Source organism: Streptomyces sp. SCSIO ZS0520 (assembly GCF_025643355.1).
GTDB classification, from domain to species: Bacteria; Actinomycetota; Actinomycetes; order Streptomycetales; family Streptomycetaceae; genus Streptomyces; species Streptomyces physcomitrii.
This window is the reverse complement of the sequence record NZ_CP092644.1, coordinates 230,686-288,356: the sequence shown is the minus strand read 5'-3', so window position 1 is coordinate 288,356 and position 57,671 is coordinate 230,686. Positions and strand designations below refer to the sequence as shown.

General features: G+C 73.6%; 44 protein-coding genes, 1 pseudogene and 1 CRISPR repeat array (1 of these 46 running past the window's edge). Of the genes and pseudogenes, 24 read left to right on the top strand and 21 right to left on the bottom strand.

Annotation, left to right across the window (positions count from 1 at the left end; translation table 11 throughout):
* Positions 1-2,069: the 3' portion of an ABC transporter permease gene (locus tag MID12_RS00865; protein WP_263164192.1), read on the top strand. Its footprint begins 502 nt before the window's first position; the window shows 2,069 of its 2,571 coding nt (coding positions 503-2,571); the start codon falls outside the window, past its left edge; it ends in the stop codon at positions 2,067-2,069.
* Positions 2,070-2,144: 75 nt separating this feature from the next.
* Here MID12_RS00865 and MID12_RS00860 read toward each other — a convergent pair whose 3' ends face one another.
* Both MID12_RS00860 and MID12_RS00855 read right to left on the bottom strand, forming a co-directional pair.
* Positions 2,145-2,660 (bottom strand): ATP-binding protein, encoded by a 516-nt coding sequence (locus tag MID12_RS00860; protein WP_040246100.1) that lies wholly within the window; start codon positions 2,658-2,660, stop codon positions 2,145-2,147.
* 196 nt (positions 2,661-2,856) lie between these two features.
* On the bottom strand, positions 2,857-3,177 hold the full coding sequence (locus tag MID12_RS00855; RefSeq protein WP_040246099.1) for a hypothetical protein: 321 nt from the start codon (positions 3,175-3,177) through the stop codon (positions 2,857-2,859).
* A gap of 232 nt (positions 3,178-3,409) precedes the next feature.
* Between MID12_RS00855 and MID12_RS00850 the strand changes: the two genes are divergently transcribed.
* The gene (locus MID12_RS00850) at positions 3,410-4,609 is read left to right on the top strand and encodes a PLP-dependent cysteine synthase family protein (protein WP_263164188.1); all 1,200 of its coding nucleotides are present in this window, start codon (positions 3,410-3,412) and stop codon (positions 4,607-4,609) included.
* A 113-nt stretch (positions 4,610-4,722) separates the two neighbouring features.
* Here MID12_RS00850 and MID12_RS00845 read toward each other — a convergent pair whose 3' ends face one another.
* Positions 4,723-5,568 carry a DeoR/GlpR family DNA-binding transcription regulator gene (locus MID12_RS00845; protein ID WP_040246098.1) on the bottom strand — a complete coding sequence of 282 codons (846 nt, stop codon included), beginning with the start codon at positions 5,566-5,568 and terminating at the stop codon, positions 4,723-4,725.
* 255 nt (positions 5,569-5,823) lie between these two features.
* Here MID12_RS00845 and MID12_RS00840 point away from each other — a divergent pair, with 255 nt between their 5' ends.
* Positions 5,824-8,223 (top strand): hypothetical protein, encoded by a 2,400-nt coding sequence (locus MID12_RS00840; protein ID WP_040246097.1) that lies wholly within the window; start codon positions 5,824-5,826, stop codon positions 8,221-8,223.
* Here MID12_RS00840 and MID12_RS00835 read toward each other — a convergent pair.
* The 4 genes from MID12_RS00835 to MID12_RS00820 all read right to left on the bottom strand — a co-directional run bounded on the left by MID12_RS00835 (position 8,193) and on the right by MID12_RS00820 (position 13,849).
* Positions 8,193-10,619, bottom strand: coding sequence for a right-handed parallel beta-helix repeat-containing protein (locus MID12_RS00835; RefSeq protein ID WP_263164185.1), 2,427 nt, complete (start codon positions 10,617-10,619; stop codon positions 8,193-8,195). The two genes, MID12_RS00840 and MID12_RS00835, sit on opposite strands and share 31 nt — an antisense overlap.
* Positions 10,620-10,730: 111 nt before the next feature.
* Entirely contained in the window at positions 10,731-11,336 is a 606-nt protein-coding gene (locus tag MID12_RS00830; RefSeq protein ID WP_263164183.1) for a hypothetical protein, read from the bottom strand.
* Between the two features lie 367 nt (positions 11,337-11,703).
* On the bottom strand, positions 11,704-12,159 hold the full coding sequence (locus MID12_RS00825; protein ID WP_040246094.1) for a DUF6643 family protein: 456 nt from the start codon (positions 12,157-12,159) through the stop codon (positions 11,704-11,706).
* A gap of 460 nt (positions 12,160-12,619) precedes the next feature.
* Positions 12,620-13,849, bottom strand: a complete 1,230-nt coding sequence (locus tag MID12_RS00820) for a glycosyltransferase (RefSeq protein WP_237282637.1) — start codon at positions 13,847-13,849, stop codon at positions 12,620-12,622.
* Positions 13,850-13,906: 57 nt separating this feature from the next.
* Between MID12_RS00820 and MID12_RS00815 the strand changes: the two genes are divergently transcribed.
* From MID12_RS00815 to MID12_RS00790, 6 genes are all read left to right on the top strand, one after another.
* Positions 13,907-14,692: a glutamate racemase gene (locus tag MID12_RS00815; RefSeq protein ID WP_263164179.1), complete on the top strand. Its 786-nt coding sequence runs from the start codon at positions 13,907-13,909 to the stop codon at positions 14,690-14,692.
* 201 nt (positions 14,693-14,893) lie between these two features.
* The gene (locus MID12_RS00810; RefSeq protein ID WP_263164177.1) at positions 14,894-15,442 is read left to right on the top strand and encodes a hypothetical protein; all 549 of its coding nucleotides are present in this window, start codon (positions 14,894-14,896) and stop codon (positions 15,440-15,442) included.
* A gap of 98 nt (positions 15,443-15,540) precedes the next feature.
* Entirely contained in the window at positions 15,541-17,151 is a 1,611-nt protein-coding gene (gene lnt / locus MID12_RS00805; RefSeq protein WP_263164176.1) for an apolipoprotein N-acyltransferase, read from the top strand.
* 28 nt (positions 17,152-17,179) lie between these two features.
* On the top strand, positions 17,180-17,653 hold the full coding sequence (locus MID12_RS00800) for an NUDIX hydrolase (protein ID WP_040246091.1): 474 nt from the start codon (positions 17,180-17,182) through the stop codon (positions 17,651-17,653).
* 103 nt (positions 17,654-17,756) lie between these two features.
* Positions 17,757-18,785, top strand: a complete 1,029-nt coding sequence (locus MID12_RS00795; RefSeq protein WP_263164173.1) for a glutathione S-transferase family protein — start codon at positions 17,757-17,759, stop codon at positions 18,783-18,785.
* A gap of 142 nt (positions 18,786-18,927) precedes the next feature.
* On the top strand, positions 18,928-19,329 hold the full coding sequence (locus tag MID12_RS00790; RefSeq protein ID WP_263164171.1) for a VOC family protein: 402 nt from the start codon (positions 18,928-18,930) through the stop codon (positions 19,327-19,329).
* Positions 19,330-19,463: 134 nt separating this feature from the next.
* Here the strand turns inward: MID12_RS00790 and MID12_RS00785 are convergent, their stop codons facing one another.
* Positions 19,464-20,999, bottom strand: a complete 1,536-nt coding sequence (locus MID12_RS00785; protein ID WP_263164170.1) for an AMP-binding protein — start codon at positions 20,997-20,999, stop codon at positions 19,464-19,466.
* Between the two features lie 101 nt (positions 21,000-21,100).
* Positions 21,101-21,553 carry a MarR family winged helix-turn-helix transcriptional regulator gene (locus MID12_RS00780; protein ID WP_040246087.1) on the bottom strand — a complete coding sequence of 151 codons (453 nt, stop codon included), beginning with the start codon at positions 21,551-21,553 and terminating at the stop codon, positions 21,101-21,103.
* Positions 21,554-21,747: 194 nt separating this feature from the next.
* On the opposite strand from MID12_RS00780, the gene MID12_RS00775 reads away from it, so the two are divergent.
* Both MID12_RS00775 and MID12_RS00770 read left to right on the top strand, forming a co-directional pair.
* On the top strand, positions 21,748-23,769 hold the full coding sequence (locus tag MID12_RS00775) for an NADPH-dependent 2,4-dienoyl-CoA reductase (RefSeq protein ID WP_040246086.1): 2,022 nt from the start codon (positions 21,748-21,750) through the stop codon (positions 23,767-23,769).
* A gap of 71 nt (positions 23,770-23,840) precedes the next feature.
* A pseudogene (locus MID12_RS00770) lies at positions 23,841-24,380 on the top strand (PadR family transcriptional regulator); the annotation flags it as partial.
* A gap of 159 nt (positions 24,381-24,539) precedes the next feature.
* Here the strand turns inward: MID12_RS00770 and MID12_RS00765 are convergent.
* The 8 genes from MID12_RS00765 to MID12_RS00730 form a co-directional block, all read right to left on the bottom strand.
* Complete coding sequence (locus MID12_RS00765; RefSeq protein ID WP_040246085.1) at positions 24,540-25,127, bottom strand: hypothetical protein; 588 nt, start codon at positions 25,125-25,127, stop codon at positions 24,540-24,542.
* A 362-nt stretch (positions 25,128-25,489) separates the two neighbouring features.
* Entirely contained in the window at positions 25,490-25,906 is a 417-nt protein-coding gene (locus MID12_RS00760; protein ID WP_168541282.1) for a PTS-dependent dihydroxyacetone kinase phosphotransferase subunit DhaM, read from the bottom strand.
* Entirely contained in the window at positions 25,899-26,519 is a 621-nt protein-coding gene (gene dhaL, locus MID12_RS00755) for a dihydroxyacetone kinase subunit DhaL (RefSeq protein ID WP_263164167.1), read from the bottom strand. Before dhaL ends, MID12_RS00760 begins: the two co-directional genes overlap by 8 nt.
* Positions 26,520-26,589: 70 nt before the next feature.
* Entirely contained in the window at positions 26,590-27,582 is a 993-nt protein-coding gene (gene dhaK, locus MID12_RS00750; protein ID WP_040246082.1) for a dihydroxyacetone kinase subunit DhaK, read from the bottom strand.
* A gap of 462 nt (positions 27,583-28,044) precedes the next feature.
* Positions 28,045-28,317 carry a hypothetical protein gene (locus tag MID12_RS00745; RefSeq protein ID WP_263164164.1) on the bottom strand — a complete coding sequence of 91 codons (273 nt, stop codon included), beginning with the start codon at positions 28,315-28,317 and terminating at the stop codon, positions 28,045-28,047.
* A gap of 79 nt (positions 28,318-28,396) precedes the next feature.
* Positions 28,397-28,957: a DJ-1/PfpI/YhbO family deglycase/protease gene (locus tag MID12_RS00740; protein WP_040246081.1), complete on the bottom strand. Its 561-nt coding sequence runs from the start codon at positions 28,955-28,957 to the stop codon at positions 28,397-28,399.
* Between the two features lie 79 nt (positions 28,958-29,036).
* Positions 29,037-30,557: a catalase gene (locus MID12_RS00735; RefSeq protein WP_040246080.1), complete on the bottom strand. Its 1,521-nt coding sequence runs from the start codon at positions 30,555-30,557 to the stop codon at positions 29,037-29,039.
* Positions 30,558-30,822: 265 nt separating this feature from the next.
* Positions 30,823-31,275, bottom strand: coding sequence for an SRPBCC family protein (locus MID12_RS00730; RefSeq protein ID WP_263164162.1), 453 nt, complete (start codon positions 31,273-31,275; stop codon positions 30,823-30,825).
* A gap of 253 nt (positions 31,276-31,528) precedes the next feature.
* Positions 31,529-32,533: direct repeats of the CRISPR family, unit length 28 nt; unit sequence GGCTCACCTCCGCTCGCGCGGAGAAAAT.
* Between the two features lie 391 nt (positions 32,534-32,924).
* Between MID12_RS00730 and MID12_RS00725 the strand changes: the two genes are divergently transcribed.
* The 4 genes from MID12_RS00725 to MID12_RS00710 all read left to right on the top strand — a co-directional run bounded on the left by MID12_RS00725 (position 32,925) and on the right by MID12_RS00710 (position 37,373).
* Positions 32,925-34,181, top strand: coding sequence for an ABC transporter substrate-binding protein (locus tag MID12_RS00725; protein WP_186095410.1), 1,257 nt, complete (start codon positions 32,925-32,927; stop codon positions 34,179-34,181).
* Between the two features lie 77 nt (positions 34,182-34,258).
* Positions 34,259-35,161, top strand: a complete 903-nt coding sequence (locus MID12_RS00720; RefSeq protein WP_040255964.1) for a carbohydrate ABC transporter permease — start codon at positions 34,259-34,261, stop codon at positions 35,159-35,161.
* A gap of 1 nt (position 35,162) precedes the next feature.
* On the top strand, positions 35,163-35,999 hold the full coding sequence (locus MID12_RS00715) for a carbohydrate ABC transporter permease (protein ID WP_040246078.1): 837 nt from the start codon (positions 35,163-35,165) through the stop codon (positions 35,997-35,999).
* Between the two features lie 99 nt (positions 36,000-36,098).
* Positions 36,099-37,373: a pyroglutamyl peptidase gene (locus MID12_RS00710; RefSeq protein WP_263164159.1), complete on the top strand. Its 1,275-nt coding sequence runs from the start codon at positions 36,099-36,101 to the stop codon at positions 37,371-37,373.
* Positions 37,374-37,562: 189 nt separating this feature from the next.
* Here MID12_RS00710 and MID12_RS00705 read toward each other — a convergent pair whose 3' ends face one another.
* Positions 37,563-39,638: an elongation factor G gene (locus tag MID12_RS00705; protein WP_263164157.1), complete on the bottom strand. Its 2,076-nt coding sequence runs from the start codon at positions 39,636-39,638 to the stop codon at positions 37,563-37,565.
* Between the two features lie 401 nt (positions 39,639-40,039).
* Between MID12_RS00705 and MID12_RS00700 the strand changes: the two genes are divergently transcribed.
* The 6 genes from MID12_RS00700 to MID12_RS00675 all read left to right on the top strand — a co-directional run bounded on the left by MID12_RS00700 (position 40,040) and on the right by MID12_RS00675 (position 49,825).
* On the top strand, positions 40,040-42,088 hold the full coding sequence (locus MID12_RS00700; RefSeq protein WP_263164156.1) for a PIG-L family deacetylase: 2,049 nt from the start codon (positions 40,040-40,042) through the stop codon (positions 42,086-42,088).
* 462 nt (positions 42,089-42,550) lie between these two features.
* Positions 42,551-43,228, top strand: a complete 678-nt coding sequence (locus MID12_RS00695; protein WP_040246076.1) for a pyridoxamine 5'-phosphate oxidase family protein — start codon at positions 42,551-42,553, stop codon at positions 43,226-43,228.
* A gap of 267 nt (positions 43,229-43,495) precedes the next feature.
* A complete protein-coding gene (locus tag MID12_RS00690; RefSeq protein ID WP_263164155.1) occupies positions 43,496-44,344 on the top strand; it encodes an oxygenase MpaB family protein in 849 nt (282 codons plus the stop codon).
* A gap of 121 nt (positions 44,345-44,465) precedes the next feature.
* Positions 44,466-46,655, top strand: a complete 2,190-nt coding sequence (locus MID12_RS00685) for a serine/threonine-protein kinase (RefSeq protein ID WP_263164154.1) — start codon at positions 44,466-44,468, stop codon at positions 46,653-46,655.
* Positions 46,656-46,700: 45 nt separating this feature from the next.
* A complete protein-coding gene (locus MID12_RS00680) occupies positions 46,701-48,263 on the top strand; it encodes a phytoene desaturase family protein (RefSeq protein ID WP_263164152.1) in 1,563 nt (520 codons plus the stop codon).
* 62 nt (positions 48,264-48,325) lie between these two features.
* Entirely contained in the window at positions 48,326-49,825 is a 1,500-nt protein-coding gene (locus MID12_RS00675; protein ID WP_263164150.1) for an acyl-CoA synthetase, read from the top strand.
* 115 nt (positions 49,826-49,940) lie between these two features.
* On the opposite strand, the gene paaK is transcribed toward MID12_RS00675, so the two are convergent.
* A complete protein-coding gene (gene paaK / locus MID12_RS00670) occupies positions 49,941-51,245 on the bottom strand; it encodes a phenylacetate--CoA ligase PaaK (protein WP_237282635.1) in 1,305 nt (434 codons plus the stop codon).
* Between the two features lie 192 nt (positions 51,246-51,437).
* Here paaK and MID12_RS00665 point away from each other — a divergent pair, with 192 nt between their 5' ends.
* A complete protein-coding gene (locus tag MID12_RS00665) occupies positions 51,438-51,680 on the top strand; it encodes a DUF397 domain-containing protein (RefSeq protein WP_040246071.1) in 243 nt (80 codons plus the stop codon).
* A 98-nt stretch (positions 51,681-51,778) separates the two neighbouring features.
* A complete protein-coding gene (locus MID12_RS00660; RefSeq protein WP_040246070.1) occupies positions 51,779-52,279 on the top strand; it encodes a hypothetical protein in 501 nt (166 codons plus the stop codon).
* A 105-nt stretch (positions 52,280-52,384) separates the two neighbouring features.
* Here the strand turns inward: MID12_RS00660 and MID12_RS00655 are convergent, their stop codons facing one another.
* Both MID12_RS00655 and MID12_RS00650 read right to left on the bottom strand, forming a co-directional pair.
* Positions 52,385-54,361 (bottom strand): N-acetylmuramoyl-L-alanine amidase, encoded by a 1,977-nt coding sequence (locus tag MID12_RS00655; protein ID WP_263164147.1) that lies wholly within the window; start codon positions 54,359-54,361, stop codon positions 52,385-52,387.
* Positions 54,362-54,810: 449 nt separating this feature from the next.
* Positions 54,811-55,920, bottom strand: coding sequence for an aminoglycoside phosphotransferase family protein (locus MID12_RS00650; protein ID WP_040246068.1), 1,110 nt, complete (start codon positions 55,918-55,920; stop codon positions 54,811-54,813).
* A gap of 231 nt (positions 55,921-56,151) precedes the next feature.
* Here MID12_RS00650 and MID12_RS00645 point away from each other — a divergent pair, with 231 nt between their 5' ends.
* Positions 56,152-57,663, top strand: coding sequence for a hypothetical protein (locus tag MID12_RS00645; RefSeq protein ID WP_040246067.1), 1,512 nt, complete (start codon positions 56,152-56,154; stop codon positions 57,661-57,663).
* The last annotated feature ends 8 nt before the right edge of the window (positions 57,664-57,671 follow it).

Here is a 57,671-nt window from a genome sequence, read left to right as displayed (position 1 = left end):
TCGGCGACACCACCACGCTGCGCACCCCCGACCCGGTGAAGGTGCGCCTGGTGGGCCTCGCCCGCTTCGGCGGCGAGGACGGCATGGCCCAGGTGACCTACACCGGCATGACCCTGGGCGACGCGCATAAGTACCTGACACCGCGGCCCGGCGAGGCCGCGAGCATCCAGGTGCGGGCCGGGCCCGGCACCGGTCAGCGGGAACTGGTCGAGGCGCTGACTCCCGTACTGCCCGAGGGAGTCGAGGCGATCACCGGCCAGGAGTCCGCCGAGGAGAACACCGAGATGATCTCCGGGCAGTTCCTGACGCTCTTCACCACCTTCCTGCTGGTCTTCTCCGGCGTCGCCCTGCTCGTCGCCACCTTCTCCATCCACAACACCTTCGCCATCGTCGTCGCCCAGCGCTCCCGCGAGAACGCGCTGCTGCGGGCGCTCGGCGCCTCCCGGCGGCAGGTCACCGCCGCCACCCTGACCGAGGCGGGCGCCGTCGCGGTGGCCGCCTCGCTCACCGGCCTGCTCGGCGGCATCGGCATCGCGGCCGGGCTCCAGGCGCTCTTCCCGGCCATCGGATTCCCCTTCCCGGAGGGGGAGTTGGTGATCAGCGGAGTCTCGCTGTGGCTGCCGGTCGCGGTCGGCGTCCTCGTCTGCCTGGCCTCCGCGCTGCTGCCCGCCCTGCGGGCCGGGCGCACCGCGCCGCTCGCCGCGCTGCGGGAGACGGCCGTGGACACCTCCGGCGCCTCCCGGGCCCGCGCCCGCACCGGCGCCGCCCTCGGCCTCGCCGCGGTGGCCGCCACCCTCACCGGGGTGCTCCTCACGCCCTCGCTGTGGCTGGCGGGCCTCGGCGCGGTCCTCGCGCTCGCCGCCTTCGTGGTCCTCGGTCCGGTGGCCGCCACCACCGCGGTACGGGCCCTCGGCGCGCCCCTGGACCGGCTGCGCGGGCTCACCGGACGGCTCGCCCGGCGCAACGCGCTGCGCAGCCCGAAGCGGACCGCGGCCACCGCGGGCGCGCTCATGATCGGGGTCGCGGTGGTCTCGCTCTTCACCGTCTTCGGCGCCTCGCTGAAGGCGACCATGAACCAGACGGTGGACCGCTCCTTCGCCGGTGACGTCGCCGTCAGCACCCCCTCCTTCGGCGCGGGCGGCAGCGGACTCAGCCCCCGCCTCGCGCCCGCCCTCGCCGAGCGGCCCGAGGTCGCCACGGCGGTCGGCCTCGGCCGCGGGGTGGCCGAGGTGGACGGCCGGGGCCGCGCCCTGACCGTCACCGACCCGGCGGCCCTGGAGCGCACCTTCCACCTGGGCACGGTCCGCGGCGACCTGAGCGCCCTCGGCACCGACGGCATCGCCCTCGCCGCCCCCGAGGCCGAGAAGGCGGGACTGGAACCCGGCTCCCGCACCCGGCTCGCCTTCACCGACGGCAGCCGGGAGACCTTCACCGTCCGCGCCGTCTACGACCGCTCCGAACTGGTCGGCGACTACGTCCTCACCCGCGAGGCCTGGGCCCCGCACCGGGCACAGGACGCGGACACCCTGGTCGCCGTCACCTTCGCGGACGGGGTGGGCCAGGCGGCCGGCAGCGCCGCGGTCGAGAAGGTCGCGGCGCGCTACGGCAACCCCGAGGTGCAGACCCGCGGCGAGTACGCCGAGTCCTCCGCGGCCGGCATCGACATGATGCTCACCCTGGTCTACGCGCTGCTCGCCCTCGCCGTACTGATCGCGCTGCTCGGCATCGCCAACACGCTGACCCTGGCGATCCACGAGCGCACCCGGGAGCTGGGGCTGCTGCGGGCCGTCGGGCAGACCCGGGCCCAGCTGCGGGCCATGGTCCGCTGGGAGTCGGTCCTGGTCGCGGCCTTCGGCACGGCGGGCGGGCTCGGGCTCGGCGGCTTCCTCGGCTGGGTCCTGGTGGCGGCCTCGGACGGGGCGAGCGAGAGCGCCTTCGCCTTCGCCCTGCCACCCGCGCAACTGCTCGTGGTGGCGCTGGTCGGACTCGCGGCCGGGGCCCTCGCGGGGCTGCGCCCGGCCCGGCGGGCGGCCCGCCTGAACGTCCTCGGGGCCATCGCCACCGAGTGAGGAAGGCGGCACGGCGGGCCCGGTGGACATCCGTCCACCGGGCCCGCCGCGTTCCTGCGGTCTCTCACCGCCCGGTCAACTGACAACGGCCGACCGGGCGGGAGCGTGCGGGGCCATGGCCACGGGTTCCAGCTCCGCGAACGGCCCGGTCGTCGCCGCCCCGGGAACCTGCCAGGTGGCGAAGAGCGGCACCCGAGGCGGTGTGGGCAGGGTGAACCACACCGTCTTTCCCGTGTCGCCCAGGGGTTGCACTCCCCAGCTCTCGCTGACCGCGGCGATCAGCGCGAGGCCCCGGCCCCCGGTGGCTCCGGGTTCCGCCTCGTGCACCAGGGGGAGGTGCGGATCTCGGTCGTGGACGGATACCGTCAGCCGGTCGAGCTCCAGCTCGATGCGGACGGTGCATGTCTTGTCGGTCCGTACGTGTCGATGCACATTGGTGAGCAACTCGGTGACTCCGAGTGCCACTCGGTCAATGAGCGGATCGAGACGCCAGTAGCGCAGTTGCGCCGAAAAGATTCTGCGGACCTGGCTGATTCGCGACGGCAGGGCCTGGAGCTCCACCGTGCAGTGCCTGCTCGGCTTGCTGATCACGGCTGCGACTCCCCGAATTGAGTCCGGAAGAGGATGGGTTCAGCAAGTGGGCCGCCGTCACACGGCCCGCCTGCTGCGAGACCGGCGCGCTGGTTCGCAGCGTGATCGCCGGTAAACCCTCAGTGACGTGAGACAAGCCTGACCCAGCAGGTGTGAACTCGCAACTCGCGAACGGAAGGCAGCCGCTCCGACCAGGTCAGGAGCGGCTGCCGCGGGCCTTGCGGACGGCCTCCAGGAAGCGGCGTGCGGTGCGCGGCGCGCGGTCGGGGAGTTCCTGACCGTCGCCCAGAGTGAGCGAGTACCGGGTGCCGTTGACCTCGGCGGTGGCCCGGTCCTCGGCCCCGAACCAGGACTTGCCGGCCCGTACCGCCTGCACCGGCGCGCTGTCGATCTCCCGCCCCGCGCTGGTGAGCAACTCCAGCCTGCCGTCGGCGATCCGCACCTGGCCGGCCCGGGTCAGCGACCTGAGCCCCTTGCCGATGCGCACACCTCTGGCCGTGAACTCCTCGTCCTTCATGGTGGTTCCCGCCCTTCGTGGCCGAACTGCCGTTACCTGCCGGCGCGCGTGGGGGTTCCGCCGGAGTGCACCCCGTTGCGTGCAGTGTGCTCCTCGGCGGACCCGAGCGCCAGTCCCTCCCCGCGGGCTGGCGTCCTCGCTCGGCAGAGATCTACCCCGGCCTGCCCCAGCCAAGTCTTTCACTCTCCCAAAGGGATGTTTATGCAGGTGGGGGCCGGGAGCCGAGCTGCTTATGATCGGCAGCAGCCGTCCGGTGGCGGGCGGCCCGAGCCCGAGGAGCACCGTGGTGCGCAGTGCAGCACAGGACCGTCCAGGCCCCGCCCTGCCGACGCTCGACGCCGACCGCAGCGACGCCGCGTACCGGGACTGGCTGAAAGAGGCGGTGCGCAAGGTCCAGGCCGACGCGAACCGCTCCGCCGACACCCATCTGCTGCGCTTTCCGCTGCCCGAGCACTGGGGCATCGACCTCTACCTCAAGGACGAGTCCACCCACCCCACCGGCAGCCTCAAGCACCGGCTCGCCCGCTCGCTGTTCCTGTACGGGCTGTGCAACGGCTGGATCCGCCCCGACCGCCCGGTCATCGAGGCCTCCAGTGGCTCCACCGCGGTGTCCGAGGCCTACTTCGCCGGTCTCATCGGGGTGCCCTTCATCGCGGTGATGCCCCGTACGACCAGCGCGGAGAAGTGCCGCCTGATCGAATTCCACGGCGGGCAGTGCCACTTCGTCGACGACTCGCGCACGATGTACGAGGAGTCGGCCGCCCTCGCGGCGCGTACCGGGGGCCACTACATGGACCAGTTCACCTACGCCGAGCGCGCCACGGACTGGCGCGGCAACAACAACATCGCCGAGTCGATCTACCGGCAGCTGGAGCGGGAACGCTACCCGGAGCCCGCCTGGATCGTCGCCACCGCCGGTACGGGCGGCACCTCGGCGACCCTCGCCCGCTACGTCCACTACATGCAGTACGACACCCGCATCTGCGTCGCCGACCCGGAGAACTCCTGCTTCTTCGAGGGCTGGACCACCGACAGCGCCGAGGCGGTCTGCGAGAGCGGTTCGCGGATCGAGGGCATCGGGCGGCCCCGGATGGAGCCGAGCTTCGTGCCCGGGGCCATCGACCGGATGATGAAGGTCCCCGACGCGGCCGCGATCGCCACCGTACGCGCCCTGGAGGCCGCCCTCGGGCGCAAGGCGGGCGGCTCCACCGGCACCGGCCTGTGGGGCGCCCTGAAGATCGTGGCCGAGATGGTCGGCCAGGGCCGCACCGGCAGCGTGATCACCCTGCTCTGCGACCCGGGGGAGCGCTACCTCGACAAGTACTACTCCGACGACTGGCTCACCGCCCAGGCCCTGGACATCCGCCCCTACGCCGCGGCGCTCAACACCTTCCTCGCCACGGGCAGTTGGCCCGAGGAGACCGCCATCTGACCGCGCGGCCCGCGAGTCCGAGCACCGGGGGGCGACAGCAACTCCGTACGTCCTGAAGGGAGTTGTGCGGTCCCGCCTCAACACCCTTGCGGTGCGGGCCGGTCGGCCCCCGCTCAGCCGCCCTCGGTCGCCGCGGCGGGTTCGGTGGGCTCGGGCTCACCCGCCACCACGAGGCGCAGCTGCTCGGAGACCTCGGCGCGCGTCGCCGCGGGCAGTCCGGCGTCCGTGACCAGGGTGTCCACCTCGTCGAGCTTGGCGAAGGAACTCAGGCCCACGGTGCCCCACTTGGTGTGGTCGGCGACCACCACCACCCGCCGGGCCGACTGCACCAGGCGGCGGTTGGTCTCCGCCTCGGCGAGGTTCGGGGTGGACAGGCCCGCCTCGGCCGATATGCCGTGCACGCCGAGGAAGAGCACATCGAAGTGGAGCGAGCCGATGGCCTGGTCCGCCACCGGCCCCACCAGGGAGTCGGAGGGGGTGCGCACCCCGCCGGTCAGCACCACGGTCGCCGAGTCCGCGCGCAGCCCCGAGACCTGCTGCGCGCTGTGGAAGACATCGGCCACCCGTACCGAGTTGGTGACCACCGTCAGGTCCGCCACGTCCAGGAGATGGTGCGCGAGCGCGTAGGTCGTCGTACCGCCGGAGAGCGCGATCGCGGTGCCCGGGGCGACGAAGGCGGCCGCGGCGCGGGCGATGTCCTCCTTGGCGCTCAGCTCCAGGCCCGACTTGGCCTCGAAGCCCGGCTCGTGGGTGCTCGCCTCGAAGACCGGCACCGCGCCGCCGTGCACCTTCTCCACCATGCCCTGGCGGGCGAGGGCGTCCAGGTCGCGGCGGACCGTCATGTCGGAGACCCCGAGCCTGCGCGTGAGTTCGTTGACCCGCGCGCCGCCGCGCCTGCGCACCTCGTCGAGGATGAGCGCGCGCCGCTGTTCGGCGAGGAGGTTCTGGTTCTCGCTCACGAGGCTGCGCTTCCCTTCGTCCTGGCGGCATCCGGCGGCTCACCGGCGGCAGGCGGCCCCGCCCACCGGGCCCACCAGCAGGGACACATCCTCGCACGGGGCCGCGGCGCCCGTCCCCGGGGCGGATCCCGGCCGCCGTCGACCGGACACAAGATCGGGGAGATTCCGTGACGAGGGGTGCACAAGGAGTGCCGGAGCGGCGATCCTGGTGTCCCGCACAGCCAACCACGCGCGGTAACGGGGGACGACGCCACAGTGGACCGTGCCACAGAAGCCGCCCCGCCCGGCCCGAGTGCCCCGGCCGAAGAACCGGCCCTGGAACTCCTGGTGCACGGAGTCGGCGGCACCACACCGGCCGAGATGCTCGACGATCCGCGGACCGTGCGGATCACCGGCGACGAACGGGCGGCCGTCTACCGCCGCCCCGAGGACGTGCACGCCGAGGACCGCCCGCCGGGCGAGGCCCCGCCCGAGGGTGCTGAGGAGGGCGGGCGCCCGCGGCCGATCCCCGAGGCCTACGTCTGGTCCAACCTCACCTCCGGCAACGGCTCCCGCGCCCTGTGGCTGCTGCTCCTGCCGTTCATGGTGGTCAACCTCGCGCACTGGATGCGCCCCAGCTCCCGGCACCGCAGCCGCGCCGTCCGCGGCTACGGCATGCTCGTCCGCCTCGCCGGGCTGACCCTGACCCTGCTGCTGACCGCGGCCGCCTGCGAGGTCGCGCTCGACCTGACCGCCTGGCAGTGCGCGGGCACCCGGGCCTGCGCCGCCGAGCACTCCTGGCTCGGCTTCGTCTCCCCGGAGCTGTCCGGCGGCGGCTGGTGGTCCCAGCCGGGGCGGCGGCTCGCCCTCGCCTCACTGGCCCCGGCCGCGCTGATGGGGCTGCTCTGGTTCCTCTCCCGCCGGACCTGGAGCGCCTACGAGTCGGCGCTCCCGCTGCCGCCCGACGCCGAGGCCAAGGAGGAGACCAGCGCCACCGCCCTCGCCGAACCCGGCTTCTGGTACGGCAGGCGCCTGGTCGCCCGGCTGCGCGCCGCGCACACCGCCGCCGGGCTGCTCACCGTCGCCGCCGCGGTCGGCACCTCGGCGGCCCGCTTCGACCGGCGGGACGGCGGACCCGTACTCCTCGACGTCCTCGGCCGGGTCCTGGAAGGCGCCCTCGCCCTCGGCTTCGCCCTGGTGCTCTGGGTGGTCTGCCGCCGGGGCCGCAGCGAGCGCCGGGCCGACGACCGCCGCGACGGGCGCCTGGTGCGCGCGCTGCCCGCCGCGGCGCTCGCCCTGCTCGCCCTCTCCCTCCTCTACGCCTCCTGGTCCAGGCCCCGTTGGCGCTCCGAGGGCCGCCTCCCCGGCGACTTCACCTTCGGCTCGCTGGTCCTGGTGCAGGGCGCGCTCGTCGTCGTCCTCGGGGTGGTCGCCTACGTGCTCCAGCGGCGCGCGCCGGAGTCGCGCACCGCGCTCGGCGGTCAGGGCGGCCCCGCGGTCACGATGCTCGCCTGCGCCCTCGGCGGGGTCATGTCCGGCGGTGTCGCCCAGCGGGTCGGCGACTGGCTGGACGGTGCCGGCACCCCGGGCCAGGGCTCCTGGATCCCGGGCCCGCCGGTCATGCTGACCTGGCAGGCCTCCGGCATACCCGTACTGCTCCTCGCCCTCCTCGTGCTCTTCGCCTTCCTCGCGGTACGCACCACCAGGCGCACCCGCGCGGGCATCCCCCAGGTGCACCGCGACTACCCGGACGGGCCGCACGACATCATCCGCACCCGCCGGATCGCGGGCACCCGCGCCCGGGCCCGGCTCACCGACGAGGCGCCGCTCCTGGTCGGGGTCACCGCGGGCTTCACCCTGCTCCTCGGGGCCGCCGCGCTCGCCGGTGCCTGGGCCACCGGGGAGGTGCCCGCCGAAGCGGCCCGCGGCGAGGCCGACTTCGTCTCCGGCGGCGCGCAGGTGGCGCAGGCCCTCGGCTCCTGGTTCATCGGACTCGGTTTCGTCCTCCTGGTGACCTCGGGGCGGCGCGCCTACCGTGACGCCTCGGCCCGCCGCACCATCGGCATCCTCTGGGACGTCGGCACCTTCTGGCCGCGCGCCGCGCACCCCTTCGCGCCCCCCTGCTACGCCGAGCGCGCGGTGCCCGACCTGAGCTGGCGGATGGCCACCTGGACCCGCACCACCGGCGGGCGCCTGGTGATCTCCGGCCACTCGCAGGGCAGTGTGCTCGCTGCCGCCGCGGCCTGGCAGCTCTCGCCCGCCGCCCGCCGCCGGGTGGCCCTGCTCACCTACGGCTCCCCGCTGGAACGCCTCTACGGCCGCTGGTTCCCCGCCCACTTCGGACCGCGCACCCTGCACGCCCTGCACCGCGACATCGACTGCTGGCGCAACCTCCACCGGGAGACCGACCCCATCGGCGGCCCGGTGCGGGTGGACGCGGGCGAGGGCCCCGAGGTCGACCGGCCCCCGCTGCGCGACCCGCTCGCCTACGGCCGTACGCAACTGCTCCCGCTGCCCGCCCCGATCCTCGGCCACTCCGAGTACCAGGCGGACCCGGCCTTCGCCGAGGAGCGCGAACTGCTGCTCGCCCGGCTGCGCCCCGCCGCCGTCCCCGGACCGCGGCCGGGCACCGGGGAGGAGGGGACTCAGACCAGTACGGGCACGTCCTCCGGGTAGAGCAGGCTGAGGTCGTCGGTGCTCGTCTCGGCGAGCTGGGCGACCCGGCCCGCGTGCCGCTCGACCATCGCCTCGAAGGTCTGGCGGGCGGTGCGCCCGTTGCCGAAGGCGGGGCCCTTGGGGATCGCCGCGAAGTACTTGAGCACCGACTCCGTGGCGCCCTCGGTGAGCCGGTACTCGTGCTCCTCGGCCTGCTGCCCGACGATGCTGAGGAGTTCCTCGGGGCTGTAGTCGCCGAAGGTGATGACCCGGGAGAACCGGGAGGCCACACCGGGGTTGACGGTGAGGAAGCGCTCCATCTCGGTGGTGTAGCCCGCGACGATCACCACGACCGCGTCCCGCTCGTCCTCCATCAGCTTGACCAGGGTGTCGATGGCCTCCCGGCCGAAGTCGCGGCCCGAGTCCTCGGGGGAGAGGGCGTAGGCCTCGTCGATGAACAGCACACCGCCGCGGGCGCGTTCGAAGGCCTGCTGGGTGCGGATGGCGGTGGAGCCGATGTGCTCGCCGACCAGGTCGACCCGGGAGACCTCGACCAGGTGCCCCTTCTCCAGGACGCCGAGGGAGGCGAGGATCTCGCCGTACAGCCGCGCGACCGTGGTCTTGCCGGTGCCGGGGGAGCCGGTGAAGACGAGATGGCGGCGGACCGAGGCGGCCTTGAGCCCGGCCTCCTTGCGGCGGCGGCCGACCTCGATCATGTCGGTGAGCGCCCGCACCTCCCGCTTGACGCTCTCCAGGCCCACCAGGGCGTCGAGTTCGCCGAGGACGTCCTTGGCGGGGCGGGCCTCCGGCTCCGGGCCCGGCTGACCGGGCTCGGCGGGCGGCGGGGCCTGGGCGGGCAGCGCCCCGAGGAGCCCCGGCGACTGCACCGCGGTCAGCGGGGCGGTCTCCGCGGCCGGTGTCCGTATCTCGGCGCTCTCGTCGCTGGTGCACTCGGTGACCAGCGGACCCGAACCGGCCGTCGCGCCGGTGGCCTCCGCGAACTCGTAACCGCCGCGCGCGCAGCGCTCCGTACGGCATTTGTGCAGGGTGGCCCGGCAGCCGTCTATGACATGGAAGCCGTAGCCGGCGCTGCCCGAGACGCGGCAGGAGCGGAAGGTGCCCCGGCCGTCCGCCGAGACGTAGAAACCGGCCTCGGCGGGGGAGGAGACGGTGCAGCGCTCCACCGTGGGGTCGGCGCCCTTGGTGACGATGACCCCGGTCTGGGTGCCGTCGACGGTGCAGCCGGAGAGGGTGCCGCCGCTGCCGTGGTCGCGGAACCAGGCGCCGGTGGCCGCGTCCCGGATCCGGCAGTCGTCGAGCTGGGCGGTGGCGCCGTCGCTCACCGAGACGGCGGTGTTGCGGACCTGGGAGAGGTCGCTGTCGACCACGTCCGCGCGGGAGCCGCGGTCCAGGACGAAGAGGGCGTCGGGCACGTCGTGCACCCGGCAGGAGTCGAGGACGGCGGCGGCGCCGTCGCTGATCCAGACCGCCGGATAGTCGCCGGTGCTCTCGTGGATCTCGCACTCGTGGGCGTCCACCCGGGTGCCCGGGTCCCAGACGGAGAGGCCGTTGCGGCCGAAGCGGGAGACGGTGGAGCGGGTCAGGGTGAGCACCGAGCGGGAGCGCAGGTCCACGGCGTTCTCGGGGATGTCGTGGATGCGGCTGTCGGCGAGGGTGAGCACCGCGTCGGTGTCGAGGGTGACGCCGTCGGCGGTGGTGCGGTGCACATCGCAGTCGGTGAGCTGGGCGCCGGCCCGCTGGGTGACCTGCACGCCCGAGCCGCGCACCTCGTAGATCTCGCAGCCCACCGCCTCGACGCCGGACTGCTCGCCGGTCACCGAGAGCCCGGCCCCCGCGGTGTGGTGGACCCGGCACCGCTCGAGGCGCGGACGGGCGCCGCCGCGCACCGCGATCCCGGACTGCCCCGCGGCGACGACTTCGCACTCCTCGAAGAGGCCCGCCGCGCCCTCCAGGACGGCGATGCCGACGCCCGCCGGATTGTCCACGGTGCAGCGGCGGACCGTCGGGCGGGCGCCGCCGCGCACCTCGATCCCGGCGGCGGAGCGGGTGACCACCCGGACGTCGGTGATCTCCGGGGTGCTCTCCTCGACGAGCAGGGCGGGCGCCGCGGCGTCCTGGCCCTCGACCTGGAGGCCCTGCACGGTCGCCGGGGCGCGCACGGTCAGCGGGACCCCCTCGGCCGGCGCGATCCGCACCGAGCCCGCGCCGCCCTCGGGGCCGCGCAGGGTGACCGCGCGCTGGACGACCAGATTCTCGCGATAGGTGCCGGGGGCGACGGTGAGGACGTCTCCGTCGGCGGCGGCCTCCAGGGCGGCCGACAGCGAGGCGTACTCGCCCGTGCGGCGCCGCCACCGCGAAGTGCCGGTGTGCGTCACCTGGACCGTGCCCTGTGCCATGGGTAGTTCTGTCCCCACCTCGTCGTACGCGGGATCGTGCCTGCCGCCGCTGGGTTGGCCGGTCAACCGTAGCGCGTGGTGCGGGCGTTGCTGACCTCGGCGGCCGCTCGCTCAGCTGCCGGTGCCCGTCCTGCCCCAGTCCGGCCCCGCTTTGTCCCAGGCGCGGTCCCACTCCGCGTGCCGGCGCCGCACCAGACGCCACATGACCAGCTGCCGGGTGCCCTCGGCCGCCCCCGCGGTGGCCAGGGCGCCGCCGAATCCGGCGAGCACGGAGTGGGTGGCCGCCGCGGCCCGGTTCATCGGGCGGGTGACCGGCCTGCCCTGCTTGTCGGTCCATATCCGGAAGCGGTCGCCCGTCCTCGGGGTGCGCAAGTACGTCTTGACCGCGCCGGTGTGCGAAGTCCCGTCCGGCGCCGTCCACTTGGCGACGGCGCGGCTCAACCCCTCGCGTACCGGGGCGGTTTCGGGGTCGGTGTCGAAGGAAGCCGGGCGGACCGGGCGGATCACGACGGCGGTCATCGCCTTGCGCTGCGCGCGCTGTTCGCGGGCCGCGTCGAGCAGCGCCTGATGGCACAGGGTGCCGCTGACCACGCCGACGAGCGGTGCGCCCAGGAGGACGCAGAGCAGTGTCGCGAGGGCGGCCCAGCCCTCGATGCGATCGGTCCGGCGCCAGAGTGGATTGCCCCGCCAGCGCCACAGTCCGCGGATCGTCCGCAACGACCCACCCCCTCCAGTCCGTTCAGCCGCGACCTGAGCACCTGACGCCCGGGGGACGGCAGGCGGCGGCAGCCCCCTGCTGCCGGTCGCGACGGATCACCGCTCCCAACGAGTGTGCCCTGCGGAAGGGTTCCCCGGGCGGGTATCGGCCAATGACCGCCCCTGGGACACGGGGTGGGAGAGGGACGCGGGGGCGCACGGACCGGCGCGCGCCGCGCGCACGAGGGCACGAGGAAACCCCGCGCGGGGACGGCCGGTTCCTCCCGTCCGGGTCGGGACTCGGGCCCACCCGGCAAATCCGTCCGGCCCCGCGCGGGGCATCCTGCTCGGTCCTGCGGTCCGGGCCGCACGGGCCCGGACCCGGGCGTCAGTACGCCCGGTACTGCTGCTGTCTCTGGTACGGGTCCTCGTACGGCCCGGGAGCCTGGCGCGGCGCCGCGGGGCGCGGGGCGGCGGGCCGAGGCGCCGCAGGGCGCATGGCCTCGTAGCCCGTGCCGGTCGCCATCGGCCGCTGCGGGGCCTGCTGCGCCTGGTAGCCGCGGGGCGGCACCTGCTGCGGGATGTACGGCGCCGGGGCCTGCTGCAGCCCGGCGTGCTGCGCCGGCGGATAGCCGTACTGCGGCTGCTGCGGCGCCGAGGGCAGCGCGGGAAGCGCCGACGGGAGAGCGGGCAGATGACTGCTGCTCTCGTACGCGGCGGGGACCCGGATCGGAGCGATCTGGGGTGTGCCCCGCTCGGCGACCAGGGAGTCGTAGATCGGAGTGTCCGGGAAGGACGGCGCGGAGTAGTAACCGCCGCCATATGTGGAGCGGGGGGAGGTCATGCCAATAAGTTAAGCCCACGATGTGCTGGTTGGGGAGACCGATAAGAAGGTTGTTTTGAGCGCTTGCTGAGGCCGACGATCCGCAATGCGAGCGAACTCGGCAAAATCGGTCGCTACGGCGTGTAGGAAACGCGTAAAAGTGAAGTTCCCCGAGCGTTGCCGGTAGCGGGCGATCAGGGGCGAGGGCCCAGCAAGATCGCGGGTTTCGGCGTTCGCGGACGCGCTGTGAAAGCCCTGTGCGCGGGCTGCCGTCCAGTCATCCGAGGACATGACAAATCCGCGGGGCGAGCGAAAAGCCTCCGGCCCCGAAACCGGCCGTGCGGACGGAATGGGCCCCGCTTCCCGCTCGCGGAAGCGGAAGGCCCCGGCGAGGGCTCTCCCCGCGATCCGGAAGCCGGGGCCCGGCCGTGCGGGGTGCGCGGCACCGAAAGCGGGCGAAGGGGGCGAATCCCCTTGCTGCTCAAGGCTGTTCGGGAGCCGCCCGGGGGATCCGCTCGTCCGAGGTGTGCGCGCTGCCGTCGACCGCGGGCCCGGCGGCGGGCTTCGGGTAGGTCCGGCCCTTCCAGGCGGCGCCGCGTCCCCGGTAGTGCTGCACCGCCGAGTCCACCGTCATCAGCAGGTACAGCGCCGCCACCAGGGGCAGCAGCGGCGCCAGCCAGAGCGTCTGCCGGTAGTGGCGCAGCATCGGGGCGTAACTCCCCGCCATCAGCAGCCAGGTCGCGCCGCCGGTGAGCGCCAGGGCGCCCTCACCGCGGACCAGCCCTGTCAACAGCCCGGCGGGCGGGGCGAGATAGACCAGGGCGAGGCCGAGCACGGTGCCGAGCAGGATCAGCGGCTGGTGCCGCAGCTGGGCGTAGGCACTGCGTGCCACCATCCGCCAGAGGTCGGCGAGGCGCGGATAGGGGCGGACGCTGTCCACCCGCTCGGCGAGGCCCAGCCAGATGTGCCCGCCGCCGCGTTTCACCTCCCGGGCCAGCGAGACATCGTCGATGACGGCGCCCCGGATGGACTCCGGGATCCGCGCCCGCTCCGCCGCCGCGGTGCGCAGCAGCACGCAGCCCCCGGCCGCCGCCGCGGTGCGCCCGCCCCGGCGGTTGACCCACCGGAACGGGTAGAGCTGCCCGAAGAAGTAGACGAAGGCGGGCACGATCAGCCGCTCCCAGGCGCTGTCCACCCGCAGCCGCGCCATCAGCGAGACCAGGTCGTAGCCGCCGCCCTCGGCCGCCGCCACCAGCGCGCGCAGGCTGTCGGGCTCGTGCGCGATGTCCGCGTCGGTCAGGAGCAGGTACGCGGGGTCCGTGTCACGCGCCCGTTCGATCCCGTGCCGTACCGCCCACAGCTTCCCGGTCCAGCCCGCCGCGGGCTCCGGCGCGCTGAGCACCGTCAGGGGGAGCGCGCCCGGCGCACGCCCCAGCTCCGCGGCCAACTCCCCGGTGCCGTCGGTGCTGTTGTCGTCGACGAGGAAGATCCGCGCCGGACCCGGATACTCCTGGGCCAGCAGCGAGGGAAGGCTCCGGGGCAGCACGGCCGCCTCGTCGCGGGCCGGCACCACCACCGCCACGGAAGGCCAGCGCGCGGGTTCGGCGCCGGGGGGCAGCCGGACATCCGTACGCCAGAAGTAGCCCTGGCACAGCAGCAGCCACAGCCAGGCGAGCAGCGAGAAAGCACAGATCCACAGGAGGGCGCTCACCGTGGCAGTGTGCCGCACGGCCCCGGGGTGCGGCGGCCGATCCCTTAGGGTGAGCGGGTGAAGATCGCGCTCGTGGACTCCGGTATCGGACTGCTCGCCGCCGCGGCCGCGGTGCGCCGCCTGCGCCCGGACGCCGACCTCCTGCTCTCCTGCGACCCGCCGGGCATGCCGTGGGGGCCCCGCGCGCCCGAGGACATCGCGGCGCGCGCGCTGGCCGCCGCGGAGGCCGCCGTCGGGTACGGACCCGGGGCCCTGATCGTCGCCTGCAACACCGCCACGGTGCACGGCCTGCCCGTCCTGCGCTCCCGCTTCGAGCCGGGGCTGCCGGTCGTCGGCACGGTTCCGGCGATCAAGCCCGCCGCGGCGGGCGGCGGCCCGGTCGCCATCTGGGCCACGCCGGGCACCACCGGGAGCCCCTATCAGCGCGACCTGATCGCGCGGTTCGCGGGCTCCGCCGAGGTCACCGAGGTGCCCTGCCCCGGCCTCGCGGACGCCGTCGAGCACGCCGACGAGCGGGCGATCGACGGGGCGATCACCGCCGCCGCGGCCCTCACCCCGCCCGAGGTGACCACCGTCGTCCTCGGCTGCACCCACTACGAGCTGGTCGCCGAGCGGATCCGCGCAGCCCTCCAGCAGCCCGGGCTCCCGCCGCTGGTGCTGCACGGCTCGGCGGGCGCCGTCGCCGCCCAGGCCCTGCGGCGCCTCGGCGAGCACCCCGCCCCGGAGGCGCCCCCCACCGGCGGCCTCACCGTGCTCCTGAGCGGGCGCGAGGGCGGGCTCCCCGAGCCCGCGAAGGCCTACGCGGACGGCAGGCTGCTCACCGCGGCGAGCGCCGCGCGCTGAGCGACCCGGCCAGCGCGGGCTGTTTCCTCATGCCCATGCCGGAGATGGCGCCGCGGCGGTACCCGGCCCCCTCGCACCCCCGCCGACCAGCGCGGTCTCCGGTGCTCCGCGCGTAGAACGATCTATGCCTTGTGTCCCGATTTCGTCGCAGTGTTTCCTGCGCCACTGCCAGCTGCGCGGATCGTGCGTACGCTCGGGTCCATGAGCGAGAACCGCCACGCGGGCGCGACCGCCGACCCGCACGAGACCTGGCACGGCCGGGCCACCAACCGTGTCCAATGGCTGCTCGCCCTGATCGGCGGCGGCTGCATCGCCCTCGGCGTCGAGCTGGCCGTCGACTCGGCATGGAACTCGGGCAACGCACCCCTGGTGATGTCGGTCGTCGGCTGCATCGCCGCCGGGCTGCTCGTCCTCTTCGGCACGCTCGCCTTCGTGCACGTCGCCGTGAAGGTGGACCGCGACCACCTGGAGATCCGCTGCGGGCACATCGGGCTGCCGCGCCGCCGGATCCCCCTCGACCAGGTCGTCACGGCCGACTTCGTCCCGACTGTCACCCCCCGGCACTGGGGCGGCTGGGGCTACCGCTGGCGCCCCGAGAAGGGCACCGCCGTGATCGTGCGGCGCGGTGAGGGCGTCATGCTCATGCTCGGCGACGGGCACATCTTCACCATCACCGTCGACGATGCCGAGTCCGCCGTCCGCATCATCCGCGACCGGCTGCGCCCGGAGCCCGCCGGTTCGGCCGCCTAGGGCCTCCCGTCCGGATCGGACGACAGACCCCAGGCCGGACAGGGGGGCCGGACAGGGGCCCGCTCCGCGACCGCCCCGCACCGCCGTAGACTCCCCGAGTGACCGCCACCGCCACCACCGCAGACGACGCGGAACGCCTCGATCCGCCCCCGGCCGCCGCCTCGCGCCGGGTGCGTCTGCTGCGCCGCCTGGTCCGGCCGCTGACCGCGGCCCTCGCCGGTGTCCTGCTCTACCTGAGTTTCCCGCCGCGTACGGTCTGGTGGCTGGCGCTGCCCGCCTTCGCCGCCCTGGCCTGGTGCCTGCGCGGCCGCCGGGCCCGGGCCGGTCTCGGGCTCGGCTACCTCTTCGGGCTCGGCTTCCTGCTGCCCCTCCTGGTGTGGACCGGCGTCGAGGTCGGCCCCGTGCCCTGGCTCGCCCTCGCCGCGATCGAGGCCCTCTTCGTCGGCGCGGCCGGTGCCGGGATCGCGGTGGTCTCCCGGCTGCCGGGGGCGCCCCTGTGGTCCGCGGGCGTGTGGATCCTGACCGAGGCCGCGCGCGCCCGGGCCCCCTTCGGCGGCTTCCCCTGGGGCAAGGTCGCCTTCGGCCAGGCGGACGGGGTCTTCCTGCCGCTGGCCGCGCTCGGCGGTACGCCCGTACTCGGCTTCGCGGTGGTCCTCACCGGCTTCGGCCTGTACGAGGCGGTCCGGCTCCTGGTGGCGGCGCGGGCCGGACGCCCCCCGCGGCGGACGTTCGCCGCGCTCGCCCTCGGCGCCCTGCTGCTGCCGCTGCTCGCCGCCCTCGGCTCCCGCGCCCTGGTCAGCGACGAGGCGGAGGACGGCACCACCACGGTGGCGCTCATCCAGGGCAATGTGCCGCGCGCGGGTCTGGAATTCAACGCCCAGCGCCGGGCCGTGCTCGACTACCACGCCCGCGAGACGCGGCGGCTCGCCGACCGGATCTCCCCGGGCGAGGTGGACCTCGTCCTGTGGCCGGAGAACTCCTCCGACATCGACCCCTTCACCAACGGCGACGCCCGCGCGGTCATCGAGGACGCGGTACGGGCCGTCGGGGCGCCCGTCTCCATCGGCGCGGTGGTGGAGGACGGGGACAGGCTCTACAACCAGCAGGTGCTGTGGGACCCGCGCAAGGGCCCGGTCGACCGCTACAACAAGCGGCAGGTCCAGCCCTTCGGCGAGTACATCCCGCTGCGGTCCCTGATCAGCGTCTTCAGCTCCGATGTGGACATGGTCCGCCAGGACTTCAGCCGGGGGAGCCGGCCCGGTGTGTTCCGGATGGCGAACGCCCGGGTCGGTCTCGCCACCTGCTACGAGGCGGCCTTCGACTGGGCGGTGCGCGACGCCGTCGAGGACGGGGCCCAGATGATCTCCGTACCGAGCAACAACGCCACCTTCGGGCACAGCGAGATGACCTACCAGCAGCTGGCGATGTCCCGGATCCGGGCCGTCGAGCACAGCAGGACCGTCGCGGTGCCGGTCACCAGCGGGGTCAGCGCGGTGATCATGCCGGACGGGCGGATCGTCGAGAAGACGAAGATGTTCACCGCCGAGTCGCTCGTCGAGGAGGTGCCGCTGCGCTCCTCCCGGACCCCGGCCACCCGGCTCGGCACCCTCCCCGAGGGCCTGCTCGTCCTGGTCGGCGCGGGCGGGCTCGGCCGGGCGCTGGCCCCCGCGGCGCGGCGCCGGTTCGCGCGCCGGGGACGTCCGGCCTGAGGCGGAGCCCCCGGTTAGGGTCGGGGGCATGGCTACACCTGAGTTCATCAGCACCCTGCGCGCGAGCGCCGGGCACCAGCTCCTGTGGCTGCCGGGGGTGACCGCCATCGTCTTCGACGACGCGGGCCGGGTGCTCCTCGGCCGCCGGTCCGACAACGGCCGGTGGTCGGTCATCGGCGGCATCCCCGACCCCGGCGAGCAGCCCGCGGCCTGCGCGGTGCGCGAGGTCTACGAGGAGACCGCGGTGCGCTGCGTGCCCGAGCGGGTCGTCCTCGTCGAGGCCGGGCAGCCCGTCCAGTACGAGAACAGCGACATCTGCCAGTTCATGGACATCACCTTCCGCTGCCGCGCGGTCGGCGGCGAGGCGCGGGTCAACGACGACGAGTCGCTGGAGGTCGGCTGGTTCGAGGTCGACGCCCTGCCCCGGATCCACGAGACCGGCCTGCGCCGCATCAAGCAGGCGCTCGCCGAGGAGCCGACCTGGTTCCCGCCGGTGGCCTGAAGCGGCCCGGAACACCCGCGGGCCGTGTGGATCACCCGGGGCTGCGGGAAGAGTAGGGCGGGCGGGGCAACACCCGCGTATCGGCGAACTGAGGAGATCCGTGATGAGCGGCACGGCCGGGATCGACGGCGGCAACGCCACCTACGGCAAGAAGCCCTTCAAGCGCTCGCGCAGCCACTTCACGGACCGGGTGACCGCCGACGGGCGCGACGGCTGGCCCGTCGAGCCCGGGCGCTACCGGCTCGTGGTGAGCAAGGCCTGTCCCTGGGCGAGCCGGGCCCTGGTCTCGCGCCGGCTGCTCGGCCTGGAGGGCGCCCTCTCGCTCGCGGTGGCCGATCCGATCCAGGACCACCGCAGCTGGCGCTTCACCCTCGACCCCGACGACCGCGACCCGGTGCTCGGCATCCGCTACCTGCACGAGGCCTACGACGCCCGGGAGACCGACTACCCGGGCGGGGTGAGCGTGCCCGCCGTGGTCGAGGTGCCGAGCGGCAGGCTGGTCACCAACGACTTCCAGCAGATCACCCTGGACCTCGCCACCGAGTGGACCGCCCTGCACCGCGAGGGCGCCCCCGAGCTGTACCCGCCCGCCCTGCGCGAGGAGATCGACGAGGTCGCCGAGGACGTCTACCGGGATGTGAACAACGGCGTCTACCGGTGCGGCTTCGCCCACGAGCAGAAGACCTACGAGGACGCCTGCCGGGCCCTGTTCGCCCGCCTCGACGCGCTCTCCGAGCGGCTCGCGAACCGCCGCTACCTGGTGGGGGACCAGATCACCGAGGCCGACATCCGGCTTTTCACCACCCTGGTCCGCTTCGACGCCGTGTACCACGGCCACTTCAAGTGCAATGTGCGCAAGATCGCCGAGGACCCGGTGCTCTGGGCCTATGTACGCGACCTCTACCAGACCCCCGGCTTCGGGGACACGGTCGACTTCGACCACATCAAGCGGCACTACTACCAGGTGCACACCGGCATCAACCCGACCGGCATCGTGCCGCTCGGCCCCGACCTCTCCGGCTGGCTGACCCCGCACCACCGCGAACAGCTCGGCGGGCGCCCCTTCGGCGAGGGGACACCGCCCGGGCCGCCGCCCGCGGCGGAGCGCGTCCCGGCGGCCGGGCGGCCCTGAACCCGCTGCCCCGGCGTCCGCCGCACCGGTGGCTCGACGGCCCCGGATCCGCCGCCTACGATCACGTCACGGCATCGCGTGCCGGTCACCGACCGGGTGAGGCATGGAGGTGCCGTGAGTGTGCCCTCGGAGGCATTCCACCGTGTCAGCAGAGCTCAACCACCTCATCGTCCACGCCCGTGACAACCGGGAGTCGGCGGACTTCCTCGCCCGCATCCTCGGTCTGGAGACCGGCCCCGAGTGGGGCCCCTTCATCCCCCTCACCACCGCCAACGGCGTCACCCTCGACTTCGCCACCGTCCCCGCGGAGTCGATCGCCCTCCAGCACTACGCCTTCCTGATCTCCGAGGAGGAGTTCGACGCCGCCCTCGCCCGGATCGAGGGCGGCGGCACCGCCTACTTCGCCGATCCGCACCGCGAGCAGCCGGGCGAGATCAACCGCAACGACGGCGGCCGGGGCCTGTACTTCATGGACCCGGCAGGCCACGGCATGGAGATCCTCACCCGCCCGTACGGCAGCCACCCGGAGCCGGACGGCGACTGACCGCGGCGACCGCGGGGCCCGACCCGTGCTTCACCGGGGCGGGCCGCGCGGGGCGAACTCAGCGGCGATGGCGTCGAGTTGATGGGCTGTCAGCCGATGACACGTCACCTGACGGATCGTCAGTCGACGGATCGTCAGTTCACTCCGCGCTCGCGCCCCTGCCAGTACGGCTCGCGCAGCTTGAACTTCTGGAGCTTGCCGGTGGCCGTGCGGGCGAGGGTGTCGCGGAACTCCACCGAGGTGGGCGCCTTGTACCCGGCGAGGCGGTCCTTGCAGTGCCGGATCAGCTCGGCCTCGTCCACCTCGGTGTCCGGGGCGCGGACCACCAGGGCCTTGATGGTCTCGCCCCACTTCTCGTCGGGCACGCCGATCACCGCGACCTCCTCCACCGCGGGGTGGCTGAAGAGGGCGTCCTCCACCTCGACGGAGGAGACGTTCTCGCCGCCGGTGATGATCACGTCCTTCTGGCGGTCGCTGATGGTGAGGTAGCCCTCCTCGTCGAGGGTCCCGCCGTCACCGGTGTGGAACCAGCCGTCCCGCAGCGCCTCGGCGCTCGCCTCGGGCTGGCGCCAGTAGCCCTCCAGGACGACATTGGAGCGGGCCAGCACCTCGCCCTGCTCCGAGGTGCGCAGCGAGACCCCGAGCGCGGGCGCCCCCGCCCGGACCAGCTTGCCCGCACGCTCCTCCGGCGGCAGCGCGTCCCACTCGGCGCGGCCGCGGTTGACGGTGAGCAGCGGGGAGGTCTCGGTCAGCCCGTAGATCTGCAGGAACTCCCAGCCGAGCTCGGCCTCCACGCGGGCCACCGTACGGGTCGGGGGCGGGGCGCCCGCCACGATGATCCGCACCCGGTCCCGGCCGGGGATCTCGCCCTCCCAGGACTGCGCGGCGGCGAGCACGGCGTTGACCACGGCCGGGGCCGCGCACATCACGGTCACCCCGTGGGCGGCGACCCGGCGCAGGATCTCGGCGCCGTCGACCTTGCGCAGCACGATCTGCGGGACGCCGAGCGCGGCCATCGCGAAGGGCATGCCCCAGCCGTTGGCGTGGAACATCGGCAGGGTGTGCAGATAGACGTCCCGGTCGCTCACCCCGGCGTGCAAGGCGAAGGTGGTCGCGTTGACCCAGATGTTGCGGTGGGTGATCTGGACGCCCTTGGGCCGGGCCGTGGTGCCGCTGGTGTAGTTGAGGGTGGCGGTGGCGTTCTCGTCCGGCTCCGGCAGCTTCGGCCCGGTGGCGAAGTCGTACAGCCGGGCGTCGGTCTCCTCGCCGAGGGTGAAGGTGTGCCGGCACTCCACCCCGGCGAGCCGCTCGGTCAACTCCGGGTCGATCAGGAGCACTTCGGCCCCGGAGTCCTCGACGATGTAGCGCACCTCCTCGGCGGTCAGCCGGAAGTTCACCGGGACGAGGACCCGCCCGTACCCGCTCACCCCGTAGAAGGAGGTGAGCAGCCGGGCGCTGTTGGGGGAGACCACGGCGACCCGAGCGCCGTGCGGGACGCCGAGCCCGTCCAGGCCGGCCGCCTGGGCGCGGGCGAGTTCGCCGATCCTGCGGTAGCTGAGCCCTTCCCAGGGGCGGGCCGGCTGCTGCGGCTCGTCCACGGCGCCCACCCGGTCGCCGTAGACGGTGGTGGCACGGTCGAGGAAGTCGCGCACTGCGAACGGGACGATCATCTGGGCTCCCGGAACTGGACACCGAACTGGACACCGGCTGGTGGCCGAGTCTGCCGCAAGTGATCGTCCGGCGCTGCCCCTTGGACGCCGCCGGGTGCTCCTCAGCCGCTGACGGCGTCGTTGTAGCGGACCAGGTACCCGGCGAAGCGCTCCAGGTCCTCCTCCGGCCAGTCGGCGAGGCGCTCGCGGATCAGCGCCCCGCGCAGCCGCATCGCCTCGCCCAGGACCGCGGTGCCCTTCGCGGTCAGCTGGAGCACCTGGACGCGGTGGTCCTCGGGCGGCACCCGGCGCTCCACGAAGCCCGCCTTCTCCAGGGCGGCGACCTGGCGGCTGACCGTCGACTTGTCGAGGGCGTAGTGGGCGGCGAGGTCGGTGGCGGTGCAGCCCCCGCGGTCCTCCAGATGGCTGAGCAGGGTGAAGGAGACCAGCGAGAGTTCCGGGTGGGTGCGGGCCGCGGTGGACCTGGCCCGTCGCGAGAGGGCGGTGATCTCGCGGTGCAGCACCCGCAGTGCCGTTTCCGCGGCCGCGGTGCGCGGCTCGGTGCCCTGGTGCATCCGTACTCCCTCGTCCTGTCCGGGGCGCGTGGTCGCACCGTACAACCCCTTCGGTCCTGATCCGTCCGCCGGATGCGCACGCGGCTGCCCCGTCCGGGGGAAGTGGCGCGCGGCACAGTCTTGTGCAACTTGTTGCACAAGCGCCTCCGGCTGCCCTAGAACAGACTCGACGAGAACTCCCACGGAGGACCCCCATGAGCCGATACCCGCACCTGCTCGAACCCCTCGATCTGGGCTTCACCACCCTGCCCAACCGCGTGCTCATGGGCTCGATGCACGTCGGACTCGAAGAGGCCGAGGACGGCTTCGCGCGGATGGCCGCCTTCTACGCGGCCCGCGCCCGCGGCGGTGTCGGCCTCATCGTCACCGGCGGCATCGCCCCGAACGAGGTCGGCCGGCCCTGGGCGGGCGGCGCCAAGCTGACCACCGCCGAGGAGGCCGCCGAGCACCGGGTGATCACCGAGGCGGTGCACCGCGAGGGCGGCCGGATCGCCATGCAGATCCTGCACTTCGGCCGGTACGCCTACCACGAGGACCTCGTCGCCCCGAGCGCCCTCCAGGCGCCCATCAGCCCCTTCCCGCCGCACGCCCTGAGCGAGGAGGAGATCGAGCAGACCATCGAGGACTTCGCGCGCGCGGCCGAGCTGGCCAAGGAGGCGGGCTACGACGGCGTCGAGATCATGGGCTCCGAGGGCTACCTCATCAACGAGTTCATCGCCGCCGCCACCAACCACCGCGAGGACCGCTGGGGCGGCTCCTACGAGAACCGGATGCGCTTCCCGGTGGAGATCGTCCGGCGGGTCCGCGAGCGGGTGGGCCCCGACTTCATCCTGATCTACCGGCTCTCCATGCTGGACCTGGTCCCCGGCGGCTCCACCCTGGAGGAGGTGCTCACCCTGGCCCGCGCCGTCGAGGCGGCCGGGGCCAGCATCATCAACACCGGTATCGGCTGGCACGAGGCGCGCATCCCCACCATCGCCACCTCGGTGCCGCGCGGGGCCTACGCCTGGGTGACCAAGAAGGTCATGGGCGAGGTGGGCGTGCCGCTGGTCGCGGTGAACCGGATCAACACCCCCGAGATCGCCGAGGACCTGCTCGCCGACGGCGTCTGCGACATGGTCTCGCTGGCCCGGCCGCTCCTCGCCGACCCCGACTTCGTGGCCAAGGCGCGGGCCGAGAAGTCCGAGGCGATCAACACCTGCATCGGCTGCAACCAGGCCTGCCTCGACCACACCTTCAGCCTCAAGATCACCTCCTGCCTGGTCAACCCGCGGGCCTGCCACGAGACCGAACTCGTCCTCGCGCCCACCCGGCGGCGCAAACGCGTCGGTGTCATCGGCGCCGGTCCCGCCGGGCTCGCCTGCGCCGTCTCCGCCGCCGAACGCGGCCACGAGGTCACCCTCTACGACGCCGCCCAGGAGATCGGCGGTCAGCTCAACGTCGCCCGCAAGGTCCCCGGCAAGCAGGAGTTCGACGAGACGCTGCGCTACTTCCGCCACCAGCTCGCCGAGCACGGCGTGGACGTGCGCCTGGGCACCGCGGTCAGCGCGGAGAAGCTGGCCGGGGAGGAGTACGACGAGATCGTGGTCGCCACCGGGGTCAGCCCGCGGATCCCGGAGATCGCCGGGATCGACCACCCCAGTGTGGTCGGCTACCTCGACGTGCTGCGCGAGGAGGTGCCGGTCGGCGAGCGGGTCGCGATCCTCGGCGCCGGGGGCATCGGCTTCGACGTGGCCGAGTTCCTCACCGACGAGGGCGACCACGCGAGCGCCGACCCGGAGGTCTTCTTCCGCCACTGGGGCGTCGACACCGGGTACGCCACCGGCGGCGGCCTCACCGCACCCGCGCGCCCCGCCCAGCAGCGCACCGTGCACCTGCTCCAGCGCAAGACCTCCAAGGTCGGCGCCGGGCTCGGCAAGACCACCGGCTGGATCCACCGCCTCGAACTGCGCCACCGCGGCGTCAACATGGTCGCCGGTGTCACCTACGAGCGGATCGACGACGAGGGCCTGCACCTCACCGTGGACGGGCAGCCCGAGGTGCTCGCCGTGGACACCGTCGTCCTGTGCACCGGCCAGGAGCCCCGGCGCGACCTGTACGAGGAGCTGCTCGCCACGGGCCGCAGCGTGCACCTCATCGGGGGCGCCGACGTCGCCGCCGAACTCGACGCCAAGCGCGCCATCAAGCAGGGCACCGAACTCGCCGCCGCCCTGTGAACCGCCGCCCGGCCGCGGTGCGCCGCGGCCGGGCCGTCCGGCGCCGCGGCACCCCTCCTTAGGATCTGTCCATGTCCCTGCCGCACGCGATCCTCATCGCCCTGCTGGAGAAGTCGTCCTCCGGTCTCGAACTCACCCGCAGATTCGACAAGTCGATCGGCTACTTCTGGTCCGCCACCCACCAGCAGATCTACCGGGAACTGGGCCGTCTGGAGCGCGAGGGGCAGATCCGGGCCATCCCCGCCCCGCAGCCCGCCCGCGGCAAACGCAAGGAGTACGAGGTCCTGCCCGCGGGCCGCGCCGAGCTGATCCGCTGGAAGGCCGAGCAGGACGAGCCCAAACGCCCGCGCGACCCGCTGCTGCTGCGGCTGCGCGCCTCCGGAGTGGTCGGCACCGAGGGCCTCGAACCCGAGCTGCGCCGCCATCTCGACCTGCACCGCGCCCAGTTGGCGGCGTACCAGGAGATGGAGAAGCGCGACTTCGCACCGCCCGAGGACACCGAGCGCGGACGTGTCCACCACCTCGTCCTGCGCGGCGGCATCATGATGGAGAGCTTCTGGGTGGAGTGGCTCGGCGAGGTCCTGGCCGGCCTCCCGGGGCAGCCGCCCGCCGGGGACGAGGCGGCACCGGGGGAGGACGACGCGGACGAGACGGCGCCCGGGGAGGGCGAGGCGTTGCCTGGAAAGGACGAGGCGGCGCCCGGAAAGGACGAGGCGGACCGGACGGACGCGGGCTGACCCGGCCGCCCGGCCGCCCGGCCGTCCTCGGGATCAGGACGGGCGGCGCCGGGACAGCCGCCGCAGCTGCCAGAGGGTTCCGCCCGCCGCGGCGGCGACCAGGGCGCCGCCGCCCGCGAGGACCAGGGTGCTGTAGTCGTCGCGGGAGCCGCCGAGCCCGCCCTGCACGCCCCGCGAGGGCGAGGCGCTGACGGTGGGCCGCGGGCTGGGCGGCGGTGCCGAGGTCGCCGAGATGGTGGGGGTGGTCGTCGGGGCCGCGTTCGGCGCCGAGACCGACAGCGCGGAGCCCGGCACCCGGACCGTACGGGCACCGGGGGAGGAGCCGTCCCGGCAGAGCACGCTCACCGTGTAGACGCCCGCGTCGAGCTCCGACCAGGAGGCCGTGCGGCGCTCACCGCCCGCCTTGAGGGTGGCGGTACGCCCCTGTACGGGGTTGGCCCGCCCGGTGGCGACCAGTTTCGCGAGGCCGCCCTGGGCGCAGGCGCCGGTGCGCAGATGCACGGAGTCCCCCTGCGCGGTGACGGTGAACTCCGGGGCGGCCTGCGCCGCACCGGCGGCGGTGAGCGGCAGGGCGGCGGCCACGAGGGCGAGTCCGGTGCGGACGAGGGGCGCGGTACGCATGCTTCCTCCGGCGGCACGGACGACGGTACGCCGGGTGTGCCGCCGAGGAGGGGGAGCGGCCGTGCTGCTCTGGTCCGAGCCAAGGCCCCTTGGGCGCGCGGCGCATGCGGGCGCGGTCCGGGCAGGTGACCGGCTCCGCCATACGGTGGGAGGGCGGTGCGGCGGCGCGACTCGGAGGGCGGGGGTTCGCGGCTGCTTCCGGTGTCCGCGCGGGTGGACCGGCCGGGGTGCATGCCGCTCGGATCCGCCGGGTCGGCCCTGCTCGGGCCGCCGGACCGGCGCGGCCCGGATCCGCCGGGCTCGGCCCCCGGTTCCCACCCGTCAGGCCCAGCCCCCGCCCGCCCTCCGGACCGCCCGGCTCCTCAGACCTTGCGGTACGCGTAGGCGTCGGCCGCCGCCGCGGCCACCGCGTCGAGGTCCGCTCCGGCCGCGGCGCTGACGTAGGCCGCCACCGCGCCCTCGACGAAGGGGGCGTCCACCAGGCGGGTGCCCGGGGGCAGTTCGTCCTCCTCGGCGAGGAGGGTCTTCACCGTGAGGACCGCGCTGCCGAGGTCGGCGAGGACCGCGACGCCCGCACCGCGGTCCACCGCCCGCGCGGCGGCGACGATGAGCGCGGCGCTGGTGCCGAGGGCGCCGTCCTCGGTGCCGCCCGCCGCCTCGATCAGGACCTCGCCGCCGCCCGGCGCGAGACCCGTGGCCAGCTCGGCGGTCGCCCGCGCCAGCGCGGCGCTGTGCGAGACGAGGACGACGCCGACCGGTCCGGTGCCCGTCTCACTCATCGGACCCGCCCTCCCGGCCCGCGGCGGTCTCGGCCAGCGCGGCGAACAGCAGCGCCGAGGAGGTCGCCCCGGGGTCCTGGTGGCCGATGCTGCGCTCACCGACGTAACTGGCCCGCCCCTTGCGGGCCTGGAGCGGGGTGGTGTCCACGGCGCCCTGCTCGGCGGCCTCGCGCGCGGCCTCGAAGGAGGTGGCCAGCGCCTCCGCGGCCGGAGCCAGGGCGTCGATCATGGTCTTGTCGCCGGGGGCGGCGCCGCCCAGGGTGGCCACCGCCTGCACTCCGGCGCCGAGCGCCGCCGCCAGCTCCTCCCGGGAGACCTCGGGCGCCTCGCCGAGCGCCTTGCCCGCCCGCCGCAGCAGCGTGCCGTACAGCGGACCGGAGGCGCCCCCGACGGTGGAGATCAACTGCCGCCCGCACAGGGTCAGTACGGCGGAGGGGGTGGGCGTCTCCTCCCGCTCCAGGGCGGTCGCCACGGCACTGAACCCGCGGTGCAGATTGGTGCCGTGGTCCGCGTCGCCGATGGGCGAGTCGAGCAAGGTCAGCCGGTCCGCCTCCCGGCTGATCAGGGCGGCCGCCCCGGTCATCCAGCGGCGGAAGAATGCGGCGTCGAGCACGGAGTCTCCAGAGGGTCGGTACGGGCGGTGCGGCGGTGCCGGACGGGGCGGGCCCGGCGTGGTGCGGGGCTCACACCCCCCAGCGCAGCGCGGGCGTCCGCACGGGCGCGTCCCACAGCCGCAGCATCTCCTCGTCGGCCTCGCACAGCGTCACCGAGACGCCCGCCATGTCCAGCGAGGTCACATAGTTGCCCACCAGGACGCGGGCCGTCACCACCCCGCGTTCGGCGAGCACCCGCTGCACCTCGGCGTGGAATCCGTAGAGTTCGAGCAGCGGGGTGGCGCCCATGCCGTTGACCAGGAGCAGGACGGGGCCGCGCGGGCGCAGGTCGCCGAGCACGCTGTCCACGGCGTAGTCCGCGATCTCGCGCGAGGTCATCATCGGCCGCCGCTCCCGGCCCGGTTCGCCGTGGATGCCGACGCCGAGTTCGAGTTCACCGGGCGGCAGGTCGAAGGTCGGGCTCCCCTTGGCGGGGGTGGAGCAGGCGCTCAGCGCCACCCCGAAGCTGCGGGAGCGCTCGACCACCCGCTGCCCGATCTCCCGCACCTGCTCCAGCGGCCGGCCCTCGTCCGCGGCGGCCCCGGCGATCTTGTGCACGAACAGGGTGGCGCCCGTGCCCCGCCGCCCCGCCGTGAAGGTGCTGTCCCGTACCGCCACGTCGTCGTCGACGAGGACCTTGGCGACCTGGATACCCTCGTCCTCGGCGAGTTCGGCGGCCATGTCGAAGTTGAGCACGTCGCCGGTGTAGTTCTTGACGACGAAGAGCACCCCGGCCCCGCTGTCCACCGCCGCCGCGGCCCGCAGCATCTGGTCCGGCACCGGAGAGGTGAAGACCTCGCCCGGACAGGCCGCCGCGAGCATCCCGGGCCCGACGAATCCGCCGTGCAGGGGTTCGTGCCCCGAGCCACCGCCCGAGACCAGCGCGACCTTCCCGGCCACCGGGGCGTCCCGGCGCACGATCACCCGGTTCTCGACGTCCACGGTCAGCTCGGGGTGCGCCGCCGCCATGCCGCGCAGCGCGTCGGCGACCACCGTCTCGGCGACATTGATCAGCATCTTCACGAGTGCCTCCAGGGGAGCCTAGCAGGTCAGTCACTCACCTGCTTCTTTGCTGGTCAGAGGGGGTTTGCTCGGTCTGTGTCCCAGGTGTTCCACGGTGCTTCACGGCGGTCCGCAGCGGGGTCCGGCGCTGCTGACGCGGACTCGTCGCCGACTGCTGTGACGGGCAGTCAGGTCGAGGGGACGGTCGGACGAGTCCTCGGCCGTGATGCCGTTGTCGGCAGTATCGGCCGTGGCGCAGCGAAGGTCACGCGCAAGTACGTCATTGGGCGCGAGCGTCATCGGGCGCGCGCCGGTCCGCACGCGGGGGAGAGGCCGGCGGCGGGCGCGGCCGCGGTGGATCCGGACCACCGGGCTCCGCCGTGGCGGGTGCTGTCGGGCAGGCGCCGCCCGGCGGTCCGGCGGGCGGGCGCCTGCACCTCGGCGCGAGGCGCGCGACGGAGTCCCGCGGCCCACCGCTCCCGGTTAGGCCTCCGGGCCTTCGTCGCTCAGTTGCTCGTGCTCGTTGGTCCCGTGGGCCAGCTCTTGCAGGATCTCGTGCTGGGTGCGTCCGGTGTCGCCGGCGGCCTTCCGCAGCAGCAGGGCGCAGAGGGCCGCGGTGCCGTCGAGCATCTGCGCGGCGGCCTCGGGGTTCTCGTGCCGCTGCTCGCTGATGTACCGGGTGAGCATGTCGTCGCCGGAGGCGTAGGCGGTCATGAACTCGATACCGGCCCGGATCCGGTCGTAATCGTTTTCCATGGCGCAACCGTGGCACAGGCCTCGGCGGGCGCTCCCCTCGGGGCGGCCCCCGGACCTGCCGCCGGGTCCGGTCCCGGGCTCAGGCGGTCAGGGCGTCGTCCACGGCGCCGAGGAAGGCCTTGAGGTCCTCGGGTGTGCGCGAGGTGATCAGCGTCCAGCCGTTCGCGCCGCAGACCTTCACCTCCTGGTCGACCCAGGTGCCGCCCGCGTTGCGGATGTCGGTGGCGACCGACGGGTAGGACGTGAGGGTCTTTCCCTCCAGGACTCCGGCCTCCACCGCCAGCCACGGCCCGTGGCAGATCGCCGCGACGCCGCGGCCGGACGCGGAGAACGCCCGCAGCAGCGCCACGGCGCCGTCCTGCAGCCGCAGGCTGTCGGCGTTGAGCGTGCCACCGGGCACCAGCAGCAGGTCGTAGCCGTCGGCGGACACCTCGCCGAGGCGGTGCGTGGCGTGCAGGGGAGAGCCGGGATCGCGGTCGCCGACGAGGGTGTCGATACGGTCCGCCTCCGGGGCGGCGATGTCGACCGAGGCGCCCGCGGTGCGCAAGTGGTCGACGGGCTGGGCGAGTTCGTCCTGTTCGACGCCGTAGTTGGTGCAGACGGCGAGCACGCGGCGGCCGTTCAGGTCGGGGGCGGGCATGAGATCTCCTCCTGTCGAAGGCCGCCGACGGCCGCGCGGGGCCGCCGGCGGACGGTGCTGTCCGTGCGGGTGCGGGCTGTCAGGCCTTGCGCTGCATGCCGGAGCGGGCCGGGTTCGCCTGCTCGTCGGCCTTGGGGTCCTTCTCGTCGGCCTTGGCGCGCACCCCCTGCTCGATGCGCTCGCCCACACCCTTGTCGATGTTCTTCCAGTAGGTGAAGGCCCGTTGGAGGATCGGCTCGCTCACCCCGTTCAGCAGGTGGCCGACGACGTTGTCCACCAGCCGCTCGCGCGCCGCGTCGTCGAGGACCTCGCGCACCATCGTGCCCGCCTGGCCCCAGTCGTCGTCCTCGGGATGGTCGACGTACGCGGTCCGCGTGAGGTCGCCGTCCGCGTACCAGCTCGGCGGCGTGCCGTAGCGCTCGACGTCCGCGGCCGGGCCGCCCTTGGAGTTCGGCGCGTACACCGGGTCGGTGGTCTTGCGGTAGGCCATCGCCCCGTCCTTGGAGTACGTGTGCAGGGGCGCGAGGGGAGCGTTGACCGGCAGCTGCTGGTAGTTGGCGCCGATCCGGTACCGGTGGGCGTCGGCGTACGAGAACAGCCGGCCGAGGAGCATCCGGTCGGGGCTGGGGCCGATGCCCGGGACCAGGTTGTTGGGCTGGAACGCGGCCTGCTCGATCTCCGCGTGGTTGTCCGTGGGGTTGCGGTCCAGGGTCATCCTGCCGACCTCGACGAGCGGGTAGTCGGCGTGCGGCCACACCTTGGTCAGGTCGAACGGGTTGAAGCGGTAGCCCGCCGCGTCCTCGTACGGCATGACCTGCACGTACAGCGTCCAACTCGGGAACTCCCCGTCCTGGATGTGCTCGAAGAGGTCCCTGGTGTGGTAATCCGTGTCCGCCGCGCACATCTGGTCACCCTCGTCCTGGGTGAAGAACTCGATGCCCTGGTCGGTCTTGAAGTGGTACTTCACCCAGAAGCGCTCGCCCTGGGCGTTGCTCCACAGGTACGTGTGGCTGCTGTAGCCGTTCATATGGCGCCAGGTCCGCGGGATGCCGCGGTCGCCCATCAGCCAGGTCACCTGGTGCGCGGACTCGGGGGAGAGGGTCCAGAAGTCCCACTGCATGTCGTGGTCGCGCAGGTTGTTGTCGGCGCGGCGCTTCTGGGAGCGGATGAAGTGCTGGAACTTCATCGGGTCCTTGATGAAGAAGACCGGTGTGTTGTTGCCGACCAGGTCGTAGTTGCCCTCGCTGGTGTAGAACTTCACCGCGAAGCCGCGCGGGTCGCGCCAGGTGTCCGGGCTGCCGCGCTCACCGGCCACCGTCGAGAACCGGATCACCAACTCCGTCTCGGTTCCCGGCTGGAACAGCGCCGCTTTCGTGTACCGGCTGACGTCGTGCGTCACCTGGAAGCGGCCGAAGGCACCGCTGCCCTTGGCGTGCGGCTGCCGCTCGGGGATCCGCTCCCGGTTGAACTGCGCCATCTGCTCGATCAGGTACGAGTCCTGCAGCAGGATCGGCCCTCCGGCACCGACGGTCAGCGAATGCTCGTCGCTCTCGACCGGCGCTCCGGAGTCACTGGTGGTGGCGGGGGTGTTCTCTGTCATCACGTTCCCTTTTCCTCGTCCGGCTTCCTCGTCCGTCTACCTTGTCCGTCCGCAGCTCGACGCCGCATGTACACGCCGACAGATCGGAGCCTTCGTGGCTGTTTTCTCCTTCTCACGGCCCCCTCCTTGCGCCCTTCGGCGGGAGCCGCGCCGAAGGCGAAGAAGGGGTGTGGGGGTGTGAGGTCCGGACATCCGGCCGTTCGCACAGCGGGACGGGCGGTCCGCGCGGAGGAGTCCCTGACCCTCCGGACCGGTGAGCCCGCTGTCAGACGGTGCCGCGCCAGGCGCCGGTCTCGGCGCCTCCGCGCGCCTCGATGAACTGCTTGAACCGCTTCAGATCGCCGACTGCCTGGCGCCTGACCAGACCGAGCTTGTCTCCGACGGCGTCGGCCAGGCCCTCAGGATCGTGGTCGAGCTGAAGCATGATCTTGGTGGTGTGGTCGTCGATACGGTGGAAGGTCACCACACCGGCCTGCCGGGCCTCGCCGCCGACGCTGGTCCACGCGACCCGCTCGTCCGGGATCTGCTCGGTGACCTCCGCGTCGAACTCCCGCTCGACACCGGCGATCCTGGTCTTCCAGTGGGTCAGGGTCGGAGTGCGCTGCTCGATCCGTTCGACGCCGTCCATGAACTTGGGAAAGTCCTCGAACTGGGTCCACTGGTTGTAGGCGGCACTGACCGGGACACCGACCTCGATGGACTCCTCGACCTGCGACACAGGGCTACCTCTCTTCCCACTCGGCTCTCGTTTCGGCTCTCATCCGGGTCCCACTCGGGGACGTCACCGACGAGTGCCCCGAGTCGGCGGGGGCATGCGGGGGCACTCGGCCCACGGCTCAAGTCCGCTGATCAACCACCCGAACGGGGCAATGGCGGGGGAGAGGGGCGCACCTTTCCGTGGGTGGCCTCGTACGCCGTTCAGCGCCCGGCTCTTCCCGGCGGGCATGCCATCGCCGAGCCTGAGGGGGCGGGGCTCGTCTCCGCTCGCGCGGAGAAAACTTCGATGGGACCGACGGATATCCGGAAAAGGGGTGGCTCACCTCCGCTCACGCGGAGAAAACGACTCCGTCGTCCCGTTGGCCCAGGCCACCCGCGGCTCACCTCCGCTCACGCGGAGAAAACGGCTTCTCGTCGCGGCTGAACCGCGTCACGATCGGCTCACCTCCGCTCACGCGGAGCAAACGCCCTGCTGGCCTCGGAGTTCGCGCTCACCGACGGCTCACCTCCGCTCGCGCGGAGAAAACGGCTCCTCTTTTGGGCCCGGCTCGGCGGCCAACGGCTCACCTCCGCTCGCGCGGAGAAAACACCATCCGCCCCGACTGCCGCACCAAGGCCTGCGGCTCACCTCCGCTCGCGCGGAGAAAATCTCCATGCCCCAGTGATCCTCTTTTTCCTCATCGGCTCACCTCCGCTCGCGCGGAGAAAATGACGATGCCGGCCCCGCGGTCACGGGCGGAGGCGGCTCACCTCCGCTCGCGCGGAGAAAATGCCGCGCGGGCAGGCGCGCGGCTCCGGATCCTCGGCTCACCTCCGCTCGCGCGGAGAAAATGCGAGCACCGCGGCGAGCATGTCGGCGGCCGTCGGCTCACCTCCGCTCGCGCGGAGAAAATGGTCTCGGGGGCCACCGGGTCGGTGGTGGTGGCGGCTCACCTCCGCTCGCGCGGAGAAAATCCTATGACCCGAAGAGGGCTGGCGTCTACCGAAGGCTCACCTCCGCTCGCGCGGAGAAAATGGGGCATCACCTGTACCGGCCTCGCAGTACTTCGGCTCACCTCCGCTCGCGCGGAGAAAATCCCGCGCTGTCGCCCACCGAGGACGCCGCGAACGGCTCACCTCCGCTCGCGCGGAGAAAATCCCTGAGGATCCGTGTTTTCGACGTGGCCGACTGGCTCACCTCCGCTCGCGCGGAGAAAATAATTTCGCTCGACGGGGTGGAACCCGAAGAGCCGGCTCACCTCCGCTCGCGCGGAGAAAATACTTCCTGACCTGCAACGCCAGAGGGGCTTTGCCATTTCATTGCCAGGCGTGATGCCAGGCAGCGGGTGACCAGTGCGCACGGTCTGCACTGTAGGTGAGGCAGCCCTTCCGGGAGCGGGAATGATCCGATCGGCTTGCGCTGCCGGGGCGCGTCGGCAGGGGTGTGCAGTTGCTCGGTGGTTGTCGCGGCCTGTTCGCGTGGACGATGGGCGGCAGGCTCGCGGTCGGGGGACAGGAACGGCAAAGCGGCGGCATCCCGGGCATCGCCCCGAGCCCGCTCCCCAGGTGGGGTGACACGCGGCCGCAATACCCCTGTCGTAATCCGCTTGCATGGTTGATCGTTGGGCCCGACACCGCAGCAATCGAAGATCAGCGCAGGGGGATCAGCTCATGACCATCAGCCGCAGAAGGATGCTCGCCACCGGTACGGCGCTCGGCCTGCTGACCGCCTGCGGCTCCAACACCGGCCGGGAGGACGGCGGTTCGGGCAAGGGGCCGCAGCTCTCGCACTGGTACCACCAGTACGGCGAGGCCGGTACCGAGGAGGCCGTGAAGCGGTACGCCGCCGACTACGAGAAGGCCGACGTACGCGTCCAGTGGCGGCCCGGCAACTACGACGAGCAGACCGCCGCCGCGCTGCTCACCACCTCGGGACCGGACGTCTTCGAGGCCAACGGACCCACCCTGGACCAGATCCGCGGCGGCCAGGTGCTCGACCTCACCGAGCAACTCGGGGACGCCAAGGACGACTTCAACCCGGTGGTCCTCAAGCCGAAGACCTACGAGGGCCGGATCTGGGCGGTGCCGCAGGTCGTCGACATGCAGCTGCTCTACTACCGCAAGAGCCTGCTCTCCGAGGCGGGCGTGCGGCCGCCCCGTACCCTCGACGAACTGGTCGACGCGGCAAAGGAGTTGACGGGCAAGAAGACCAAGGGCCTGTTCCTCGGCAACGACGGCGGCGCCGGGGTCCTCGGCGGCACGCCCCTGAACGCGGCGGGTCTGAGCCTGGTCACCGACGACGGCAAGGTGGGCTTCGACGACCCGGCCGCCGCCCGCGCCCTGAGCAAGCTGCGTGCCTTGTACGCGGCGAAGTCGCTGCTCCTCGGGGCGCCTTCGGACTGGTCGGACCCCTCGGCCTTCGTCCAGGGGCTGACCGCCATGCAGTGGTCCGGCCTGTGGGCGCTGCCCGCCGTGCAGAAGGCCCTCGGGGACGACTTCGGGGTGCTGCCCTTCCCGGCCGACGGACCCGGTGGGAAGGCCGCGGTGCCGGTCGGCGCCTACGGGGCGGCGGTCAGTGCCCGGGCCCGGGACAAGGCGGCGGCCAAGGCGTACGTGAAGTGGCTGTGGGTCGAACGCACCGACCACCAGCGGGACTTCGCGCTCTCCTACGGTTTCCACATCCCGGCCCGGCTGTCCCTGGCGAAGAAGGCGGACGTCCTCACCAAGGGTCCCGCGGCCGACGCGGTGCGCTACTCCACCGATCACGGCAACGCCGAGCCGCTGCTGTGGACGCCCGCGAGCCGGGTCGCCTACCAGGACGCGCTGAGCCGGATCATCAAGTCCGGAGCCGACCCGGAGCGCGAGCTCAAGAAGGTGGTGCGCAAGGTGTCGGCGGAGCTGGCCCGGACGCGGAAGAAGTCCGCGTGAGCGCAGTCGCCGAGCAGAAGACCGCCCCGCACCCGGAGACCGCGGCGGCACCGGCCGGGGCGGGGCGGTGGCGGCGCCTGGCCGGGCCGCAGAACCGCAATCTGTGGTTCTGGGTCTTCGTCGGCCCCTTCGCGCTCGGCCTGCTCGTCTTCACCTACGTCCCGCTGGGCTGGAGCGTCTACCTCAGCTTCTTCGACGCCCACAACACGGTCTCGCCCACGGAGTTCGTCGGCCTCGACAACTACACCGCGCTGCTGCGCGACGAGGCCTTCACCGACAGCCTGTGGACCTTCGCGGTCTTCACCGCCTTCATCGTGCCGACCACCTTCGTGCTCTCGCTCTCCCTCGCGCTGATGGTCAACCGGCTGCGCCGCGCCCAGGCCTTCTTCCGTTCGGTGTTCTTCCTGCCCGCCGCCTGCAGCTATGTGGTCGCGGCCCTCATCTGGAAGATGTCCCTCTTCAACGGGGTGCGCTTCGGCCTCGCCAACACCGTGCTCGGCTGGTTCGGCGCCGAGCAGACGGCCTGGCTCTCCACCACCGACCCGCCCTGGTACTGGCTGGTCATCGTCACCGTACGGCTGTGGCTCCAGGCCGGCTTCTACATGATCCTCTTCCTGGCGGCGCTCCAGCGGATCTCCCCGGCGCTGTACGAGGCGGCGGCCGTGGACGGGGCCCGGCCCGGCTGGCAGGTGCTGCGCCACATCACCCTGCCGCAGCTGCGGGCCACCTCGGTGGCGGTGGTGCTGCTGCTCGTCATCAACGCCTTCCAGGCCTTCGACGAGTTCTACAACCTGCTCTCGGACGCCCGCGGTTACCCGCCCTACGCCCGGCCACCGCTGGTGTACCTGTACTACACGGCCCTCGGCCAGGGGCAGAACCTCGGCTACGGCAGCGCCGGCGCGGTCCTGCTCGCGCTGATCATCGCCGTGGTGACGGTCGGCCAGGCGCGCTGGTTCGGTCTCGGCCGGAAGGAGGACTGAGGTGTACGACGCGTGGATCCGGGTGGGCCGGGCGCTGCGGCTCTCCCTGCTGATCGCCCTGGCACTGCTCTTCCTGGTGCCCTTCTACCTCCTCGTCCGCAACGGCCTCTCCGCCGAGGCGGACATCACCGCCCCCGACTGGACCTTCTTCCCCTCCACCCTGCACTGGTCGAACGTCACCGAGCTGTTCGAGGACTCCACCGTCCCGATGGCGCGCGCCCTGCTCAACTCGGCGCTCATCGCGGTCCTCACCACCCTCGGCACCCTCCTGCTCGCCTCCCTCGCGGGCTACGGGCTCGCCCGCATCCCCTACCGCTACGCCCAGCACGTCTTCTACGCGATCCTCGGCACCCTGATGATCCCGGCCGCGGTCACCTTCGTACCGACCTTCGTGCTCGTCTCCTCGCTCGGCTGGGTCTCGACGCTGCGCGGGCTGATCGTGCCGACCCTCTTCTCGGCCTTCGCCTGCTTCGTCTTCCGGCAGTACTTCCTCGGATTCCCACGGGAGTTGGAGGACGCGGCCCGGGTGGACGGGCTCGGCTACTGGCGGACCTACTGGCGGGTGGTGGTGCCCAACACGCGGCCGGTGTTCGCCGCGGTGGGCACCATCGTCTTCATCGGCGCCTGGAACTCCTTCCTGTGGCCGCTGGTCATCGGCCAGGACCGGCAGGCGTGGACGGTCCAGGTCGCCCTCGCCTCCTTCACCACCTCCCAGGTGATCCGCCTGCACGAACTCTTCATCGCGGCGGCCGTGTCGATCCTGCCGCTCCTGGTGGTCTTCCTCTTCCTCCAGCGCTGGATCGTGGCGGGGGTGGAACGCTCCGGCATCGACGAGTGAGGGCGCCGCCTTCGCCCGACCCGCCGCCCCGCCCCCATGGCGCCCCCTCGGCCGGTCCCGCGATACTGCGGCCACCCCGTACCCCCCGGAAGGACCCACGTGACTCACCAGCCCCCCATACCCACCCGGCTCGGACTCGGCGCGGCGGCGCTCCTGCTCGCCCTCGCGGGCCCGGCCCTGCCCGCCGCCGCGGACTCCCCGGCCGACACCGGGCGCGGCGCCGCGGAGCCCACCGTCGAGGAGCAGCGCCTCGACCGGGCCGCCCCGCAGGAGATCCTCCGGCGCAGCGGATTCGACGCCCTCGCCCCGCGCTTCGCCCGCGCCCTGGAGGAGGCCCGTACGTACGCGGAGGCCGAGCGGGCGGTCAGCCGTCATGGCTCGGCGCTGTGGCAGCGGGCGGTGGACCGCGCCCAGGGCCGGGGGCCCGCCGGGGGCGACCTCAGCCGGGGCGACGACCGGCCGCTGTACTGGGCCCGGCTCGCCCTGAGCCGCGAACTGCGCGCGTGGACACCCGAGTTCACCCTTGACGACGGCCGTCGGCGGGCCCTGCGCGCGGCCCTGGAGACCTCCTCGCGCGGCCAGGACGACATCCGCCACCCCGGCGGCCACCGGGTGAAGCGGGTCCTGGTCACCGGCTTCGACCCGTTCACGCTGGACCGGGACACCCGGATCGGCAACCCCTCGGGCGCCAGCGCGCTGGCCCTGGACGGCACCCTCGTCCGGACCGCCGAGGGACCGGCCCGGATCGAGACCGCCGTCTTCCCGGTGCGCTGGACGGACTTCGCCGAGGGCACCGTCGAGCGGGTCCTCGCCCGGCACCTGCCGCACCTGGACCTGTTCACCACGGTCAGCCAGGGCCGGGCCGGACGCTTCGACGTGGAGCGCACCAACGGCGCCTGGCGCGGCGGCTTCCCGGACAACGAGAACCTCTCCCGCACCGAGACCGTCCCGGTCGCCGACCCCGCCTCGCAGCCGCAGTGGACCTCCACCACGCTCCCGTACCGGCAGCTCACCGAGGCGGACACCGGCCGCTTCCCGGTGTACGACCACACCGAGGTCACCGAGATCCCGGCGGGCGGCACCGAGCCGGTGGTCAGGCCCGAGGGGCCCACCCCCGGTTCCACGGCGCGGGCCGGGGGCGGCGGCGACTACCTGTCCAACGAGATCGCCTACCGGGCCACGCTGCTCCGCGACCGCCTGGGCCTTCCGAAGCTGCCCGGCGGCCATCTGCACACCCCGGTCCTGGAGTTCGGCGCGGGCAACACCGACCCGGCGACCGGCGCCGTCACCGACCCGGGCTTCGAGAAGAACCGGTCGGACATCGTGGACCAGGTGCGGGCGCTGGTGAAGACGGCGGTCGGCACGGCCCGTTGAGCATCGCGGCCCGGCGGCCGACGGTGGGCTGAGACCGTCGGCCACCGGGGTTCGGGCTGGGGGCCTGGCCGCCACCGGGTGTGGGCTGGGCGCCGGGTGTGCTGGCTAGGGCGCCGGGTGCGCGGGCTAGAGCGCCGGGTGCGCGCACTGGGCCCCGGCCACCAGGTGTCCGTACCCCCGTGCCGGTGGTCAGGGACGTACGGGTTGGCCCTGGTCCCGTGCCCCCGTGGTCCGGCGGACGGTCTCCAGGAGGTAGTCCTTGCGCCGGAGCGCGTCGGGCTCCGCGCGCGGGCGCGCGGGCACCGGGCCGTGCACCGGCGCGTAGTGGCCGAAGACCGCGGAGAGCACCCCCTCGCCGCTGGTGAGCGAGGGCAGCCGCAGTTCGAGCGCGTGCACCGAGGCGGCCGGGACCTCGCCCTCCAGGACAAGGTCCTCGCCGCGCGCCACCGAGGTGCGCGGCACCGCCCGCAGCCGGGTGAGCACCGGCAGTACGGAGCCGAGCGCGCCCGCCGGGATCTCCAGGGTGAAGCGGTGCAGGGGTTCGAGCACGGTGGTCCCGGCCTGCTCCAGGGCGCTCATGAGCACCAGCGGGGTGAGGTGGCGGAAGTCGCCCGCGGTGCTCGACATGCTCTTGTCGAAGACCGCGTGGGCATGGCTCTGCCGGGGCGCGTAGCCGCAGTGCGTCAGGGTGACCGCGCAGTCGGTGACCCGCCAGCCGCGCAGCCCCTGCTCCAGGGCCCCGTGTACGGACTCCTCGACGGCCTTGAAGAAGGCCGCGGGCATCGAGCCGAGTTCGACCCCGAGCCGGAAGACCACCCCGCTGCCGCTCGCCGCCGGTTCGAGGCGCAGGCCCACGGTGGCGAGGAAGGGGTTGCCTTCGGCGTGCAGGAACTCGGCCGCGGCGCCGGTGGCCAGGGGCCGTTCGATGTGCAGGGTGGTGCTCTCGTGGAACTCGGCCCGGACGCCGTACTCCTCCGCGAGGGTCGCCTGGAGGACCTCCTTCTGGACCTCGCCGTAGAGGGAGACCGCCAGTTCGCCCGAGAGAGCTTCGCGGCGCAGGCCGATCAGCGGGTCCTGCTCGGCAAGCCGCAGCAGCGCCGTGTGCAGCGCCGCGCGGTCGGCTCCGGCCACCGGGACGACCACCGTCTCCAGCGAGGGCGGGGCGAACTCCGGTGAGGGCGGGGCGGACTCCGGTGAAGGCGGGGCGAACTCGCGTTCCCCGGCGGCCTGTTCGCCCCGCTCGCCGACGCGGTCCCCGATCCGGACCGAGCCGAGCCCGCGCAGGGTGCCGATCTGCCCGGCCCGCAGCGTCCCGGAGGGGCGGCACTCGCCCTGCGCGAAGACGCCGATGCCGGTGACCTTGCCCTCCCGGCCCTCGCCGTAGCCGAGGCGCTGCCTGGTCCGCACGGTGCCGGAGAACATCCGTACCCAGGCGGTCCGGTCGCCCGCCGGGCCCTGCTCGATCTTGAAGACCGTACCGGCGGCCGGTCCGCCGGACTCGCTCGCCGCCGTGGGCAGCAGGCCGGTGAGCCGGGAGACCAGGGCGGCCACCCCGGTACCGGTGGCGGCCGAGCCGAAGAGGACCGGGTGGACGAGGCCGCGCCGGGACTGCGCGGCCAGCTCCCGGAGCAGCCGGGGATAGGGGAGTCCCGCCTCGCCGGGCGGCAGCGCGAGCCAGTCGGCGAGCAGCGCCTCGTCCCGCTCGGCGAGCAGCTCCGTCAACCGCTCGGTGAAAGCGGCGTCCCCGGCATCGAGGGGAACGCTGCGGGCCGCCCGGGTGCCGATGCCCTCGACGGAGTCCAGGGCGAGACACGTGGGGGCCAGGCGTTCGGTGAGCGCGCGGAGCAGGGGCGCGTACCGGGCACCGGCCCGGTCGACCTTGTTCACGAAGACCAGGGTGGGCACCCGCAGCCGCCGCAGGGTGCGCATCAGGATCCGGGTCTGCGCCTGGACGCCCTCCACGGCGGAGACCACCAGGACGGCGCCGTCCAGTACCCGCAGCGCGCGCTCCACCTCGGCGATGAAGTCCGGGTGCCCGGGGGTGTCGATCAGGTTGACCGCGACGCCGTCCACGGTGAAGGAGGCGACGGCGGACTTGATGGTGATCCCGCGCTGCCGCTCCAGCGGCAGGGAGTCGGTGTGCGTGCTGCCCTCGTCGACGCGGCCGATCTCGTCGATGACGCCGACGGTGTGCAGCAGCCGCTCGGTCAGGCTCGTCTTGCCGGCGTCAACATGCGCCAGAATGCCCAGGTTCAGGGTGTGCAAGGGGTGTCATGTCCTCGGTGTAGACAGTGGGTTCCGTCTGGATGGACACGGACAGTCCTCGCATGACCACGGCTCCTCGGGTCGGTGGCTGAGTCCGTAGTGCAGCACCGGGCGCCGGCGCGGGGCAACGGGTTTTCCGCCACCGTCCGTGCTCCCGGCGGTGGTTGATCGTTTCGCCTGCGCATCCCCGGTGAGCTGCGCACTCGTCGGCGGCCCACCCCGAAGTCGTCTTCCTCACATCAGGCAACCATCACGCCCCGTTCACGTTCTCTACCGGTGGACGTCACCCGTCACAGGAGTGCCGTCCTTGCACAGGAACCTCATGGCAGCGCACGTGTGTCCGCTGCGGGTAGCGGACGGAGAAGTGGCGCGTGCCCCTGGGAGCATTCCGGAACACCCCGGTGTCCGGATCATCGAACGATGCCGCGGCGAACCGGCCGGGGCGTGCCTCCGCACCCCGGCGCAGGGCGCTGCTCGGCGCGGGTGTCCTCGCGGCGGCCACCCTCGGCTTCCCCGGCTCCGGGGTCAGCGACTCCCGGACCCGCAGCACCATGCCCGCCCCGGCCTCGGGCGCCCCCGCCGCCGAGTCCGCGCGCCCGCTGCTCCTGCAGGTCCTCGCCCACCCCGACGACGACCTGTACTTCATGAACCCGGACACCCAGCGCGCCCTGGCCGCGAAGGTGCCGGTGGTCTGCGTCTACGTCACCGCGGGCGAGGCGGACGGCGTCAACCGGATACCCGGGCAGCCGCTGCCCGCCGCCGACCGCGAGGCCTACTCCGCCGCCCGCCACCAGGGCCTGCGCCAGGCCTACGCCGCCCTGCTCGGGCTGCCCGTCTTCGCCGCCTGGCGCACCCGGATCACCCAACTCCCCGGCGGGCGCAAGGCGGAGACGGCCACCCTGGAGCACCAGGGCCGCACCGTGGAGCTCGTCTTCCTGAACCTGGCCATGCACACCCTCGGCGGCCACCAGGCCGTACCCGCGCTCTGGCGGGAGCGCGGCCTGCGGCTGCGGACCGCCCTGGCCGCGGGCTCCCCGCTCGGCTCGGTGCAGAGCTACGACGCGGAGGGCCTGCTCAGCGTTCTCGTCGGGCTCTTCGCGCGGTACCGGCCGAGCCTGGTCCAGACCCTCGACCCGGACCCCGACATCCAGCACAGCGACACCCGTACCCGGATCCGCGACAGCGAGCAGCCGGGCTACTCCGACCACGGGGACCACACCGCCGTCGCCCTGTTCACCTGGGCCGCGCTCGCCCGCTGGGCCGACAGCGCGGTCGGCGGGCCGCCCCCCTTCGCGGTGACCGCCTTCCGCGGCTACTACAACAACCACTGGCCGAAGAACCTCCCCGCGCCCGTCCTCGCCGAGAAGGCGGAGCGCCTGGTGCCCTACGGCGCCGCCCCCGACTGGGCCTGCGGAAACCCCTCCGGCTGCGGCGACTACAACGTGGGCGGCGACCGCCCGCTGCGCAACCGCAAGGGCTGGGTCCGCGCCACCCACCACCGGCATCCGGGCCCGCGCCTCGCGCTCGCCCCCGGCGGGAGACGGCTCACCGCCTACGGGGTGCTCGGGATGCGCGCGGTGCGCTGGCAGGAGGGCGCCGAGGGCGAGTTCGGCGCCGCCCAGGACCTCGGCGGCGGACCGCTCGCGCCCGCGGTCGGCTTCGCCGCGCTCGACGACGGGCGGCATCTGCTCTTCGCGCTGCGCTTCTCCGCCCTCGACCCCGGTGGCGGCAACCTGCGCGAGATCGTCCTGCTCGAACAGCGGCGCCCCGGCGGCCCGTTCGCGGCCTGGACCGGGCTCGGCAACCCCGAGTCCGACCCCGAGCGCACCCGCCGCGTCGGCGTCCCGGTGGCGGTCACCGCACCCGACGGGCGCGTCCACCTCTTCGTCCGCGATGCCGACCAGGGCGTCAGCACCCGGGTCCGTACCCCGGACGGCGAGTGGTCGCCCTGGCGCGGACTCGGCGGCGGCCCGGTGCAGGACGGACTGACCGCGACGCTCACCCCCGACGGCGCGATACGGGTCTACGGGGCGGGCCGCGCCGCGGTCCTGCAGTGGTCGCCCGAGGGGTTCCTGCCGCCGCTGGCCGGACCGGTGCCCGCGGGCGGCATCGCCGCGGCGGACGGCCGGCTCCTCTACCGCGCGCCCGCCTCCGAGGAACTCCTCGCCTCCCGCGGCGAGCGCCTCCACTTCCCCGGCTACGGACCGGTCGCGGCCGAGGGCCCGTACGTCCTCGGCCGCGACCTCGGCGGCGCGCTGCGGATGCTCCGCGACGGGCGGCCGGTGCCCGGCGGCCCCGGCGCCGCCGCGCTCGACGGGGCGGCCCTGGTGGCGGACGGCAAGAGTGCCGCGGCGGCGGGCCTGGGCCCCGACGCGCGACCCTGGCTGTGGCGCCCGGGCCGCGGCTGGGACTCCGCCGGGATCTCCGGAGCGGCGGGCACGGCTACCTGACCTGCGGCCACCGACCGGCGGATTGACCTGGGGACACCGGTCGGCGGGAACCCGCGGCCACTGGCCGGCGGACTGACTCGCGGATACCGGTCGATGGGGACCCGCGGCCACCGATCACCGGGCCGACCCGCGGCCGCGCACCTTCGGGCTGACCCGGGGCCGCGGACCTCCGGCCTCACCCGTAACCGGGGCCTGTCCGCCTCACCGCAACCGCGGACCGGTGAACTGACCCGCTGCGACCGCCCGGTGACCCTGCGAAGTAGTCGGCGGTACCGGTTTGCGTGGCGGCGTGGCAGCGGGACCCTGGAGGGGTGACGGTGGCCGCCGTGACCGCGAGGAGGCGTGCGGCCGCCGTGCGGTGAAGCGGCCCGGCGGACGGGAGTCACCCGCCCGGTGACCGGGTCCACAGCTCGCCCGCGGACTCGCCGAGCGAGGCCCGCCCCGACGAGGGGACACGACCAGATGCCGACCTCACGCACCACCGCGGACCCCGGCGCCGCGGGACCCGCCCTCGGCCGGCGCGTGGCCCGGCGGCGCGCGGAACTCGGCCTGAGCACGGAAGAGGCGGCGGACCGCTGCTGCGCAGCCCCCGCCTTCCTCGCCTATGTGGAGGAGGGCCGGGCGGTACCCGGACCGGGCCTGCTGCTCCGGCTCGCCGAGGCCCTGCGGACCACGGTGGCCGAGCTGTCCGAGGAGGGCGCCCCCGCCCTGGTGGACGGCCCGCAGCCGCCCCTGGTGGAGATGGACGAGTCCGAGTGCCGGGAGCTGCTGGCCGGGCACGGGCTCGGCCAGGTCGCCGTCTTCGGCTCCGAGGGCCCCGACATCGTCCCCGTCAACTACCTGCTCGCCGGGGGTGAAGTGGTCTTCCGTACCTCGGCGGGCTCGGTGCCCGCGGCCGCCGCCGGTGCCGATATCGCCCTGGAGGCCGACCACTTCGACGAGGACGGCAAGGGCTGGTGCGTCCTCGTGCAGGGCCCCGCGCGGGCGGTGGTCGGCTACGACGCGGTGCTGCGCTTCGAGGAGCAGGCCGAGCACCTGCCCTGGTCGGGCGGCGCGAGCGGGCTGTGGATCGCGCTCTCCCCGGTCCGGATGACCGGCCGCAAGGCGGCCCCGGCCGCTGCGCCCCCGCCGCGCGCCTGAACACCGGAGCGTCCACCGGTGCGCGCCCCGGCGTGGGCGGACGGGGACGAGGGGAGTGGCGCAGGACGACGTCCGCCCGCGCGCGCCCCGGCGGGGGAGCGGCGCGGAAGAGCGCGCGAGCGGCGCGAGAGGGCGCGGGGATGGCGCCGTTCCCTCCTTCTGCAACGCGTTCTACGGTGGGGGCCGCGATCCGGGACGCCGCCGTGCGGCGGGAGGACCCGGACCGCGAGGACACGCCGCACGCGGCGCCGAGCGGAAGAGGGGCCCATGGACCGAGCGGACGCCGGGCTCTTCGGACCGGCCAGCGTGACCTGGCAGGTGCACAGCGACCCGATGATGTGGATCGCCGGAGTACGGGCCCTGTACCTCCAGGCCCTGCTGCCGCGCGCGGTCCGCGGCGTCACCCAGAACTCCGACTTCCGCCGGGACGCCTGGGGAAGGCTGCTGCGCACCGCCGACTTCGTGGGCACCACCACCTACGGCACCACCGAGAAGGCCGAGCGCGCGGGCGCCCGGGTGCGCAAGATCCATCGCATGCTGCGCGCCACCGACCCGGCCACCGGGGAGAGTTACGGCGTCGACGAGCCCGGACTGCTGCTGTGGGTGCACTGCGCGGAGATCGCCTCCTATCTGGAGATCACCCGCCGCTCCGGCGTCCCGCTCAGCGCCGCCCAGGCCGACCGCTACATCGACGAGAACCGTGCCGCCGCCCGCCTCGTCGGCCTCGACCCCGAGGAAGTTCCGGCCGGACAGCAGGAGTTGGCCGCCTACTTCGTACGGATGCGGCCCCGGCTCGCGGCCGGGGCGGAGGCCCGCGAGGTGGACGACTTCCTGCGCCGCCCGCCGGTGCCCGCGGCCCTGGTCCCCGCCCGGCTCGCGCTGTGGCGGCCGGTGTCCGCGCTCGCCTACGCGGCCCTGCCGCCGTACGCCCACGCCCTGTACGGCCGCCCGGCCCCGGGACCGGCCGCCGTGGACCGGCGGCTGCGCGCCCTCGGGAGGCTGCTGCGCGGCGTACCGGACCAGGTGCGCTGGCAGTTGCCGCCGAAGCACATCCTGCGCGCGGTGGGGCGCCTCGGCCCGGGGACCCGGCCTGCCCCGTTCAAACTGGGGGGATAGGTCGTCATACTGGACGAACCGAGGAGGGCACGGCTTCACGAGTGAGTCCGACAGCTGCCGTCCTCACAGGGACGACAGCACGGCGGACTCACTCACGAGGCGACGGGGGCGACTGCGGGACATGGCGGACACCAGGCTGCTCCAGGGCCGGTACCGGCTGCTCGACCTCATCGGGCGCGGCGGCATGGGCGAGGTGTGGCGGGCCCGGGACGAGTCCCTCGGCCGCCAGGTGGCCGTCAAGTGCCTGAAGCCCACCGGCCCGAAGGCCGACCGCGAACTCGGGCAGGGGCTGCGCGCGCGCTTCCGCCGGGAGGCCCAGGTCGCCGCCGCCCTCCAGCACCACGGGGTCACCGTGGTCCACGACTTCGGCGACGCGGACGGCGTCCTCTTCCTGGTCATGGAGTTGCTCGAAGGGCGCAACCTCAGCCAGCTCCTCGACGACAACGACGGCAGGCCGCTGCCCGTCGGCGAGGTGGAGGAGATCGCCGCCCAGCTCGCCGCCGCCCTCGCGTACACCCATGAACAGAGCGTGGTGCACCGGGACCTGAAGCCCGCCAACATCGTGCGCTGTCTGGACGGCACGGTGAAGATCTGCGACTTCGGCATCGCCAGGCTCGGCCACGACATCGGCTTCACCGCCAAGATCACCGGCACCGGCATCGCCATGGGCACCCCGCACTACATGTCCCCCGAGCAGATCGGCGGCGGCCACCTCGACGAGCGCAGCGACCTCTACTCGCTCGGCTGCGTCCTGTACGAAATCGCCACCGGGGCACCGCCGTTCGACCTCGGGGACACCTGGTCCATCCTCGTCGGCCACCGCGACACCGCCCCCGAGCCGCCCGCCGAGCAGCGCGGCGAACTGCCCGGCTACCTCGACGAGGTCATCCTGACGCTGCTCGCCAAGGAGCCCGAGGACAGGCCCCGTTCGGCCCGCGAACTCGCCGCGCTCATCGGCACCGGCCGCGCCGCGCACACCTCCGCGGCCCCGCCGGGCCGCCCCTCCGCGCGCCCCGGCCTCGCCCCGCCCGGCGGTGAACTCCCGCTCCCCGCCTGGGCGCGGGGCATCACAGCCGGTCCCAAGGCCGCGCCCGCCCCCGCCCCGGACGTGCCGCACCCGGCGCTCACCACCGCCTGGACCCGCGGCTGGCCGCCCGCCCCGTCCCCGCCCGCCCCGGGCCAGGAGCACACCGACCTGGAGGCCCAGTCCGCCGAGGCCCGGCGCCTCTCGGCGGCCGGACGCTGGACCGACGCCTGCGAGGCGCACCGCCGCGTCACCGCGGGCCGCGCCCGGGTCCTCGGCCCGGACCACCCGGACACCCTCACCGCCCGGTACGAACTGGGCTACGCCCTGAGCCGCGCGGGCCGGGACGTGGCGGCACTCCAGGAGTACGAACAGGCCGCCGCCGGGCGCGAACGCGTCCTCGGCGCCCTGCACCCCGACACCCTCGCGGCCCGCCAGGAGACCGCCTACGTCCTCGGCAGGCTCGGCCGCCACGCCGAGGCGCACGGGATGTACGCCGCGGTCCTCGCCGGACGCGAGCACACCCTCGGCCCCGAGCACCCCGACACCCTGCGCTGCCGCCACGACCTCGCCTTCAGCCTGGGCCGCCTCGGCCGCCTGGAGGAGTCCCACCGGGCGGCCGAGGAGGTCGCCGCCGCCCGCGCCCGGGTCCTCGGCCCCGGGCACCGGGACACCCTGGTGACGCGGTACGAGGTGGGCTACGCGCTCGGCCGCCTCGGCAGATGGTCCGAGGCCCTGGAGGTCTACGGGGCGGTGGCCGGGGCCCGCGCCCGGTCCCTCGGCGCCGACCATCCCGACACCCTGGCCGCCCGCTACGAGATGGGGATCAGCCTCGGCAGGCTCGGCCGCAGCGAGGAGGCGCTCCACCTCTACCGCGCCCTGCTCGCGGACCGGGTCCGGCTCGGCGGCCCCGAGGACCTGGAGACCCTGCGGGCCCGGCACGGGCTCGGCGTCAACCTCGGCCGCCTCGGCCGCTGGCCCGAAGCCCTGGTCGAGGCGGAGCAGGTGCTCGCGGGGCGGGAGCGCGTCCTCGGCCCCGACCACCCCGACACCCTCGTCGCCCGCCGGGAGGCCGCCGTCTGCCTCGGCTGGCTCGGCCGCTGGCCCGAGGCGCTGAGCGCCTACCGCGGCGTGGCCGAGACCCGGGAGCGGCTGCTCGGCCCCGGGCACACCGAGGTACTCGCCGCCCGGGAGGACGAGGCCCGCTGCCTGGAGCAGCTCGGCCGGGTCCAGGAGGCCGCCGCCCTGCACCGGCAGGTGGCCGCCCTGCGCGCCCGGTCGGCCTGAGGGGCGCGCCCTGGCCCGCCGCCGCGCCTCGTGCTACCAAGAACCATGCCTGCACGCGATGCCTATGACGCCGTGATCGTCGGCGGTGGCCACAACGGTCTGGTGGCCGCCGCCTATCTGGCCCGCGCCGGACGCTCCGTCCTCGTACTGGAGCGCCTCGGCGCCACCGGCGGCGCCGCCGTCTCCACCCGGCCCTTCGCCGGGGTGGACGCCCGGCTCTCCCGGTACTCGTACCTGGTGAGCCTGCTGCCGCGGAAGATCGTGGACGAGCTGGGCCTGCGGTTCGCGGTGCGCAAGCGCTCCATCTCCTCGTACACCCCCGTCACCCGCGACGGCCGGGCCGGCGGACTGCTCGTCGGGGGAGGGGAGTCGCGTACCCGGGAGTCCTTCGCCCGGCTCACCGGCTCGCAGGCCGAGTACGCCTCCTGGCTGCGCTTCTACGAGACCACCGCGCGGGTGGCCGAACGCGTCTTCCCCACCCTCACCGAGCCGCTGCCGAGCCGGGGCGAGCTGCGCGAGCGGATCGCGGACGAGGCGGCTTGGCGGATGCTCTTCGAGGAGCCCCTCGGGGTCGCCGTCGAGAAGCACTTCGCCGACGACCTGGTACGCGGCGTCGTCCTGACCGACGCCCTCATCGGCACCTTCGCCGACGCCCACGACCCCTCGCTCCAGCAGAACCGCTGCTTCCTCTACCACGTCATCGGCGGCGGCACCGGCGACTGGGACGTCCCGGTGGGCGGCATGGGCGCCCTCACCGACGCGCTCGCCGCCGCCGCGCGCGGGGCGGGCGCCGAGATCGCGACCGGCCACGAGGTCCTGCGCGTCGACAGCGACGGCCGCGCCGCCGAGGTCGCCTACCGCACCGACTCCGCCGAGGGCCGGATCGCCGCCCGGCACGTCCTGGTCAACGCCTCGCCCGAGGCGCTCGCCGGGCTCCTCGGCGAGCAGCCGCCCGCACCGGCCGAAGGCGCCCAGCTCAAGGTCAACATGCTCCTCAAGCGGCTGCCCCGGCTGAAGGACACCTCGGTCGACCCGCGGGAGGCCTTCGCCGGTACCTTCCACATCGCCGAGGGCTACGGCCAGCTCGCGACCGCCCACGCCGAGGCCGCCGCGGGGGGCCTGCCCACCGCCCCGCCCTCGGAGATCTACTGCCACTCGCTGACCGATCCGAGCATCCTGGCGCCCGAGTTGGCGGCGAGCGGCCACCACACGCTCACCCTCTTCGGACTGCACACCCCGGCCCGCCTCTTCCGCGAGGACAACGACGGGCAGCGCGAGCGGCTGCTCACCGCCACCCTCGCCCAGCTCGACGCCCACCTGGCGGAGCCGCTCGCCGACTGCCTGGCCCTCGACGCGGACGGCAGGCCCTGCATCGAGGCGAAGACCCCGCTCGACCTGGAACGCGAACTGCGCCTGCCCGGCGGCAACATCTTCCACCGCGACCTCGCCTTCCCGCACGCCCAGGAGGGCGCGGGCCGCTGGGGCACCGGCACCACCCGGGCCAACGTCCAGCTCTGCGGGGCGGGCGCGGTGCGCGGCGGCGGGGTCAGCGGCATCCCCGGCCACAACGCGGCCATGGCGGTGCTGGAGGACCTCGGCAGCGGCTGAGCCCGGCGGGGCGAGGAGCTCGCTGCCTTGACCCCCCGCCCGGCCGGGGCCAGGATCACGCCATGACGGGTGTACACAGCAGTACGGTCGACGGCCTCCTGAGGCGCAGCGCACGCCGGAACCCGGAGCGCTCCGCCGTCCGCTACGGCGACCGCGACTGGAGCTACGCCGCCCTCGACGAGGCCGTCTCGCGCGCGGCCGCCGTGCTGCGCGCCACCGGAGCGGCGGCCGGGGACCGCGTCGCCGCCTTCGGCCACAACTCCGACGCCTATCTCATCGGCTTCCTCGCCTGCGCCCGCGCCGGGCTCGTCCACGTACCCGTCAACCAGAACCTCACCGGCGAGGACCTCGCCTATCTGGTGCGCCAGTCCGGCAGTTCGCTGGTCCTCACCGACCCGGACCTCGCCGGGAACCTCCCCGAGGGCACCCCCGTCCTGGCGCTGCGCGACAGCGCGGACTCCCTCCTCAGCCGCCTCGCGGAGACCGAGCCGTACGAGGGCCCCGGGCCCGGCGCCGAGGACCTGGCGCAGCTGCTCTACACCTCCGGCACCACGGCGCTGCCCAAGGGCGCGATGATGACGCACCGGGCGCTCGTCCACGCGTACGTGAGCGCGCTGCACGCCCTCGACCTGGCCGAGGACGACCGGCCGGTCCACTCGCTGCCGCTCTACCACTCGGCCCAGATGCACGTCTTCCTGCTGCCCTATCTGGCCGTCGGGGCGAGCAACCTCATCCTGGACTCCCCGGAGCCCGGCCGGATCCTCGACCTGGTCGAACGGGGCGAGGCGGACAGCCTGTTCGCCCCGCCGACCGTATGGATCGGGCTCCTCGACCACCCCGAGTTCGCCCGCCGCGACCTCGGCGGACTGCGCAAGGCCTACTACGGGGCCTCGATCATGCCCGTACCGGTCCTGGAGCGGCTGCGCGAGGGGCTCGGCTCGCCGGACTTCTACAACTGCTTCGGCCAGAGCGAGATCGGCCCGCTCGCCACCGTGCTCGGCCCCGCCGAGCACGCCGAGCGCCCCGCCTCCTGCGGGCGGCCGGTGCTCTTCGTGGAGGCGCGGGTGGTGGACGAGGACGGCGCGGAGGTGCCGCCGGGCACTGCCGGTGAAGTCGTCTACCGCTCACCGCAGTTGTGCGAGGGCTACTGGGACAAGCCGGAGGAGAGCGCGGAGGCCTTCCGGGCCGGGTGGTTCCACTCCGGCGACCTCGCGGTCCGCGACGAGCAGGGCTACCTCACGGTGGTGGACCGGGTGAAGGACGTCATCAACTCCGGTGGCGTCCTGGTCGCCTCGCGGCAGGTCGAGGACGCGCTCTACGGGCACCCGGCGGTCGCCGAGACCGCGGTGATCGGACTGCCCGACCCGCGCTGGATCGAGGCGGTCACCGCCGTGGTCGTCCGCAAGGGCGAGACCACCGAGGCGGAGCTGATCGCCCACGCCCGCGAGCGGCTGCCCTCCTTCAAGGCGCCCAAGTCGGTCGTCTTCGTCGACGAACTCCCGCGCAACGCCAGCGGGAAGATCCTCAAACGCGAACTGCGCGAGACGCTCACCCGGCCCTGAGCGAGCCCGCGGCCGTACGAGGGAACCGCTGATCCCGAGGAGCCGACGCCGAGGAGGGCCGTCGGCTCATACGAGGCGACCGGCGGTCCTCGTCGCCTCGGGATCCCGCCGCCCCTCACCCCTCCCGCAGATCCACGATCCGCCGGATCTTGCCCACCGAGCGCTCCAGGGTCTCCGGGTCCACGATCTCCACCCGCACCGAGACCCCGATGCCGTCCTTGACGGACTGGGCGAGCGAGACCGCCGCGGCCTCCCGCTCCGCCGTGGTCGCTCGAGGCCGGGCCTCCGCCCGTACGGTGAGGGCGTCCATCCGGCCCTCCCGGGTCAGCCGCAGCTGGAAGTGCGGGGCCACCCCGGGTGTGCGCAGCACGATCTCCTCCACCTGGGTGGGGAAGAGGTTCACCCCGCGCAGGATCACCATGTCGTCGCTGCGCCCGGTGATCCGCTCCATGCGCCGGAAGACCCGCGCGGTGCCCGGCAGCAGACGGGTCAGATCGCGGGTGCGGTACCGCACCACCGGCATGGCCTCCTTGGTGAGCGTGGTGAACACCAGCTCGCCCTCCTCCCCGTCCGGCAGCACCTCACCGGTCAGCGGGTCGACGACCTCCGGGTAGAAGTGGTCCTCCCAGATGTGCAGTCCGTCCTTGGTCTCCACGCACTCCTGCGCCACCCCGGGGCCGAGCACCTCGGAGAGCCCGTATATGTCCACCGCGTCGAGGGCGAAGCGCTCCTCGATCTCCTGCCGCATCTGCTCGGTCCAGGGCTCCGCCCCGAAGATGCCGACCTTCAGCGAGGTGCCGCGCGGGTCGATGCCCTGCCGCTCGAACTCGTCGAGGAGGGTGAGCAGATAGGAGGGGGTGACCATGATGACCTCGGGGCGGAAGTCGTTGATCAGCTGCACCTGGCGCGAGGTCATCCCGCCGGAGGCCGGGATCACCGTGCAGCCGAGCCGCTCGGCCCCGTAGTGCGCGCCGAGTCCGCCGGTGAACAGCCCGTATCCGTAGGCCACATGGACCTTGTGCCCCGGCCTGCCGCCCGCGGCGCGGATCGAGCGGGCGACCAGGTCGGCCCAGAGGGAGAGGTCCCGGTCGGAGTAGCCGACGACGGTCGGGCGGCCCGTGGTCCCGCTGGAGGCGTGCAGGCGCCGCACCTGCGACTGCGGTACGGCGAACATCCCGAAGGGGTAGTTGTCGCGCAGATCCGCCTTGGTGGTGAAGGGGAACCGCGCCAGATCGGCCGGCGAGCGGCAGTCCTCGGGCCGCAGTCCCGCCGCGTCGAAGGCCTTCCGGTAGAAGGGCACCTGCGTATAGGCGTGCCGGAGCGTGGTGCGCAGCCGCTCCAACTGCACCGCGCGCAGTGCCTCCGGGCCGAGCCGCTCCCCGGCGTCCAGCAACTCCGTCGCGTCCGACTCCATCGCCATTCCCCTCGCCACCTGCGCCGAAGCCGCCACCGATCATTCGGTCGCTCCTCGTGGATCAGTAATCCAGGGGGTGCGCCGGTCGTCAAGACGTACGACGGGAACGGGGGTGCCGATCGCCTTGCCCGAACCCCTGACCGGCGCCCGCCCGGGTGGCTAGGCTGGCGCGCGGACGACGAACGTCAGGAGCAGAACGTGTCCGAGAGCACCACCAAGCACGCCCCGCTCGGCGGCTGGAACAAGCCCGAACTCGATCTGAGCGGTGCCCGCTGGCGGTCCAGCAGCAGCGGCCGGGGCGATGTCGAGATCGCCTTCGTCGAGGGCTTCATCGCCATGCGCAACAGCACCCGCCCCGAGAGCCCCTCCCTGATCTTCACCCCCGACGAGTGGGGAGCCTTCGTACTCGGCGCCCGCGAGGGCGAGTTCGACCTGACCTGAGCCGCGGGGCCGCAGCCGTCCCCCTCCAGGCGTTCGCGGGCTGCCCCGGCCGCCGTACCCCGCGCCGTCCGTGCCGGTCGGGCACGTACCATGTCGGCATGTCCTTCCTCCGCCGCCGCAGCGCCGCCAACCCCGCCGGGCCGGATTTCGACGTTCTGGCCATGGACCCGGGGGACTGGCCTGGCAACCTCGGCGCGGGACTGCTGCCCGCGCCGGACGGCAGCTGCCAGGGCGTCTTCCTGCGGTACGACCTGTTCGGCGGCCGGGGCCCGGCGATGATCATCGGGAATCTGCCGCCGGGTTCGCCCGCGCGGGAGATCGAGGAGGGGCAGGTGCCGTTCGAGGTGGCGCAGCTGCTGCTCGCCCTCGAACACGAGGAGGAGGTGACCGTCGTCGGGCAGGAGGACGTGCCGGTCATGCAGGGGGACAACCTGCTCATCGTGCGGCGCGTGAAGCTCTCCGAGAGCCGCGTCTCCTGTGTGCAGTTCGACCGCAGCGACGATGTCCTGGTGACCATCGCCTCCTGGGACCGGCCGATCTCCGACGATCTCTACGCCCTCCTCAAGCCGCTGCCCGCCGAGCTGTTCCAGCAGGGCTGAGCCCGCGGCCGTACGGCCGCTGCCGCCCCTGGACAGACATACGTCGGGTCCGGGCCCGCCCCCACGCGGGTCCGGACCCGACGAGTCCGAGTGCGCTGCCGCCCGCTAGTGGCCGGAGCGCTTCAGGTCGACATCCGCGGCGCGTACGTAGGCGATGCGGTGGCCGAACTGGATCTCGTAGTAGACGTCCTTGCCGCGGACGACCTTGTGCGGCGCGGTGTCGAAGGTCGGCGCGTAGAAGTACTCGCCGGGGACCCGGTCACCCGTGACATAGCGCTGGCCCGCGAGGAGCTTGTACGGCAGCGGGGAGACCTCCTGCACCGGGACGCCCTCGGGGTAGGCCGCCTTCTCGGGGTAGGCCCTGCCGTAGACCGGCACCTCGGCCTTGCCCGCCTTGGGGGTGATCACGGAGCCGGAGCCGAACACCGCGGTGGGCGCCTTGGCCGGGTTCTTGAACCAGGCCTTCTGACCGAGGTACCAGACCGCGGTCCAGTCGCCCTTCTTGCCGGCCAGGGCGTACTGCTGCCCGGCGGACAGGCGCGAGCCCAGGTCGTTGACGTCGATCGTGGAGTCCTCGCCGCCGGGGCGCAGACCGATGTCCTTGATCAGCGGGGCGTCCTCGCTCGGCTCGGTGTAGACGCGCACCGCGCTGGACCCGTGCGGGGCGCAGGCCTCGCCGGCCTTGGTGCAGCCGGTGAACGCGGGCTTGTTCTTCGCGTACTCGGGGGCGACGGTGACCAGTTCGCCCTGGGCGGCACCCCGGTGCGGCAGCGGCTTGCCGAGCAGCGAGAAGTAGTGCTGCCAGTTCCAGTACGGGCCGGGGTCGGTGTGCATGCCCGGGATCGTGGAGGTGGTGGTGCCGGGCACGGTGTCGTGGCCGAGGATGTGCTGCCGGTCGAGCGGGATGTCGAACTTCTGCGCCAGGTACTTCACCAGGCGCGCCGAGGTGCGGTACATCGCCTCCGTGTACCAGGCGTCCGGGGAGGCGAGGAAGCCCTCGTGCTCCAGGCCCACCGACTTGGAGTTGATGTACCAGTTGCCCGCGTGCCAGCCGACGTCCTTGGTCTTCACGTGCTGGGCGATGTGCCCGTCGGTGGAGCGCAGCGTGTAGTGCCAGGAGACGTACGTCGGGTCCTGCACCAGCTTCAGGGTGGTGTCCCAGGAGCCCTCGGTGTCGTGGACGACGATGTAGTCGATGCCCTGGTCCTTCGGGCGGTCCGCGAGGTCGTGGTTGCCGTAGTCCTCGTCGCCGAACTCCTCGTAGGGCGCCGGGATCCACTCGCAGGAGACCGTCGCCGGGCACTCGGTGCCCTTGGCCGCGGCGCGCCGCAGCCCCATCCGCCGCGCCTCGGAGGCCTTCGGCTCCAGACCGGGCACGGCGGCCAGGCGCAGGCGCTGGCCGGTGTCGTTGGTGCGCTGCTGCCCGTCGCGGATCACGGCGAAGACGTCGTTGGCGTAGGCGGCGGCGGTGGCGCTGTCCTCGGCGCCGGAGAACCGGCCGACGGCGGCGTACCAGTCGGCGGGCCGGTCGCTGAGCGGCTTGCCGAGCCGCTTCTGCTCGGCGGCGAGGAGGGCCGCGCCGCCGCGGATGTTCGCCGCCGGGTCGCCGCGCAGCGCGGCCGGCTTCAGGCCGGTCAGCTCGGCCGCCCTGGTCAGGGTGGTGAGCCGGGCGGGCAGCTCGGCCGTGTCCGGGACCGGCGCGCTCGGCCGCAGGGCGCGGCGGGAGCTGTCGCCGCGCGGGTCCTCGCCGCCCTCGCTGTGGTGCGGCGCGTGCTTCAGGGCGGTGCGCGCGTCGGTGAGGTGCATGGGTCCGTAGCCGCCGGAGACGCTGGGGGCGCCGTTGTGGCTGTCCCAGCGGGACTGGAGGTAGGAGACGCCGAGCAGCACGCTCTGCGGTACGTGGTAGGCCCCGGCGGCGGAACTGAAGGCCCGCTGGAGGCGGTCCGGTGCCGCGGTCTCCTCGGCACCCGAGGGGGCGGCGCCGAAGAGCGGGAGCAGCAGAGCGGCCGCGGCGGCGGCGCCGAGGGCGGAGTGCAGGCGTCGCGGTCTCGGGGTGGCGCGATCTGTGGCGGGTCCTCGCAAGGAAGCCTCCTGGGACGGTACGGCGCGTGGGGCGAGCGGGCCGAGTGTGCGTCAGTGGTACCCGCTTGCCGACGATCCGTCAATCATGCCCAGCCACCGGAATTTGCGCATGTCAGCGCTGTGAAGACCGGGTTTCGCCGCAAAGGCGACACCGCCTGCGCCGCTTCAGTGGACTGGACCAATGTGCCCTGGCGGGAGGCGAGTTGGAAGAGGGTTTCCGCGGTGGCCGGATTTCGCCGTCGCCACCTGTTCGGGGGCGGGCCGCCGGGGTGCGCGCGGACAGGCGGCGGCACGGCCGGGCAGCGCGCGGGCGTACCGCCGAGGGGAGGCGGCGGCGCTCCGCCCGCGGAGCTGGTCGGGGCGCGGTGGTCGAGGGGCGTGGTCCCGCCGCGGATGCCGCGGAGGGCCTGCTGGGTTCAGGCGCCCAGCAGGCCCTTCGCGACACGTGGTCAGCGGGTGCCCACCGCGGCCCGTACCGCCTTGCGCGCCAGGTTGGCGTCCTCGTGCAACCGGCGGAGCAGCAGCCGGTGCTCCTCGCCCGCGGAGGCGCCGGACTCGCGCAGGGCCCGCTGGGCGGCGGCCTCGTAGAGACGGATCTCCCTGGTGAGGACCAGCATCAGATTGACCAGGAAGGCGTCCCGGGCGGCGGGGCCCTCCCGGTGGGCGAGCCGGCTGATGCGGCGGCGCGCCATGGGGGCGTCGCCGAGCACCGCCCACAGGGTGGCCAGGTCGTAGCCCGGCAGATACCAGCCCGCGCGCTCCCAGTCGACGAGCACCGGCCCGCCGGGGGAGAGCAGCACATTCGGCAGCAGGGCGTCGCCGTGGCAGAACTGGAAGCCGCCGAAGCGCCCCGCGGACTGCGCGAAGCCGTGCAGCAGCTTCTGCAGATCGTCCAGGTCGCGGTCGGTCAGCAGGCCCCGCTCGTGGTCGCGGGCCATCAGTTCGGTGTAGTCGAGGGGCCTGCCGAAGCACTCCTCGGGCGGCGTCCACCGGTTGAGGAGGTACAGGGCGTCGAGCACGGCACGGACGTCCGCGCGCGGCGGCGCCTCCACCGGGTGCCGCTGGGCCGCCGCCATCCGTCCGGGCAGCCGCTCGACGACCAGGGTCCCGCTGTCCGGGTCGGCGGCGATGAGCCGGGGCGCGCGTACCGGCGGCCGGTGCCGGACGAAGGCGCGGTAGGCAGCTATTTCGTGCTGCATCCGCTCCATGGAGCGCGCGGAGGTGTCGATCAGGACCTTGGCGACCGCGGTGCTGCGGCCGGTGGTGCCCACCAGGAGCACGGAGCGCTGGCTGCGCCGCAGCAGCTGCACCGGGTTGAACTCGGGGCAGATGCGGTGCACCGAGACCAGGGCGCCGCGCAGCTGCGCGCCCTGCTGCCCGGAGAGGTCGAGTCTTCCGCTCAGCGCGGGCGTACCGCGGGCGCCTAAGCGGGTCTGGCCGCCCACACGGGGGGAGGGGGAGGCGACGGGCCGCGCCGGATCCGGATAGGGACCGCCGGACGGCGGCCGGAGCCGCGCGGGCCGGGGCGGGGCGGACACGGAGGACGATGCTGTGTACATGGTCGGTACAGATCCCTTCGTGTGCCAGTGAGACGGCGCCACCCGCCCGGTGGCCTCCGGTGCACCCTGGGGAGAGCTCCCTCGGTCACCGGGGCGGGGTGGCGCACCTCTACCAGACACCGGTGGCCCACTGGCACACCATCTGGCGGACCCTGGCGAACCCTGGCGAATAGTCGCTCCGCAACTGACAGCTGGGTACTGTCAACTCAGCCGAGAACCTGGGGGCTTGACGTGAGCGGCGCACCCAACACCCGCCTTTCGGACCTGTTCGGCCTGACCGGCTGGTCCAAGGGCGAGCTCGCGAGACTCGTGAACCGGCAGGCGGCGGCCATGGGCCATCCGCAACTGGCCACGGACACCTCGCGGGTGCGGCGCTGGATCGACAGGGGAGAGATCCCGCGCGATCCGGTGCCGAGGGTGCTGGCGGCGCTGTTCACCGAGCGACTCGGCCGTGTCGTGACCATCGAGGATCTCGGACTGGTCCGCCACGGGCGTGCGGGGAAACGGCTCGTCGGCGGGAGCGAGCAGCATCCCGACGGAGTGCCTTGGGCGCCTGAGCGGACTGCCGCGGTCCTCACCGAATTCACGGGAATGGACCTCATGCTCAACCGACGCGGCTTGGTGGGCGCGGGTGCCGCGCTCGCCGCGGGATCCGCACTCAGCAGCGCCATGCACGACTGGCTGCGCACCGATCCGGCCCTCGCGGCTGCCACCCCCACGACCGACAACCCCCTGCACGCAGAACCCGCCGGGTTCGACCGATACGAAGCCGCCCCCATCGGCTCCCAGGAGATCGAGGAACTGGAACGCTCGGTGGAGGTGTTCCGCGCCTGGGACGCCGCCCGCGGCGGCGGACTCCAGCGCAAGGCGGTGGTCGGCCAGCTCAACGAGGTGGGCGGCATGCTCAGTTACCGCCACCCCGACCATCTCCACCGGCGCCTGTGGGGCGTCGCCGCCAACCTCGCCGTACTGGCCGGGTGGATGTCGCACGACGTGGGCCTCGAACCCACCGCCCAGAAGTACTTCGTGATCGCCGCGCACGCGGCCCGGGAGGGCGGCGACCGGCCCCGCGCCGGTGAGGCCCTCTCGCGGGCCGCACGGCAGATGGTGCACCTGGGCCGGCCCGACGACGCCCTGGACCTGATGAAGCTCGCCAAGTCGGGCTCCGGGGACCAGACCCTGCCGCGCACCCGGGCGATGCTCTTCACCATCGAGGCCTGGGCGCAGGCCTCGATGGGCCAGGGGCAGGCCATGCGGCGCACCCTCGGCGCGGCGGAGGACCTCTTCGTCTCGGACAAGGGCGATGTGCCGCCGCCCAGTTGGATGCAGATGTTCGACGAGGCGGACCTGCACGGCATGCAGGCGCTCGCGTACCGCACCCTCGCCGAGCACGATCCCTCGGCGGCGAGCACGGCCCAGCGCCACGCCAAGGAGGCGATCGAACTGCGCGCCCAGGGGCGGCAGCGCTCGCAGATCTTCGACTACCTCTCACTGGCCTCGGCGTGCTTCCTCGCCGACGACCCGGAGCAGGCGGACCGCTACGCGCGGCTCGCGCTGGTCTCCATGGGCTCCAACTCCTCGCACCGGACCTGGGACCGGCTGCGCGAGATGTACCGGCTCACCGGCCAGTACGCGGGGTACCCCCGGATCGAGGAGCTGCGCAGCGAGATCCAGCTGGCGATGCCGAAGCAGGTCGGCAAGAGCACCGGAAAGGGGAAGGGCAAGGGCGGCCGCCTGGTCTGAACACACCC

Bases quoted from the DNA above. Each gene is read 5' to 3' on its own strand.
- MID12_RS00855 (WP_040246099.1), bottom strand. From the start codon at position 3,177: ATGAAGGACGAGGAGTTCACGGCCAGAGGTGTGCGCATCGGCAAGGGG.
- MID12_RS00850 (WP_263164188.1), top strand. From the start codon at position 3,410: ATGATCGGCAGCAGCCGTCCGGTGGCGGGCGGCCCGAGCCCGAGGAGC.
- MID12_RS00835 (WP_263164185.1), bottom strand. From the start codon at position 10,619: ATGGCACAGGGCACGGTCCAGGTGACGCACACCGGCACTTCGCGGTGG.
- MID12_RS00825 (WP_040246094.1), bottom strand. From the start codon at position 12,159: ATGACCTCCCCCCGCTCCACATATGGCGGCGGTTACTACTCCGCGCCG.
- MID12_RS00810 (WP_263164177.1), top strand. From the start codon at position 14,894: ATGAGCGAGAACCGCCACGCGGGCGCGACCGCCGACCCGCACGAGACC.
- MID12_RS00800 (WP_040246091.1), top strand. From the start codon at position 17,180: ATGGCTACACCTGAGTTCATCAGCACCCTGCGCGCGAGCGCCGGGCAC.
- MID12_RS00795 (WP_263164173.1), top strand. From the start codon at position 17,757: ATGAGCGGCACGGCCGGGATCGACGGCGGCAACGCCACCTACGGCAAG.
- MID12_RS00785 (WP_263164170.1), bottom strand. From the start codon at position 20,999: ATGATCGTCCCGTTCGCAGTGCGCGACTTCCTCGACCGTGCCACCACC.
- MID12_RS00780 (WP_040246087.1), bottom strand. From the start codon at position 21,553: ATGCACCAGGGCACCGAGCCGCGCACCGCGGCCGCGGAAACGGCACTG.
- MID12_RS00775 (WP_040246086.1), top strand. From the start codon at position 21,748: ATGAGCCGATACCCGCACCTGCTCGAACCCCTCGATCTGGGCTTCACC.
- MID12_RS00765 (WP_040246085.1), bottom strand. From the start codon at position 25,127: ATGCGTACCGCGCCCCTCGTCCGCACCGGACTCGCCCTCGTGGCCGCC.
- MID12_RS00760 (WP_168541282.1), bottom strand. From the start codon at position 25,906: ATGAGTGAGACGGGCACCGGACCGGTCGGCGTCGTCCTCGTCTCGCAC.
- MID12_RS00745 (WP_263164164.1), bottom strand. From the start codon at position 28,317: ATGGAAAACGATTACGACCGGATCCGGGCCGGTATCGAGTTCATGACC.
- MID12_RS00740 (WP_040246081.1), bottom strand. From the start codon at position 28,957: ATGCCCGCCCCCGACCTGAACGGCCGCCGCGTGCTCGCCGTCTGCACC.
- MID12_RS00735 (WP_040246080.1), bottom strand. From the start codon at position 30,557: ATGACAGAGAACACCCCCGCCACCACCAGTGACTCCGGAGCGCCGGTC.
- MID12_RS00725 (WP_186095410.1), top strand. From the start codon at position 32,925: ATGACCATCAGCCGCAGAAGGATGCTCGCCACCGGTACGGCGCTCGGC.
- MID12_RS00695 (WP_040246076.1), top strand. From the start codon at position 42,551: ATGCCGACCTCACGCACCACCGCGGACCCCGGCGCCGCGGGACCCGCC.
- MID12_RS00690 (WP_263164155.1), top strand. From the start codon at position 43,496: ATGGACCGAGCGGACGCCGGGCTCTTCGGACCGGCCAGCGTGACCTGG.
- MID12_RS00685 (WP_263164154.1), top strand. From the start codon at position 44,466: ATGGCGGACACCAGGCTGCTCCAGGGCCGGTACCGGCTGCTCGACCTC.
- MID12_RS00680 (WP_263164152.1), top strand. From the start codon at position 46,701: ATGCCTGCACGCGATGCCTATGACGCCGTGATCGTCGGCGGTGGCCAC.
- MID12_RS00675 (WP_263164150.1), top strand. From the start codon at position 48,326: ATGACGGGTGTACACAGCAGTACGGTCGACGGCCTCCTGAGGCGCAGC.
- paaK (WP_237282635.1), bottom strand. From the start codon at position 51,245: ATGGCGATGGAGTCGGACGCGACGGAGTTGCTGGACGCCGGGGAGCGG.
- MID12_RS00660 (WP_040246070.1), top strand. From the start codon at position 51,779: ATGTCCTTCCTCCGCCGCCGCAGCGCCGCCAACCCCGCCGGGCCGGAT.
- MID12_RS00650 (WP_040246068.1), bottom strand. From the start codon at position 55,920: ATGTACACAGCATCGTCCTCCGTGTCCGCCCCGCCCCGGCCCGCGCGG.